Source organism: Armatimonadota bacterium, from assembly GCA_017993055.1.
Lineage (GTDB): Bacteria > Armatimonadota > UBA5829 > DTJY01 > DTJY01 > JAGONM01.
Window position 1 is genome coordinate 1 of the sequence record JAGONM010000011.1, and the last position, 57,671, is coordinate 57,671.

Annotated in this window: 48 protein-coding genes and 1 tRNA gene (1 of these 49 running past the window's edge); 24 read left to right on the forward strand and 25 right to left on the reverse strand. The window is 62.5% G+C overall.

Going from position 1 to position 57,671, the window contains the following annotated elements:
- The first annotated feature begins 41 nt into the window (after window positions 1-41).
- The 11 genes from rhaT (at window position 42) to KBC96_06205 (ending at window position 14,736) form a co-directional block, all read left to right on the forward strand.
- On the forward strand, window positions 42-1,097 hold the full coding sequence (gene rhaT / locus KBC96_06155; protein MBP6963971.1) for an L-rhamnose/proton symporter RhaT: 1,056 nt from the start codon (window positions 42-44) through the stop codon (window positions 1,095-1,097).
- A gap of 29 nt (window positions 1,098-1,126) precedes the next feature.
- Window positions 1,127-2,062 carry a class II fructose-bisphosphate aldolase gene (locus tag KBC96_06160; protein MBP6963972.1) on the forward strand — a complete coding sequence of 312 codons (936 nt, stop codon included), beginning with the start codon at window positions 1,127-1,129 and terminating at the stop codon, window positions 2,060-2,062.
- A 1-nt stretch (window position 2,063) separates the two neighbouring features.
- Window positions 2,064-3,482 carry a hypothetical protein gene (locus tag KBC96_06165; protein ID MBP6963973.1) on the forward strand — a complete coding sequence of 473 codons (1,419 nt, stop codon included), beginning with the start codon at window positions 2,064-2,066 and terminating at the stop codon, window positions 3,480-3,482.
- Window positions 3,483-3,488: 6 nt separating this feature from the next.
- Window positions 3,489-4,640, forward strand: coding sequence for a hypothetical protein (locus KBC96_06170; GenBank protein MBP6963974.1), 1,152 nt, complete (start codon window positions 3,489-3,491; stop codon window positions 4,638-4,640).
- A 99-nt stretch (window positions 4,641-4,739) separates the two neighbouring features.
- Entirely contained in the window at window positions 4,740-6,437 is a 1,698-nt protein-coding gene (locus KBC96_06175; GenBank protein ID MBP6963975.1) for a hypothetical protein, read from the forward strand.
- Between the two features lie 73 nt (window positions 6,438-6,510).
- Window positions 6,511-7,917, forward strand: a complete 1,407-nt coding sequence (locus KBC96_06180) for a hypothetical protein (GenBank protein MBP6963976.1) — start codon at window positions 6,511-6,513, stop codon at window positions 7,915-7,917.
- 30 nt (window positions 7,918-7,947) lie between these two features.
- Window positions 7,948-9,945 (forward strand): right-handed parallel beta-helix repeat-containing protein, encoded by a 1,998-nt coding sequence (locus KBC96_06185; GenBank protein MBP6963977.1) that lies wholly within the window; start codon window positions 7,948-7,950, stop codon window positions 9,943-9,945.
- A gap of 18 nt (window positions 9,946-9,963) precedes the next feature.
- A complete protein-coding gene (locus KBC96_06190) occupies window positions 9,964-10,917 on the forward strand; it encodes a sugar ABC transporter substrate-binding protein (GenBank protein ID MBP6963978.1) in 954 nt (317 codons plus the stop codon).
- A 28-nt stretch (window positions 10,918-10,945) separates the two neighbouring features.
- Window positions 10,946-11,917, forward strand: coding sequence for an ABC transporter permease (locus KBC96_06195; protein ID MBP6963979.1), 972 nt, complete (start codon window positions 10,946-10,948; stop codon window positions 11,915-11,917).
- A 50-nt stretch (window positions 11,918-11,967) separates the two neighbouring features.
- Entirely contained in the window at window positions 11,968-13,323 is a 1,356-nt protein-coding gene (locus KBC96_06200) for a sulfatase-like hydrolase/transferase (GenBank protein MBP6963980.1), read from the forward strand.
- Between the two features lie 54 nt (window positions 13,324-13,377).
- Window positions 13,378-14,736 (forward strand): sulfatase-like hydrolase/transferase, encoded by a 1,359-nt coding sequence (locus KBC96_06205; protein ID MBP6963981.1) that lies wholly within the window; start codon window positions 13,378-13,380, stop codon window positions 14,734-14,736.
- A gap of 167 nt (window positions 14,737-14,903) precedes the next feature.
- Here KBC96_06205 and lepA read toward each other — a convergent pair whose 3' ends face one another.
- Both lepA and KBC96_06215 read right to left on the reverse strand, forming a co-directional pair.
- A complete protein-coding gene (lepA, locus tag KBC96_06210; GenBank protein MBP6963982.1) occupies window positions 14,904-16,712 on the reverse strand; it encodes a translation elongation factor 4 in 1,809 nt (602 codons plus the stop codon).
- 15 nt (window positions 16,713-16,727) lie between these two features.
- Complete coding sequence (locus KBC96_06215; protein MBP6963983.1) at window positions 16,728-18,959, reverse strand: DUF4838 domain-containing protein; 2,232 nt, start codon at window positions 18,957-18,959, stop codon at window positions 16,728-16,730.
- A 110-nt stretch (window positions 18,960-19,069) separates the two neighbouring features.
- On the opposite strand from KBC96_06215, the gene KBC96_06220 reads away from it, so the two are divergent.
- The 6 genes from KBC96_06220 (at window position 19,070) to KBC96_06245 (ending at window position 26,284) form a co-directional block, all read left to right on the forward strand.
- Window positions 19,070-20,416, forward strand: a complete 1,347-nt coding sequence (locus tag KBC96_06220) for a phosphomannomutase/phosphoglucomutase (protein MBP6963984.1) — start codon at window positions 19,070-19,072, stop codon at window positions 20,414-20,416.
- Window positions 20,417-20,476: 60 nt separating this feature from the next.
- A complete protein-coding gene (serS, locus tag KBC96_06225) occupies window positions 20,477-21,754 on the forward strand; it encodes a serine--tRNA ligase (protein ID MBP6963985.1) in 1,278 nt (425 codons plus the stop codon).
- Window positions 21,755-21,791: 37 nt separating this feature from the next.
- Window positions 21,792-22,637 carry a phosphatidate cytidylyltransferase gene (locus KBC96_06230; protein ID MBP6963986.1) on the forward strand — a complete coding sequence of 282 codons (846 nt, stop codon included), beginning with the start codon at window positions 21,792-21,794 and terminating at the stop codon, window positions 22,635-22,637.
- Between the two features lie 83 nt (window positions 22,638-22,720).
- The gene (locus KBC96_06235) at window positions 22,721-24,433 is read left to right on the forward strand and encodes a glutamine--tRNA ligase/YqeY domain fusion protein (GenBank protein ID MBP6963987.1); all 1,713 of its coding nucleotides are present in this window, start codon (window positions 22,721-22,723) and stop codon (window positions 24,431-24,433) included.
- A 270-nt stretch (window positions 24,434-24,703) separates the two neighbouring features.
- Window positions 24,704-24,779 (forward strand) — tRNA-Gln (locus KBC96_06240).
- Between the two features lie 215 nt (window positions 24,780-24,994).
- The gene (locus KBC96_06245) at window positions 24,995-26,284 is read left to right on the forward strand and encodes a deoxyribodipyrimidine photo-lyase (GenBank protein MBP6963988.1); all 1,290 of its coding nucleotides are present in this window, start codon (window positions 24,995-24,997) and stop codon (window positions 26,282-26,284) included.
- Here KBC96_06245 and KBC96_06250 read toward each other — a convergent pair.
- Entirely contained in the window at window positions 26,251-27,984 is a 1,734-nt protein-coding gene (locus KBC96_06250) for a DUF4091 domain-containing protein (GenBank protein MBP6963989.1), read from the reverse strand. The two genes, KBC96_06245 and KBC96_06250, sit on opposite strands and share 34 nt — an antisense overlap.
- A 104-nt stretch (window positions 27,985-28,088) precedes the next feature.
- Window positions 28,089-29,054: a helix-turn-helix transcriptional regulator gene (locus KBC96_06255; GenBank protein ID MBP6963990.1), complete on the reverse strand. Its 966-nt coding sequence runs from the start codon at window positions 29,052-29,054 to the stop codon at window positions 28,089-28,091.
- 455 nt (window positions 29,055-29,509) lie between these two features.
- Between KBC96_06255 and KBC96_06260 the strand changes: the two genes are divergently transcribed.
- The 4 genes from KBC96_06260 to KBC96_06275 all read left to right on the forward strand — a co-directional run bounded on the left by KBC96_06260 (window position 29,510) and on the right by KBC96_06275 (window position 33,299).
- Window positions 29,510-30,523: a bifunctional methionine sulfoxide reductase B/A protein gene (locus tag KBC96_06260; protein MBP6963991.1), complete on the forward strand. Its 1,014-nt coding sequence runs from the start codon at window positions 29,510-29,512 to the stop codon at window positions 30,521-30,523.
- Window positions 30,524-30,594: 71 nt separating this feature from the next.
- Window positions 30,595-31,824, forward strand: coding sequence for a GNAT family N-acetyltransferase (locus tag KBC96_06265; protein ID MBP6963992.1), 1,230 nt, complete (start codon window positions 30,595-30,597; stop codon window positions 31,822-31,824).
- Window positions 31,825-31,964: 140 nt separating this feature from the next.
- Window positions 31,965-32,993 carry a sensor histidine kinase gene (locus KBC96_06270; GenBank protein ID MBP6963993.1) on the forward strand — a complete coding sequence of 343 codons (1,029 nt, stop codon included), beginning with the start codon at window positions 31,965-31,967 and terminating at the stop codon, window positions 32,991-32,993.
- A gap of 126 nt (window positions 32,994-33,119) precedes the next feature.
- Window positions 33,120-33,299 carry a hypothetical protein gene (locus KBC96_06275; protein MBP6963994.1) on the forward strand — a complete coding sequence of 60 codons (180 nt, stop codon included), beginning with the start codon at window positions 33,120-33,122 and terminating at the stop codon, window positions 33,297-33,299.
- Window positions 33,300-33,305: 6 nt separating this feature from the next.
- Here the strand turns inward: KBC96_06275 and KBC96_06280 are convergent, their stop codons facing one another.
- Entirely contained in the window at window positions 33,306-33,974 is a 669-nt protein-coding gene (locus KBC96_06280) for a GNAT family N-acetyltransferase (GenBank protein ID MBP6963995.1), read from the reverse strand.
- A 167-nt stretch (window positions 33,975-34,141) separates the two neighbouring features.
- Here KBC96_06280 and KBC96_06285 point away from each other — a divergent pair, with 167 nt between their 5' ends.
- Window positions 34,142-35,080 (forward strand): SDR family oxidoreductase, encoded by a 939-nt coding sequence (locus tag KBC96_06285; protein MBP6963996.1) that lies wholly within the window; start codon window positions 34,142-34,144, stop codon window positions 35,078-35,080.
- 8 nt (window positions 35,081-35,088) lie between these two features.
- Entirely contained in the window at window positions 35,089-36,300 is a 1,212-nt protein-coding gene (locus tag KBC96_06290) for a DUF362 domain-containing protein (protein ID MBP6963997.1), read from the forward strand.
- Window positions 36,301-36,377: 77 nt separating this feature from the next.
- On the opposite strand, the gene KBC96_06295 is transcribed toward KBC96_06290, so the two are convergent.
- The 4 genes from KBC96_06295 to KBC96_06310 all read right to left on the reverse strand — a co-directional run bounded on the left by KBC96_06295 (window position 36,378) and on the right by KBC96_06310 (window position 41,813).
- The gene (locus KBC96_06295; protein MBP6963998.1) at window positions 36,378-39,296 is read right to left on the reverse strand and encodes a DNRLRE domain-containing protein; all 2,919 of its coding nucleotides are present in this window, start codon (window positions 39,294-39,296) and stop codon (window positions 36,378-36,380) included.
- Between the two features lie 249 nt (window positions 39,297-39,545).
- Complete coding sequence (locus KBC96_06300; protein MBP6963999.1) at window positions 39,546-40,553, reverse strand: inorganic phosphate transporter; 1,008 nt, start codon at window positions 40,551-40,553, stop codon at window positions 39,546-39,548.
- A complete protein-coding gene (locus tag KBC96_06305; protein MBP6964000.1) occupies window positions 40,546-41,175 on the reverse strand; it encodes a DUF47 domain-containing protein in 630 nt (209 codons plus the stop codon). Before KBC96_06305 ends, KBC96_06300 begins: the two co-directional genes overlap by 8 nt.
- Window positions 41,176-41,189: 14 nt before the next feature.
- Entirely contained in the window at window positions 41,190-41,813 is a 624-nt protein-coding gene (locus KBC96_06310) for a DUF47 family protein (GenBank protein MBP6964001.1), read from the reverse strand.
- A gap of 252 nt (window positions 41,814-42,065) precedes the next feature.
- On the opposite strand from KBC96_06310, the gene KBC96_06315 reads away from it, so the two are divergent.
- The gene (locus KBC96_06315) at window positions 42,066-43,088 is read left to right on the forward strand and encodes a PD40 domain-containing protein (GenBank protein MBP6964002.1); all 1,023 of its coding nucleotides are present in this window, start codon (window positions 42,066-42,068) and stop codon (window positions 43,086-43,088) included.
- A gap of 151 nt (window positions 43,089-43,239) precedes the next feature.
- On the opposite strand, the gene KBC96_06320 is transcribed toward KBC96_06315, so the two are convergent.
- From KBC96_06320 to aroA, 16 genes are all read right to left on the reverse strand, one after another.
- Window positions 43,240-44,391 carry a trypsin-like peptidase domain-containing protein gene (locus tag KBC96_06320; protein ID MBP6964003.1) on the reverse strand — a complete coding sequence of 384 codons (1,152 nt, stop codon included), beginning with the start codon at window positions 44,389-44,391 and terminating at the stop codon, window positions 43,240-43,242.
- 11 nt (window positions 44,392-44,402) lie between these two features.
- On the reverse strand, window positions 44,403-44,870 hold the full coding sequence (locus KBC96_06325) for a 6,7-dimethyl-8-ribityllumazine synthase (protein MBP6964004.1): 468 nt from the start codon (window positions 44,868-44,870) through the stop codon (window positions 44,403-44,405).
- A 74-nt stretch (window positions 44,871-44,944) separates the two neighbouring features.
- Window positions 44,945-46,144: a bifunctional 3,4-dihydroxy-2-butanone-4-phosphate synthase/GTP cyclohydrolase II gene (locus tag KBC96_06330; protein MBP6964005.1), complete on the reverse strand. Its 1,200-nt coding sequence runs from the start codon at window positions 46,142-46,144 to the stop codon at window positions 44,945-44,947.
- A gap of 46 nt (window positions 46,145-46,190) precedes the next feature.
- The gene (locus KBC96_06335) at window positions 46,191-46,835 is read right to left on the reverse strand and encodes a riboflavin synthase (protein ID MBP6964006.1); all 645 of its coding nucleotides are present in this window, start codon (window positions 46,833-46,835) and stop codon (window positions 46,191-46,193) included.
- A gap of 44 nt (window positions 46,836-46,879) precedes the next feature.
- Window positions 46,880-47,983 carry a bifunctional diaminohydroxyphosphoribosylaminopyrimidine deaminase/5-amino-6-(5-phosphoribosylamino)uracil reductase RibD gene (ribD, locus tag KBC96_06340; GenBank protein MBP6964007.1) on the reverse strand — a complete coding sequence of 368 codons (1,104 nt, stop codon included), beginning with the start codon at window positions 47,981-47,983 and terminating at the stop codon, window positions 46,880-46,882.
- Window positions 47,980-48,357: a hypothetical protein gene (locus tag KBC96_06345; GenBank protein ID MBP6964008.1), complete on the reverse strand. Its 378-nt coding sequence runs from the start codon at window positions 48,355-48,357 to the stop codon at window positions 47,980-47,982. The genes ribD and KBC96_06345 overlap by 4 nt, the downstream gene beginning before the upstream one ends.
- Before the next feature lie 4 nt (window positions 48,358-48,361).
- On the reverse strand, window positions 48,362-49,012 hold the full coding sequence (locus KBC96_06350) for a ribulose-phosphate 3-epimerase (GenBank protein ID MBP6964009.1): 651 nt from the start codon (window positions 49,010-49,012) through the stop codon (window positions 48,362-48,364).
- Window positions 49,009-50,712 (reverse strand): protein kinase, encoded by a 1,704-nt coding sequence (locus KBC96_06355; GenBank protein MBP6964010.1) that lies wholly within the window; start codon window positions 50,710-50,712, stop codon window positions 49,009-49,011. Before KBC96_06355 ends, KBC96_06350 begins: the two co-directional genes overlap by 4 nt.
- A 6-nt stretch (window positions 50,713-50,718) precedes the next feature.
- Window positions 50,719-50,958, reverse strand: a complete 240-nt coding sequence (locus tag KBC96_06360) for a hypothetical protein (GenBank protein ID MBP6964011.1) — start codon at window positions 50,956-50,958, stop codon at window positions 50,719-50,721.
- 28 nt (window positions 50,959-50,986) lie between these two features.
- Entirely contained in the window at window positions 50,987-52,090 is a 1,104-nt protein-coding gene (aroB, locus tag KBC96_06365) for a 3-dehydroquinate synthase (protein MBP6964012.1), read from the reverse strand.
- A gap of 71 nt (window positions 52,091-52,161) precedes the next feature.
- Window positions 52,162-52,701: a hypothetical protein gene (locus tag KBC96_06370; GenBank protein ID MBP6964013.1), complete on the reverse strand. Its 540-nt coding sequence runs from the start codon at window positions 52,699-52,701 to the stop codon at window positions 52,162-52,164.
- Window positions 52,702-52,879: 178 nt separating this feature from the next.
- Window positions 52,880-53,296 carry a hypothetical protein gene (locus KBC96_06375; protein ID MBP6964014.1) on the reverse strand — a complete coding sequence of 139 codons (417 nt, stop codon included), beginning with the start codon at window positions 53,294-53,296 and terminating at the stop codon, window positions 52,880-52,882.
- Window positions 53,297-53,441: 145 nt separating this feature from the next.
- The gene (locus KBC96_06380; protein MBP6964015.1) at window positions 53,442-54,758 is read right to left on the reverse strand and encodes a phenylacetate--CoA ligase; all 1,317 of its coding nucleotides are present in this window, start codon (window positions 54,756-54,758) and stop codon (window positions 53,442-53,444) included.
- The gene (locus KBC96_06385) at window positions 54,755-55,336 is read right to left on the reverse strand and encodes a flavodoxin family protein (protein ID MBP6964016.1); all 582 of its coding nucleotides are present in this window, start codon (window positions 55,334-55,336) and stop codon (window positions 54,755-54,757) included. Before KBC96_06385 ends, KBC96_06380 begins: the two co-directional genes overlap by 4 nt.
- A 9-nt stretch (window positions 55,337-55,345) precedes the next feature.
- Window positions 55,346-56,473, reverse strand: a complete 1,128-nt coding sequence (gene aroC, locus KBC96_06390) for a chorismate synthase (GenBank protein ID MBP6964017.1) — start codon at window positions 56,471-56,473, stop codon at window positions 55,346-55,348.
- A 25-nt stretch (window positions 56,474-56,498) separates the two neighbouring features.
- Window positions 56,499-57,671 carry the 3' portion of a 3-phosphoshikimate 1-carboxyvinyltransferase gene (aroA, locus tag KBC96_06395; GenBank protein ID MBP6964018.1) on the reverse strand. The gene runs 111 nt beyond the window's last position, so only the last 1,173 of its 1,284 coding nucleotides appear in the window; the start codon falls outside the window, past its right edge; the stop codon is at window positions 56,499-56,501.

Sequence of the window (57,671 nt, forward strand, 5' to 3'; positions counted from 1 at the left end):
GTGGTAGAATGCGGTAGCTAAGGCAAGGGAGGTAACCCGCAGTGCCGGCTAATCCTTTTGTCGGCGTGTTTCTTCACGCTATCGGCGGCTTCGCCGCGGGAAGCTTCTACATCCCGTTCAAGAAGGTGCGGAAGTGGGCGTGGGAGAGCTACTGGCTCGTCGGCGGCTTCTTCGCCTGGATCGTCGCGCCCTGGGTCGTATCGCTCATAGTCTGTCCGGACGTCATGAGCGTCCTCTCCGATGCCCCCGCTAACAGCCTCTTCTGGGCATTCACGTTCGGCGTGCTCTGGGGGATCGGCGGCCTGACCTTCGGGCTCTCGATGCGCTACCTCGGAATGTCGCTCGGGTACGCGCTCGCCCTGGGGTTCTGCGCGGCCTTCGGGACGATCATCCCGCCGATATTCAACGGGGAGTTTGGCGACCTGGCATCCAGGCTCTCCGGGCAGACGATACTCCTCGGGGTGCTGGTCTGCCTGGCTGGCATCACGATCTGCGGTAAGGCCGGCGTCAGGAAGGAGAGCGAACTCACCGCCGATCAGAAACAGGCGGCGATCAGTGAGTTCAGCTTCAGGAAAGGGGTCTGGATCGCCATCTTCGCGGGCGTTATGAGTGCCTGCATGGCCTTTGCTCTCCAGGCGGGCAAGCCGATTGCCGAACTCGCAGTGACGCATGGAACGGCCGACATCTGGAAGAACTCTCCCGTATTCATCGTGGTCTTTGCCGGTGGGTTCATGACCAACTTCGTCTGGTGCGCGATCCTCAACTGCCGCAATCGCACGGCGGTCAACTACGTCAGGGGCGACGGCGCATCGCTCGCATCGAACTACATCTTTTCGGCCCTGGCGGGGATCACGTGGTACTGCCAGTTCATGTTCTATGGCATGGGCACGACGCGCATGGGGAAGTACGACTTCTCGAGTTGGACGATCCACATGGCGTTCATCATCGTCTTCAGCAACATGTGGGCGCTGATCTTCCGTGAATGGAAGGGAACGAGCCGCCGGACGCACAACATCGTCTTCGCGGGTATCATCGTGCTGATCGCGTCTACCATCGTGGTAGGATTCGGGAACTACCTGGGAGCCCTGAAGAGGTAGACTCAGGTACCGATGGATGGAGGGCAGGAATGGTTGAGGGAGCGACGAATGAACTGGCGCGGATAATGTCGGCGGCCGTGCGGAACGCGATCGCCATACCCGCGTTCAACATACCCTACCTGCCGATGCTCGAGCCGGTCGCTGCGTCACTCTTGGAGCACGATGCATTCGCGCTCATCGAGGTCGCGCGTCTCGAGTTCACGAAGTTCGAGGCGAAGAGCCCGGCCGCGGTCGCGGAGGAGTTCGGACGTCACGCCGACAGCCGCGTGACGCGCCTGCACCTCGACCATGTGCCGGTGATTGACGAAGACGGCATGAGGGTAGACTGGAAGATGGTCATCTCTGAAGCGCTGGAACTCGGCTACGACTCCGTCATGATTGATGGATCGCGCCTCGCGCTCGAGGAGAATATCGCTGTCACGGCGGAAGTCGTAGGGATGGCCCATGCCGCCGGCGCGCTCGCGGAGGCAGAACTCGGATCGGTGCTCGGCCACGAGTCCGGTCCGATGCCGCCTTACGAGGAGCTCTTCGCGCGGAGGGCGGGTTTCACCCGTGTAGACGAAGCGCGGAGGTTCGTCGAGGAGACCGGCGTTGACTGGCTCTCGGTTTCGGTCGGTTCCGTCCACGGCGCGATCAGTCCGGCAGCAAAGAACCAGGACAAGGTGTGCGCGCGCCTCGACATCGAGCATCTGCGCAGAATCCACGATGTCACGGGTATTCCGCTCGTTCTGCACGGCGGTTCGGGCATTCAGCACTCGTACATCGAGAAGGCGATTCGCAGCGGCATCGCGAAGATCAATATCGGGACGGACATCCGCCAACCCTATGAAAGGACGCTTGCCGAGACGGGTCGCTTCACCGATGCACAGGCGGCCGTCGCCGACAAGATCAAGTTCTTGATATGCGATGTCTACCGCATCGAAGGTTCGGCATCGCAACTACATGCACTGAAAGGAAGTGTCTGACATGGCAGATTCACGAAAGTCGAGATTCGCTCTGTTCTTCGGCAACAGGGGTTTCTTCCCGGGTTCACTCATGGAGTCAGCGAGGGCCGAGGTTGATCAGCGGCTGAAGTCTTTGGGGCATGACACGCTCATGCTCGACGCGGGTGCTACCCGTTTCGGCGCGGTCGAGACTCCGGCGGAGGGCGAGATCTACGCGAACTTCCTCAAGGCGAATCAGGGGAAGTACGACGGCGTCATTCTCTCCCTGCCGAACTTCGGCGACGAGACCGGCGCGGTCGCCGCTCTCAGGGATGCGGGCGTGCCTATACTCGTCCAGGCCTACCCTGACGACCTCGACAAGATGGCCCCTGCCACTCGGCGCGACTCGTTCTGCGGCAAGATGTCGGTCTGCGACGTCTTCTACCAGAGCGGGGTGCAATACACCATCCTCCCGCCGCATACGGTAGCGCCTCAGAGCCCCGACTTCGCTGACAACGTTGACTACTTCGACAGGGTCTGTCGCATAGTGAGCGCCCTGAAGCGCATGAGGGTCGGAGCAATCGGCGCGCGAACCAGCGCATTCAAGACCGTGCGCATTGACGAGCTTGCGCTCGAGCGTCACGGCATCACGATGGAGACCTTCGATCTGTCGGATGTCTTCAACCGCTTGAAAGACGTGTCGCCGGACGGCGCGCCGTTCAAGGACAAGAAGAACAGGCTGAGCGGCTACTCCAACTTCTCGCAGATTCCGGATGGCGCCTTTGACACGATAGTGAAGATGGGCGTCGTGCTGGACAGCATCGTGGAGGAGAGCAAGCTCGACGCCGTCGCCGTCCGGTGCTGGGTCGAGATGCAGCAGGTGCTCGGAATCTCCCCGTGCGTGCTCCTCAGCGAGATGAACGACAGGCTGATCAACGCCGCGTGCGAGGTTGATATCGGCAACGCGGTCTCGATGTATGCGCTCAGCAAGGCGTCGGGCAACGTCGCGGCGTGTCTCGACTGGAACAACAACTACGAGGACGACGAGGACAAGTGCATCCTCTTCCACTGCGGCCCGGTCCCTCAGTCCATGATGACCGCCAAGGGCAACGTGACCGATCACGGCATTCTGATGAACTCCGTCGGGGAGGGCTGCGGATACGGCTGCAACGTCGGGCGGATCAAGCCGCAGTCGTTCACGTTCGCGAGCATGATGACGGAGGATGGGGAACTCAAGTTCTACGTCGGCGACGGCGAGTTCACTGATGATCCGATCCCCGCCGACTTCTTCGGATGCGCGGGTGTCGCCGAGATTGACGACCTTCAGGACGTACTGCTGTACGTCGCGCAGAACGGCCACAGGCATCACGTCAGCGTGACGCCGGGTGTCGTGACCGACCCGATGGTCGAGGCTCTCGAGTACTACCTGGGCTACGATGTCGCCGTCCCTCAGGACATGTAGCGCCGTATGATTACACCGCGTGAACGCCTGATCACGGCGCTGAACCATCAGGAGCCGGACCGAGTGCCGATTGACCTGGGCGGCAACCAGACCGGCATCCACAAGTTCGCGTATCAGAAGCTGCTCGACCACCTCGGCCTCCGGGAGGAGATCGAGATCATGGACCTCGTCCAGCAGCTTGCGAAGCCCTCCGAGGCTGTTCTGGAGCGGCTCCATGTGGACACGCGGTACGTATTCGCGGGCGGCGCGAAGAGCTTCAATGCCGAGGTCGTCAAGCGCGAGCGTGACGGGCGCAGCTGGAGCGACTTCACCGACGAGTTCGGCGTCACGTGGTCGATGCCGGATGACTTCCCGTATTACTTCGACATCTCCCACCATCCGCTTGCGGGCATGTCGCTGAGCGAGATCGAGGAGTATCCATTCCCCAAGGGCGACGACCCCACGCGGTTCGAGGGCCTGAGGGAGCGCGCGCTCGCATTGAAGCGTGATACCCCCTATGCCGTCATCAGCGGCATCTCCGGAGTCGTTTACGAGATCTGCTGGTACATGCGCGGGCTCGAAAGCCTGTTCATGGATATGCTCGATCACCCGGCGATCCTCGAGGCGATCATCGACCGCACGCTGAAGTTCTGGCTCGACTGGTTCCGCGTCTTCCTCGATGAGGTCGGCGACGTGGTGGACGTGATCATGATCGGCGACGACCTGGCCGCGCAGACCGGCCCTCTCTTCCCGCCGAGGATCTACCGCTCGATCGTGAAGCCGCGTCACAAGATGCTCGTCCAGTACATCAAGTCCCGCACGAGCGCGAAGATCTGGTATCACTCCTGCGGCTCGGTGGTGGAGTACATCCCCGACCTGCTCGACAACGGCATTGATATCCTGAACCCGGTGCAGATCAGCGCCGAGAACATGTCCCCCGCCGATCTGAAGTCGCGGTTCGGCGACCGGCTGACCTTCTGGGGCGGCGGGATAGATGCGCAGAGGATACTTCCGCACGCCTCGCCGGAGGTCATTCGCGAGGAGGTCCGACGGAACGTCCAGGCGTTCAAGCCCGGCGGCGGATACGTCTTCAACAACGTGCACAACATCCAGGCCGACATCCCGCCGGAGAGCACCCTCGCGCTCTTCGACGCGGCATACGAGTTTGGGGAGTATTGAGTTGTAGGGGCGAAGCATTGGTCTTTGATGACGAAAGTGCTTCGATCGGTAGCCGATGCTTCGCCCCTACCCGACAGGCCATCTGAGGAGGAACGGACATTGCGCAATCACATGCTGGTTCTGCTGGCGGTTCTCATGGCATTCGGCTGCTCGGCCTCATTCGCGCAACTCTCGCAGGTCGATGTCAGGGATTACGGCGCTAAGGGCGATGCCGTAACAGACGACACAAAGGCTTTCACCGACGCGATGGCCGCCGTCGCCGAGAAGGGCGGAACGGTCTCGGTCCCGGTCGGCAACTATCTCATCAAGACGCACCTCAGCATTCCCTCGAAGGTCACGCTGGAGGGCATATGGAGTATCCCGACCGCTTGGACTCAGAATCAGGGGAGCACTCTGCTCGCGGTGGAGGGAGCGGGATCTGAGAACGGACCGGCGTTCATCACCCTCGGCCCCAACTCGACCATGAAGGGTCTCACGGTCTTCTATCCCGACCAGAAGCCGGACGACATCACACCGTACCCCTGGTGCGTCGCCTGCGCGGGCGGTGACAACTCCTCGATCATCGACTGCCTCCTCGTGAATCCCTATCAGGGCGTTGACTTCGGCTCGAAGGCGTCCGGGCGGCACTACATCCGCAACCTCTACGGTCAACCATTGAGGCGCGGCATCTTTGTTGATAAGTGCTATGACGTCGGCCGGATCGAGAACGTCCACTTCTGGCCGTTCTGGAAGTGGGACGAGCAATCGGGCATCCGCGACTGGCTCTGGAAGAACGGCGAGGCGATGATCTTCGCCCGGACCGACTGGGAGTACGTCTTCAACTTCTTCTGCTTCGGCTACGGGATCGGTATGCGTTTCATCGCGGGGAAAGACGGCCCGACGAACGGCAACTTCCTCGGCTGCGGAGTTGACGCGGCGAACATCGCGGTGCTCGTCGAGCAGACCCAGGCGCCCGGGCTTCTCTTCACCAACGGGGAGTTCGTGAGTTTCGCAGGTGACAACCCGTGCGAGGTCGTGGTCAGAGGCTCCCACACCGGGGTCGTGCAGTTCTCGAACTGCTCCTACTGGGGCACTTCCGACCAGATAGCTCGAATCGCGGGTACGGGGCAGGTTACGTTCAACGCGTGCAACTTCCTCGGCTGGAATCGGAAGGACAACAAGACTGCGGCGATTGAGCTGTTTGGCGGCGATCTGATCGTGAACGCGTGCAACTTCCGCGGCCCCGGCCCTCAGGTCGCCCTCAGGGGCAGTGCGAAGTCCGCCATCGTCACCGGCAACCGGATGGGCGGGCCTCAGGCTATCACCAACCCGGTGAACGCGCAACTCGAGGCGGGCTTCAACGTCTTCGAGAAGGACCCCGACCGCCCGCGTGAGGAGAAGGGTGCCATCGTCGTGGACGATACCGATCCCGGGGTGAAGTTCACCGGCGAGTGGCTCATCGCGAAGAACGGCGGCGATGTGCCGGTCGGCTACTACCTCGGCGCTCGATGGGCCTGGAAGGGCACAGGCGACTCCGTTGCGGTCTTCGCGCCGGACGTACGGGCTCCCGGAAGGTACGAGGTCTACGCCTGGTTCGGTTCCGACGCAGCGGGCGACCATGCTACCAGCGCACCTGTGACGGTGCAGTCCGGCGGCGAGAAGCTTACGATGCTCCTGAACCTTCGGAAGATGAAGGGCGAGTGGGTGAAACTCGGCACCTATCGCTTCGAGGCCGGCAGGAAGGGTACGATCACGTTCAGCAATGCCGCCGACGGGAACGTCCTCGCCGACGCGGTGAAACTCGTGCCGTCCGGTTAGTCCACGCGGGCGGACTCTGAGCCTCTGCTGACACGAATCCATCCGCCTGGTGGTTGCGGCCGGAGATGTGAACATGGATATCGAAGATCTCTACCAGGAACGACTCGCGAGATACACCACCACGATGCGTAACGGGAAGCCGGATAAGGTCCCGATCCGGCCCTTCGTCGCCGAGTTCACCGCCAAGTACGCCGGATTCACCTGCCAGGAGGTCACGCACGACTTCAACAAGGCTTTCGCCGCCGCCCGCAGATGCGCCGCCGATTTCGACTGGGATGCCGTCGTTGGCAACATGGTGTACGTCTGGACGGGCCTGACCCAGGCGCTGGGCCTGAGGTATTACGCCGTTCCGGGGGTTGACATCCCGCCGAACACCGGCTTCCAGTACCGCGAGCCGGACGAGGAGCGTGCCTTCATGAAGGCGGACGAGTACGACGCCCTGATAGATGATCCGACGGCGTTTCTGTACAATGTGTGGCTTCCCAGGGTGTCGTCGGACGTGTCAGACAGGTCGGACGAGTCGGACAGATACCGGAGCAACCTAGCTCTCGTCAAGGGCGCGATGGCCATGCTCCAGTACTTCAGCGCGTTCGGGCCGCAGGGTCAGGCCCTCCGGGAGGAGTCCGGCACGGTCGGAGCGATCGCGGGCATCCTCAAGGCGCCGTTCGACATCCTGGCGGACAAGCTGCGCGGCTACATCGGGCTTACCATGGATATGATGACCCAGCCGGACAAGGTGCTCAAGGCCTGCGAAGCGCTCATGCCGCATCTGTACCACCAGGCGCTGATCACCTCCGACCCCAGCGGCCAAGTGCCTGTAGGTCTCTGGATGCACCGCGGATGCGTGCCGTTCGTCTCGAAGGGTCAGTTCGAATCGCACTACTGGCCGACCCTGAAGCCGATCGTCGAGGAGCTCTGGGCGAACGGGCGTCAGACGCTCTTCTACGCGGAAGGCGACTGGGGGCATCACCTGGAGTCGTTCGCCGAGCTTCCCGACGCGAGCATCGTGTACCATGTGGACCGAGGCGACATCTCTGATGTCCACCACCGGCTCGGGCACAAGTTCTGTCTGAGCGGAGGGATCCCCAACTTCCTGCTCGCATACGGCACGCCCAACGAGGTCCGGGACTGTGCGAAGAGAGTGATTGATGGCGTCGCGCGGGACGGCGGCTACATCATGGACGCGAGCGCGATCATGCAGAACGACACCTCCGTCGAGAACCTCCGCGCGCTGACCGACTTCACCAGGGAATACGGCGTCTACTCCGCTGGCCATGCGTCCCATCAGTCCCACGGGTCCCATTCGTCCTGTCCCCTCTCCCAGGGCAGAGTGCCAGCCGGTGTCTGCATCCCGTGGGAGGAGAAGCGCCGGGAGCTTCCGGCGGAGATGCCCGGCGACGAGGAACTCGCGCGGCGCATCTGGGAAGAAGTGGACGGCCTCGGCAACATGTTCATCTGGCAAGTGCTGGAGTCGTTCTGAGTTCGGTGTTGATGGTTGAGGGTTGAGCGAATGATGAGCAGACACGCGGTTTTCGCACTCATACTGATCCTGGCGGCGGGTCGGGCGGTCGGGCAGGCGAAGGTCAACCGGTTCATGATCGAACGGGTCGCTTCCGGCAAGGCGCAGATCGCCGTCGCGTCGTGGTGGGGGTTCGATTCGGAGGACTCCACCGAGGCCTTACAGACGGCGATTGACTCGGGCGCAAGAAAGGTGATCGTGGACGACGTCCGCAAGCCCTGGATCGTCCGGCCGATCACCCTTAGGAGCGACCAGGAGATCATCTTCCGCAGGGGCGTTGAGGTAGTCGCAAAACGGGGCGAGTTCAAGGGCGCGACCGATGCTCTCTTTCGCGCCGACAACGAGAGCAACATCACGCTTAACGGCTATGGCGCCGTCCTGCGGATGCACCGCGCCGACTACGCGGCTCCACCGTACGAAGATGCCGAATGGCGGCACGTGCTGAGCCTCAAGAGCTGTTCTAACGTGAGGGTTTACGGTCTTGCGCTGGTGGACGGCGGCGGCGACGGAATCTACCTTGGCGTGGCCACTCGCGGTGTCACCAACTCGAATGTCCACATCAGGGATGTCGTCTGCGATCGGAACTACCGGCAGGGGATCAGCGTGATCAGCGCCGACAGATTGCTCATCGAGAATACCGTCATGCGGGACACGGGCGGGACGCCCCCCCAGGCCGGCATTGACTTCGAACCGAACCGTCCGGACGAACGCCTGTCGAACATCGTGATGCGAAACTGCACCGCGGAGTTCAACCGGGGTGACGGCCACGAGTTTTACTTCATGCATCTCGACGCGTCTTCCGCGCCGGTTTCCATGCGGTTCGAGAACTGCAGGTCGCTTGGCGACGGTCAACAGGCTGTGCGGATCGTGACGGGCAACACTCCCGCATCGGCCGTGAAGGGAAGAATCGAGTTCGCGGACTGCGCGTTCGCCGACAGCGTGAACGGCGGCATTCTGATCTCGAACTTGCCCGTCGGGGGCTGCAGGGTCGTCTTCTCCCGATGCGCGCTCGCAAACCCCGCCGTCGAGAAACCGACGGTTGCGCCCATACTCTTCCAGAGCCGCCAGGATGCGAGTGAGCCGATCGGCGGCGTCGAGTTCGACAACCTTCTGCTCAGCGACCCCGTACTGCGCAACCCGATCGGTTACGCTGACGGGGGAGGCGGCATTCCCGTGCGGGCCGTGACCGGCGTCATCAACCTCCAGCGCGGCGGCAAGCGGCAGACTATCGAGCTCACGCCTGAGAAGCTGATCGAGTGGATTCCTGCCTCCGCCATCAAGCAGATTCCGCGTCTGAGCCTCGAAGGCCTGTCCCTGAAGCCGCAAATACTCGACGCCGACCCGGACGCGTATGCCTTCGGTTTCGCGCGGATGAGGCGTGAGGGCCGCCTCGTGCTCTATGCCAGAGAAGGCGACGCCGTAAGCATCAGACTTGCGCATGATGCGGTCGGCAAACTGGCCGGCAGCGCCATACAGGTCCGTATCACCGATCCTTCCAGCGTCTCGATCGATGCTCCCGCCGTCCCTTTCCGGGGCGAGTGTGAGGTTTCGTTCACAGCGCCGGAGACCGGCGTCTACAGAGTAGTCGCCGATCCGGGCGGGAACTCCGTTCGGGTCGTCGCCAGTTCGCATCCAGTCAACATCGTTGGCGAGGGCCGACCGGTTCGCCTGATATACTCTGCGGGCGACTACTTCTTTCGGGTGCCGGCGGGCGTCCGGGAGTTCGGTGTCCGCGTCTGCGGCGAAGGGACCGGTGAGGCGATCCGGGCAGTGCTCATCAACCCCGACGGTCGGGTCGTGCAGGAAGTGGACAACGCCGTCCAGACGCACCAGTTCGAAGTGGCGCTCCCGGCCGCGAGCAGAGGCGAGATCTGGATGCTCCGCCTTGCGAAGCCATCCGCGATGGCGTGGGAAGACCACTCGATTGACCTGCGCGGCATCCCGCCCCTGCTCGCGCCTTCCCCGGAGGCTCTGCTTGTCAACAAATGAGATGGAGGAACAAGAAGCATGAGGACAATCAGGTACGCTTTGGTTATCTTGTTCGCACTGGCCGTGATGCTGGCTTCGGGATGCTCCAGGCAGTCTCCCCCGCAGTCCTCGGGCAAGCCGAAGATAGCCCTCGTGATGAAATCGCTCGCCAACGAGTTCTTCAAGACGATGGCCGATGGGGCTCAGGCGCACCAGAAGGCCCACGCGTCGAAGTACGATCTGATCGTCAATGGCATAAAGGACGAACTGGACGTCAACAAGCAGGTCGAACTAGTGGAGCAGATGATCGCCCAGGGAGTCGATGCCGTCATCATCGCGCCTGCCGATTCCAAGGCGTTGGTTGCCGTCTGCAAGAAGGCGTCCGACTCCGGGATCATCGTCGTGAACATTGACAACAAGTTCGACTCGGATGCCCTCAAGGAAGCGGGACTCACCGCGCCGTTCGTGGGCCCGGACAACCGCAAGGGCGCAGAGCTCGTCGGCGATGAGCTGGCGAAGCACCTCAAGGCGGGCGACAAGGTCGCGATCCTGGAGGGCGCGCCGAATGCGTTCAACGGCGAGCAGCGAAAGCTCGGCTTCGAGGATGCGATGAAGGCTGCAGAGATCGAGATCGCGGCGTCACAGAGCGGCTACTGGGAAACTGATAGAGCCAACCGGATCGCCCGCGACATCATCACCGCCAACCCCGAGGTCAAGGCGCTACTCTGTGCGAACGACAGCATGGCGATCGGGGCGGTCAAGGCGGTCGAGGAGTCCGGCAAGTCAGGCAAGATCCTGGTCGTCGGTTACGACAACATCAGCGCGGTTCAGCAGTTGCTCAAGGAAGGCAAGATTCTGGCGACGGCAGACCAGCATGCAGACCAGCTCGCGGTGTTCGGTATCGAGTACGCGCTGGAGATGATCGACAGGAAGGCGGCGCCTCGGGACAAGGAGACCCCCGTCGATCTGGTCAGCGCGGAGTCTCTGAAGTAGCATCGGTCCCGTGGAACGCATAGGACCTATGAACAAAGACAGGCACAACATCAAATGGCTGACCGATGTCATCGGTATGGGCGCGGTGCTGATCGCGCTCATAGCCTTCTTCGGTGTAGAGTGCGACAACTTCCTGACGCCGACCAATTTCCTCGCGATCGCGAACCAGATTCCGGCGGCGATACTCATCGCGGTCGGCATGACGCTGGTGCTCATCACCGGGGGGATTGACCTCTCCGTCGGGTCGGTAGTCGGCCTGTCGGGAGCGCTGCTCGGTCTATGCCTCGACAAGTTCGGCCTGCCACTGGTGATCTCGATCCCTGCGTGCCTGGCGGTCGGGTCGCTCTGCGGGCTGATCAACGGGCTGGTGATCGTGCGATGGTCACTGCCGCCGTTTATCGTCACGCTTGGCATGCTGGAGGCCGCGAGAGGCGCGACCTTCCTGCTGACTGAGTCCCGCACGATATACCTCGGCAACAAGATCGGCGGCATGTCGTCAATGGGAGTCGGCAATCTCTCTTCGCTCTTCATCATGGCGGTCGTTGCGGTGGCATTCGGACAGCTTCTGCTCAACAAGAGTGCGTTCGGAAGGCACATCGTGGCGCTAGGATCGAACGAGCAGACGGCCTACCTCTCCGGTATCAACACTGGGAAGGCCAAGGTCGCGGTCTATGCGCTGTCCGGCCTGCTCTGCGCGCTGGCAGCGGTCGTCATCACCGCGCGGATGGCGTCTGCGAATCCGAACGCCGGCAGCGGGTTCGAACTGGAGGCGATCGCGGCCGTCGTCATCGGCGGGACGAGCCTGATGGGCGGTCGCGGGTCGGTAGTAAACTCGTTCTTCGGCGTCGTGATCATCGCCCTGCTCGGCAGCGGTCTCGCACAGATGGGTACCGAGGAGGCCACGAAGCGGATGATCACCGGAGTGGTCATAGTCCTCGCGGTGATCCTGGACTACTATCGGACGCGAATCGTGGCTCGACGGTCCGATGCGGGGATGTAGACACGGCGGCATTGGTTGGTGATATACTGTGAGAGTGGAGGACCTGAGACATGATGAACGGTAGAATGAGCAGGAGGGAGTTCATCGCGCTTGCCGGGATGGGCGCAGCCGCGATGTCCGTGCCCGTGCCCGGTCTCTTCGCCGCCGATCGGCGCAAGCCGAACGTGATCGTCATCTTGTCCGATGACCACGGCTACGGCGCGATAGGCTGCCAGGGGTGCAGGGACATCCCCACGCCGAACATCGATTCCATCGCCAAGAAAGGTGTCCGATGCACCAACGGGTACGTCACCTGCCCCGTGTGCAGTCCGACACGGGCCGGCCTCAATACCGGTCGATATCAGCAGTGCTTTGGGCATGAGGACAACCCCGGGCCGCCGAATGTCTGTGCCCCGAACTTCGGACTGCCGCTCGACGAGAAGACGACGGCCGACTACATGAAGGCCCAGGGCTACGCGACCGGCATGGTCGGGAAGTGGCATCTCGGCCACAAGCCGGAGTGCAATCCGACCAAACGCGGGTTCGACGAGTTCTTCGGGTTCCTTACCGGCGCACACTCGTATACGAACCCGGGCGTCGGAACTGCCGAGCCGATCCTGCGCGGCACCGAGGAGGTTGACGAGAAGGAGTACCTGACCGACGCCTTCGGGCGCGAGGCGATCTCATTCATCGATCGGCACAAGGAGAAACCTTTCTTCCTGTACTTGGCATTCAACGCCGTGCACGCTCCGCTGCAGGCGGCCAAGAGATATGAGGACGAGTTCACCCAGTTCAAGAATCCCGACAAGCGCAAGTACGCGGCGATGCTGACGGCGATGGACGAGCAGATCGGCAGGGTGCTGGCCAAGGTGCGCGAGGCCGGGCTCGAAAAGGACACGCTGATCTTCTTCCTGGGCGACAACGGCGGTTACCGACTGGCGGGTTTCGCACCCAATGCGCCGCTCAGCGGCTTTAAGGGCGACACCTTCGAAGGCGGAGTACGCATCCCGTTCATCGTCCAGTGGAAGGGCAAACTCCCCGCAGGGAAGACCTACGACAAGCCGGTGATCTCGCTCGATGTTCTTCCGACGGCCGTGACGGTCGCCGGTGGGAAGCCCGGCGCGAACGTAGACGGAGTGAACATCCTTCCGTTCCTGAAGGGCGAGAAGAAGGGCGTCCCGCACGACAGGCTCTTCTGGCGCTGGATCGACAAGTACGGCGCGCGTGTCGGCGACTGGAAGCTCGTCCAGAACGGCGACGGCAAGGAACTGCTCTTTAACCTCGCCGATGATATCGGCGAGACGACAGACCTGTCGGCTGCCAACCCTGACAAGCTGAAACAGCTGAAGGCCGCCTATAAAGACTGGGACACGAAGAACATCCCGCCCAAGTGGCTGGACGGCCGCAGGAAGCTCAAGGCGCAGTAGAATTTCGCGGCCCATAGCGCCCATTTATCTCGTTGTTCTCGCAGGAGTGAGCACATGACCAACACCTACACCAGACGCGACTTCATCCGGTTCGCAGGGATGAGCGCCGCCGCGACGGCTCTTCCGCTGCCGGATCTCTTCGCTGCCGACTACATCAAGCCGAACGTGATCGTCATTCTCGCCGATGACCAGGGTTTCGCGGATGTGAGCGTCCACGGATGCAAGGACAGCCCCACGCCGAACATAGACTCGATCGCCAAGAACGGCGTCCGCTTCACGGACGGCTACACGAGTTGCCCGGTATGCAGCCCGATGCGCGCCGGACTCCTGACCGGCCGCTACCAGCAGCGGTTCGGCTTCTACCACAATCCGCCCAGCGATCTGGACCGGACGAACTGGGGGCTTCCACTCGACCAGAAGACGTTCGCACAATACATGAAGGCCGAGGGATACGCGACCGGCGCAATCGGCAAGTGGCATCTCGGCGACAACGAACCGTTCCACCCGAACAAGCGCGGGTTCGACGAGTTTTTCGGCTTCATCGGGGGCGCCCACAACTACCTGCAGCCCGAGAGCGGGTCGTTCAACGCGGTCCAGCGGAACGGCAAGCCCGTGGACGAGAAGCTCTACCTCACCTATGCGTTCGGGCGGGAGGCGGTGTCGTTCATCGAGAAGAACAAGGAGAAGCCGTTCTTCCTCTACCTGGCGTTCAACGCGCCTCACAGCCCGCTACAGGCGGCTCCAAGGGACGACAAGGCATTCCCCGAGATCAAGGACGAAAGGCGGCGTACGTTCGCGAAGATGCAGTTGGCTATGGATAACGTCGTCGGCGATGTCCTGGCAAAGGTCCGTGAGGAGCAGCTGGAAGACGATACGCTCATCATCTACATGTCGGACAACGGCGGCCCGACTCCGGGCAACACGTCGCGCAATGACCCGTTCAAGGGCTTCAAGACGCAGGTCCACGAGGGCGGCATCCGCGTGCCGTTCATGATGCAGTGGAAGGGCAAGATCCCCGCCGGCAAGACATACTCCAAGCCTGTGATTTCGCTCGACATCCTGCCGACCGCGGTCGCCGCATCGGGAGGCAAGGTCGCCGACAACCTCGACGGCGTGAATCTCCTTCCGTACCTGAAGGGTGATGATCCAGGCGCTCCGCATGAGTCGCTGTGTTGGCTCTTCGACAAGCAGTCTGCGGTTCGCAAGGGCGAATGGAAGCTCTCCCGGCACGAGGAGCACGGCATGAGGCTGCACAACCTGGCGAACGATCCCGGCGAGAAGAACGACCTTGCGAGTGAAGATGCCGACAAGGTCAGCGAACTCCTGGCGGCCTGGGACAAGTGGAACGCGAAGAACGTCAAGCCGCTCTGGCCGAGCAGGACAGACGCGCCCTGGACCGACACGGACTGGTAGGCCCCCGGCCTTCAGAGGCTGGTTGGAGGCCTGTCTCGACCTGCGGCGAAGTGAGAGGCGCGGTCGCCACGTGCCGCCGCCTGCGATAAATGCTGTCACTCACCGGCGCACTCGCGGCTGCCGGTTCCAAACACCCGTGATCTGCGTGCATCCGCGTCCACCGGCGGTTAGTCACCGATCTTCAGCACGCTCAGGAATGCCTCCTGCGGGACCTCGATGTGGCCGATCTGTTTCATCCGTTTCTTGCCTTCTTTCTGCTTCTCGAGAAGCTTCCGCTTTCGGGTGATGTCTCCGCCGTAGCACTTGGCCGTCACGTTCTTTCGAAGCGCGCTGATGCTCTCCGCCGCGATCACCTTGTTCCCGATCGCCGCCTGGATGCGCACCTCGTACTGCTGCCTCGGAAGGATGCTCTTCAGCCGCTCCACGAGCAGCTTCCCGCGCGGATATGCCCGTTCTCGGTGCGTGATGAACGACAGCGCGTCCACCGATGAGCCGTTAAGTAGAATGTCGAGTTTGACAAGCCTCGATTCCTGATAGCCGCAGAACTCGTAGTCAAATGATGCGTAGCCCTTCGTCCGGCTCTTGAGCTGGTCGAAGAAGTCCATCAGGATCTCGGACATCGGGAGCTTGTAGTGGACGAACACGCGGCTGGTTCCTGCGTATTCCATGTGGACGAAGGTTCCCCGCCTGTCCTGAGCGAGTTCCATCACGCTGCCGAGGTATTCCGCCGGGACGATGACCGTCGCGTCGACATACGGTTCCTCGATCGTCTCGATCAGGTTCGCGTTCGGCAGGTTCGACGGGTTGTCTACCTCGATCACGCTGCCGTCGGTCTTCGTCACGCGGTACACTACACTCGGCGCCGTCGCGATCAACGGGATGCCGGCCTCGCGTTCGAGCCGCTCCTGGAGTATTTCCATGTGCAGCAGGCCGAGGAACCCGCAGCGAAAACCGAATCCGAGGGCCGCCGATGACTCGGGCTCGTAGACGAGCGCGGAGTCGTTCAACTGCATCTTGGCGAGTGCATCGCGGAGGTCGGGGTACTCGTTGCTGTCTATCGGGTAGAGCCCGCAGTAGACCATCGGCTTCGGGTACTTGTAGCCCGGTAGCGGCTCGGTAGCCGGGTTCTCGGCGGATGTGATCGTATCGCCAACGCGGCTGTCGGCGACTTCCTTGATCGCCGCCATAACGTAACCGACCTCGCCCGCGCGCAGCGCCTTCACCGACGTCATGCCCGGCTTGAACACGCCGACGCCCGATACCTCGAATACCTTGCCGTTTGACATCATCTTGATCCGTCCGCCGGGCCTGATCTCGCCGTCCATGACTCGGATGTAGGCTACTACTCCCTGGTACTGGTCGTAGTGCGAGTCGTAGATCAACGCTCGGAGTGGCGCGTTGGAGTCGCCGGAAGGCGCGGGGATGCGGCTCACCACCGCCTCCAGCACTTCGTTCACGCCGGTCCCGGCCCGCGCGCTCGCATGGATCGCATCATGCGCCTCGATCCCGAGGACCTCCTCGATCTCCTCGACGACCCGCTCGGTGTCTGCCATCGGCAGGTCGATCTTGTTGATCACCGGGATGATCGCCAGGTTTCCGGCCGTCGCCAGGTTGACGTTCGCGAGCGTCTGGGCCTCAACTCCCTGTACTGCATCCACGACGAGCAGCGCTCCCTCGCACGCGGCGAGACTACGGGAGACCTCGTAGGAGAAGTCCACGTGGCCGGGTGTGTCAATCAGGTTCAGAACGTACTCGTTGCCGTCGCGCGCGGTGTAGTCGAGCCGCACCGAAGCCATCTTGATCGTAATACCGCGCTCCCGCTCGAGATCCATGCTGTCGAGCACTTGCTCCTGCATGTCACGCTGTTCGATTGCGCCGGTGACCTCGAGTATTCTGTCTGCGAGTGTTGACTTGCCGTGGTCTATGTGAGCGATGATGCAGAAGTTCCGAATTTTGTGCTGAATGTCTTTCGTCATAGTCCCTCGAAGCGTCTAGCCGCCGCCTGCGGACGAGTAGATCACCCCCGGCCCGACGATGCCCGCTACCGAGAGCTCGACGAGCTGCCTGTGGTCCACTCGAATCACCATGGTGTTGCGTTCTCCCGGTCGGATGAGGCCGCCTGCCGCCACCTCGAACGGTGATCCGGGCCTCTGGCCCTCGCCCGCGAGGGTGCCGTTGACCCAGACCCTCGACACCCCGTGCACATCCGACATCCACAGCCGCAGATCCTTCCCGGAAATGTCCGCGGGCGCGTCGAAATCGGCGGCGTACCACATGATGCCGCTCGGCGCCGGGATGCCCTGTTCCTCCAGGGTGGCCGAGAAAGTCTTCACCCTCCGCCACGATCCCAGGTCCGCCCCGGATTTCCAGAAGCCCTCGGACTCGCCCTCGTCATCGGGATCGTACAGGAAGAGCCATTCGTCCGGCAACTTCACCTCGATCCGGTTGCCCTCCGTGCACGTCTTTCTGCCCCCTGATACCTTCGGGCCGATGAAGCGGCGCAGGTATTCGACGCCGTACCGGTTCAGAATCTTGTCGGCCACCATGGATTCCGCGTGCGCGAACAGCTCGTCGTAGACCTCGCCCGCTCTCGCGAAGTCCGCCGCGTTGAAGTCGCGGTTCATCCTCATGAAGAGGCGCACGCTCTCAAAACCGCGGCGGAACATGTTTACTCGTTCTTGGACGGCGGTCGAATCCTCTTTCGCGGCTCTCTCCGCCTCGGAGAGGTCCCCGTCGCAGTCCGCAAGCAACTCGGGGGTGAAGATCCTCGGCAGGCAGTAGAACCCCCCTTCGTGCGCCTCGGTCTCGCTGTAGGCCCGGTCAACCCGCTCCCAGTATCTCTCGACAGGCCCTGCAGCCTTCCCGAAGAACTTGTCGTAGTAGTCCCGCATCACGGCATCCACGTCCGCGTCCGCGTCCCACGCAAGTCGAGCGCTGAGGTAGATATGCGGGCCGTTGATGGCCGGCGAGTAGAGGGTCTCGTTGTCAATGCCCGTGCACTTGTGCGCCTTGAGGAACGGCACTTCCAGCTTCAACGACGTGAGTTTCGAGTAGGGCGCGATGCACTCGGCAAGGTTGAAGTTGTAGGTTCTGTAGCCGATCCGGGGCGCGATCTCGCTCCACTCCTCGATCAGCTTGCCCAGCCTCGCGCGCGATTCGCAGATCGGCGAGCCGATGCCGTGAATGCGGCAGTGCCGTATCGGGGCGACCCAGACCATCAGGTTCGGCTCGAGCTTCCGCTCCCGTTTCGGAGGGAGCGTGTAGTTGGCGTAGGCGTAGAAGCTCAGTATCCGGTCGGGAAACTCCTTTGCCACCATCCGCGCCACATCGTTGTAGAACACCTGCACCCGGTCCGAGAGGCACACCGCCCCGCTCGAAGGCTCGATGTAGTCCGGCACGTCCAGCTTCCGGCATTCCTCGCAGGTGCAGAACCCGCCTCCGTCGTTTGGGCTGAGCGATGCGCCCGCCCGAGATGCCGTGCCCCTGAACCTTTCGAGGACGGTGTTCGCGGCGATCTCAGCCACCGCGGGGTTCGACGTGCACAGTTGGCGAGGACGTCGCTCCCCGTCTATGAGCGAGTAATACTCCGGATGCTCGGCGAAGTACGACTCTTCGGGGACGAGTCCGGCCCATGCATGACCTACCGCGAACTCCAGCCCGCCGCAACGGTTTGCGATCTTCCATCTGGACTCGCGGGTCCATTCGGAGCCCCACATCCTGCGGTTGTCGAAGTCCGGCTGCTCCCTGATGTTCCGATTGCCTGTCTTGACCGTTGACGCGCTCGGGACCACCTCCCCGAGGTCGCCTTCCATGAACCATCGGCATCCGAGTGTTTCCAGAAAGTGGTAGGCGGCGAAAAGCGTTGCGATCGGCGATTCCCCGCCTATGAGGACTCGTCTGCCGATGGTGCGTATCGCGTAGGCTTCTCTCGACGGGGTAGGCCCTCCGGGCTTGAGGCCGGACTTAACCGCAAGCTCTCCGACCAGGATCGCGGCCTGATCCCGTGGCGAGGAGTCCGTCAAGCGTATTTCCAGCCTCGCGCCGGACATCTTCTCCACGTAGGCGGCTATCTCTTCGGCCGCCGTCCGAACCTGTTCCGGCGACTCGGGGGCGATGCAGATCACAGCTGCCGGCTTTGCGTCGGACACGAGAACGACTGCGGCATCCGCGGGCAAGTGGGGTATGCACAGCACCAGAGCGACAGCTAGTAGAACGCGCATCATCGAATCAGGCCTCCTGACATCCTCAGTACCGCGCGCCTCGTCTTGACACCCCGGCGCGCGCATCACTATAATGCGGGTGTTTGTGCGGCGCTGTCAAGGAGGCTTAGACCGTGAAGCAGATAGACCCGACCATCTTCAAGGCATACGACATCCGCGGGACGTACCCCGATCAGTTCGACGAGGACATCGCGTACCGGATCGCGCGGGCATACGCCCAGAAGGTCAAGCCCAAACTCGTTGTCGTCGGGCGCGACATGCGCACCAGCGGCCCGAGCATTGTGGACGCAGTCACGCGCGGCCTGATCGAGCAGGGCTGCGGCGTCGTCCACATCGGCGTGACGAGCACCCCGATGTTCTACTACGCGGTCAACGCCCTCGAGGGCGACGCGGGTATCATGATCACCGCTTCCCACAATCCGGAGGGCTATAACGGCTTCAAGATGACCGGCCCCGAGGCCATACCCAGCATCGCGTTCGTGAGCAACGAGGAACTTTACGGCGTCTCGAACGCGGGCGTGTTTGAGGCCTCCGGGAAGAAGGGCGAGTTCCGGGGCGAGGTATCGCCGCTCGAGGGCTACATAGACGCGGCGCTGAAGACCAGCGGTGTCAAGGACTTCGGAGACCTGAAGATCGTCATTGACGCCGCGAACGGCATGGGCGGAATGATCCTCCCGCACCTGCTCGCAAAGGCGAACTGCACCGTCTTCCCTCTGTACTGGGAGGTTGACGGCACGTTCCCGAACCACGAGGCGAACCCGATCAAGGATGAGACCCTCGACGCGCTCAAGGCGAGAGTCATCGCGGAGGGGGCGCACCTCGGTGTCGCGTACGACGGCGACGGCGACCGTGTCGGTTTCGTGGACGAAAAGGGCAACACCGTCCCCGGCGACATGATAACCGCTCTCATCGCGAAGGAGATGCTCAAGGAGAAGCCCGGCGCGAAGATCATCTACGACCTTCGGAGCAGTTGGGCGGTCAAGGAAGAGATCAAGGCCGCCGGGGGCGAGCCGGTCATATACAAGGTCGGCCACGGTCTCATCAAGCGGTACATGCGCGAGATCGGCGCGTACTTCGGCGGCGAGCTGTCGAGCCACTACTATTTCTCGAACTTCTACATCACTGACAACGGCGACCTGGCGATGCTCAAGATCATCCAGCTTCTCGTCGCTGAGAAGCAGCCGCTGTCCGAACTCGTCGCGCCGATGTTGCGATATCACCACAGTCCCGAGATCAACTCGACTGTGAAGGATGTGAACGCGAAGCTCGCGGAGATCAAGGAAATCTACAAGGCCGGCCACCAGTTCGAACTGGACGGACTGACGGTCGAGTTCGACGACTGGTGGTTCAACGTCCGCCCGAGCCAGACCGAGCCGCTTCTGCGCCTGAACGTCGAGGCGAAAACCGCCGAGGCGCTCGAAGCTCGAACAGAGGAGCTGCTGCACATAATCCGCAGCTGAGCCCCATCCGTCCTATTGGTCCCATCGGATCCATGGGGCGTTTGCACAGGGAACAAAGCCATGCTCGACCCGAAAACCATCCGAGCGAATCCCGACCTGGTAAGGCAGAGCCTCAAGAACAGGAACAGCGACGAGGCCGTCCTGGACGATTTCCTTGCGGCTGACGAGGACCGGCGCAAGTTCCTCGCCGAGGCGGAGGCGCTCAAGGCGCTCCGGAACACGGTGTCTGAAGAGATCAGCAAGATGAAGCGCGAGAGCCGCGATGCCTCCGCCGAGATCGCCCGCATGCGCGAAGTCTCCGACCGCATCAAGGGACTCGACGGGCAGGTCAGGGAACTGGACGAGCGGGTCGAAGCCGTCGCGATGGTGATCCCGAACCCGCCGCACGACAGCGTGCCGATCGGTCGTGACGACGCCGACAACCCGATCATCCGCAACTGGGGCGAGCCTCGGAAGTTCGACTTCGCACCGGTCCCGCACTGGGATCTCGCCGGCAGGCTTGGCATGGTCGACTTCGAGCGCGGCGCGAGGCTTGCGGGAAGCGGGTTCATCCTCTACACCGGCTGGGGCGCAAGGCTCGAGCGCGCGCTGATCAACTTCATGCTCGACCTGCACGTCGCCAAGCACGGCTATCGCGAGGTCTTCACGCCGTTTGTCGCGAACCGGCCGACGATGACCGGTACCGGCCAGCTCCCCAAGTTCGAGTTCGACATGTACCGCATGCCTGAGGACGACCTTTTCCTGATCCCGACCTCCGAGGTCACGATTACCAATATCTTCCAGGGCGAGATCCTCGACGCCGACGCGCTTCCTATGTATATGACCGCCTACAGCCCGTGTTTCCGCCGTGAAGCCGGCGCAGCCGGGAAGGATACTCGCGGCCTGCTCCGAGTACATCAGTTCGACAAGGTCGAGATGGTCAAGATCTGCCGCCCGGAGACTTCGTGGGACGAGCACGAGAAGTTGACGAGCAACGCCGAGGACGTCCTGCAGGCGCTCGGGCTCCCGTACCGCGTCAAGCTCCTCTGCACCGGCGACATGGGATTCAGCGCGGCGAAGACCTACGATCTCGAGGCATGGGCCCCGGGCGTCGAGCAGTGGCTCGAGGTGTCGTCCTGCAGCAACTGCACCGACTTCCAGGCTCGGCGTATGAACGCGCGGTTCCGCCCCGAAGCCGGCGCCAAGCCCGAGTTCGTCCACACGCTCAATGGATCGGGAGTCGCCCTGCCGAGGACGGTCATCGCGGTCATGGAGAACTACCAGCAGGAGGACGGCTCGGTCGTCGTCCCCGAGGCTCTTCGGCCGTACATGGGCGACCTCGAAGTCATCGTCCCGTGACCCTCGGCTCCTTCGCGCGGAGGACAAGGTTGGCTGAATGATCCTGAGAATCGTCAGTGGCATAGTCGGCATACCCCTTCTGGTTCTACTCGTCTTTACGGAACGCGGACTTCCGTTCATCCTTGGCGTCGGAGCTATCTCGATCATCGGCCTGCTGGAGTTCTACGAGGGCATCAGGCGGACCGGCGCGCGCCCGCAGATATGGCTTGGCCTCGTCTGCGCCTTCCTCTTCCTGTTTGCCGCGCGTCAGGGTCTGAAGTCGCTCGATTTCGAGCTGCCGGCGGTCCTCACCATGCTCGTGATAACGAGCCTCTCCGTCGAGCTCATACGCCGCGACCGCGCCCCGATCAAGAATCTCGGTGCGACCTTCCTTGGGGCGGTCTACGTCGGCTGGTTGTTCAGCTACCTCATCGCCCTCCGAAGCCTTGACGGGCAGGTGCATGTGAGCACGATGGGCTGGGTTCAGCGCGATCTTCCTCTCGGGGCATGGCTGGTGCTCTACGTAGTCTTCACGGCCTGGGCTTCCGATACGGGGGGCTACTTCGTCGGCAGGAAGTTCGGGCGGCACAAGCTCGCGCCGGTGCTGAGTCCCGGCAAGAGCTGGGAGGGCTTCGCGGCGGGCATGTTCTTCTCGATCCTGATGAGCGCGCTGATGGGCGGGGTGGTCGGCTGGCCCTGGTGGCGGACCGTGCTCATCGGTGCGGGTGTCTCGCTTGTGGCGGTCGTCGGCGACCTCGCCGAGTCGTCTATGAAGCGCGACCTCGGCATCAAGGACTTCGGCACGGTGCTCCCCGGGCACGGCGGCATCCTCGATCGGTTCGACAGCCTGCTTTTCGCCGCGCCTCTCTTCTACTACTACGTCGCCGTCTTCGTCCTCTCGTGAGCCTGCTGTGGAGCGATGCTTGACCTCGCCCGGCCTCGTGTGGCACAATGAAACCACCCGAAGCTGAAAGAGGTTATCCGAGCATGAGCGATTCAATAGACGCCTGCGCCGACACCGCCCCGGAATCTTCCGACTTCATCCGCGATTTCGTCAAAGAGGATCTCGCGAGCGGGCGGTTCGACCGCGTTCATACGCGCTTCCCGCCGGAGCCGAACGCATACCTGCACATCGGCCACGCCAAAGCCCTCTGGATTGACTACGGCATAGCTCAGGACTTCGGCGGCCTCTTCAACCTGCGCTTCGACGACACGAATCCGACGAAAGAGGAGCAGGAGTTCGTTGACGCTATCATCGAGGATGTGCGCTGGGTCGGCGCCGATTGGCAGGATCGGCTCTTCTTCGGTTCGGATTACTTCGAGCAGACCTACGAATGGGCGCTCGATCTCATACGCAAGGGCAAGGCATACGTCTGCGATCTGTCCCAGGACGAGGTCAACGATTCGCGCGGCACGCTCACCCAGCCCGGCAGGGAGAGCCCGTATCGCAACCGCAGCGTAGAGGAGAATCTCGACCTGTTCCGGCGTATGAAGGCGGGTGAGTTCCCGGATGGCACGCGTACTCTCCGCGCGAAGATAGACATGGCCTCACCGAACATCCTCATGCGGGACCCCGTCATGTACCGCATCAGGCACGTGGAGCACCACCGCCAAGGAGACAAGTGGTGCATCTACCCGATGTACGACTTTGCGCATCCCCTTCAGGACTCGATCGAGGGCATCACGCACTCGCTCTGCTCGCTCGAGTACGAGATTCACCGTCCCTTATACGACTGGTTCCTGGATGAGTTGGGCATCTACCACCCGCGCCAGATCGAGTTCGCGCGCCTGAACATGACCTACACCGTGATGAGCAAGCGGCGGTTCATCGAACTGGTCGAGGGCGGGTATCTCGACGGTTACGACGACCCTCGCCTTCCGACCCTCGCGGGCCTCAGGCGCCGCGGGTACACTCCCGAGGCGATCAAGGACTTCTGCAACCGCATCGGCGTCGCGAAGGTGGACAGCGTTGTGGACGTCGCCGTTCTGGAGGACTGCGTGCGCGTGGATCTCAACAGGCGCGCCGAGCGTCGGATGGCGGTCATGAACCCGCTCAAGGTCGTCCTGACGAACTACCCCGAAGGGCAGGTCGAGGAACTCGACGTCGTCAACAATCCGGAGGATTCCGGCGCCGGCACCCGCAAGGTCCCGTTCGCCCGCGAGTTGTACATCGAGCAGGACGACTTCCGCGAGGAGCCGCCGCCGAAGTACTTCCGCCTCGCGCCAGGCCGGGAGGTCCGCCTCCGGAACGCCTACTTCATTACGTGCACGGATGTGGTCAAGGATGCGAGCGGTCGGGTGGTGGAGCTGCACTGCACCTACGATCCCGCGACGCGCGGCGGGGACGCCCCGGACGGCCGGAAGGTGAAAGCCACGCTTCACTGGGTCGCCGCGGATCAGTCGGTCGCTGCGGAGGCGCGGCTCTACGACCATCTGTTCGTGAAGCCCGATCCCGACGAGGTCGAAGAGGGCAAGGACTGGTTCTCCAACCTGAACCCGGACTCTCTGCTCGTGTCCACCTGCCGCGTAGAGCCGAGCGTCGTCGGCTCGGCGCCCGGCACGACCTATCAGTTCGAGCGCCAGGGATATTTCTGCGTGGACAGGGACTCCGCTCCGGAGAAGCCGGTCTTCAACCGCACAGTCACCCTCCGCGATACCTGGGCGAACCTGCAGAGGGCGATGATCGAGCGGAAGCCTTGAGCGGTCGTCGTCGATACGCCGGAGCCGAACCTTCGCTTTGAACCAGGAATGCTTTGCGCCATATAAGGTTTGGCGTGATGGCGCGAATGCGGAGCGTGAAATGTGCTTCCGCAAAGATGCATTTCGGGGAAGGCCGGTTTGCAGGCCCTCATTGAGGTTCGGGCCTGCGCAAACAGCCTCGAGTCTTGGGCGCTCTCCCGCCGACGGGGATAATCAGTGCCAGCCGGGCATTGACAACCCGCGCCGCACACGCTACAATATCTTTGATGCTGCCGACTAGCTCAATTGGCAGAGCGCGTGACTCTGGATCATGAGGTTCCAGGTTCGAACCCTGGGTCGGCAGCCACTTCCTCCATCACTTCGACCGTTCCCGATGAGACCGATTTGGAGACAGCATCGGACAAGGCTCTGGCCCTGAATAAGGGGTGGGTAGCGAGTGACTGACCAGGTCTCCATCCTTGTCTTTGATCGCGGCATGGGGGTCGGATCGTGATCCACGACACTCGCGTACAGGTGCTCAGCGACAAGCCGGCCTCGGACAGCCGTTACGTCCTCTATTGGATGCAGGCGTCCCAGCGCGTCGAGTGCAACCACGCTCTGGAGTACGCCGTCCGCGCCGCCAACGATCTCCGCCTGCCCCTGCTCGTCTTCTTCGGCCTCGCGAAGAGCTATCCCGAGGCAAACCTCAGGCACTACTCCTTCATGCTCCAAGGACTGAAAGAGGTTGCCAGGGCTCTTGCCGATCGCGGGATCGCCTTCGTTCTCCGAAGGCAGTCCCCCGAGGTGGGCGCGGTCGAGCTCTCCCGCGACGCCGCCCTGCTCGTCGCCGACCGGGGCTACACCCGCATCCAGAGGGCATGGAGGGCCTATGCAGCCGATCGAGTCGCCTGTCCCGTGATCCAGGTCGAATCGGATGTGATCGTGCCCGCGGAGACTGCTTCCGGCAAAGAGGCCTTCGCGGCGGCGGACTTCCGGCGGAACATCGGCAAGTCCATCCCCGACTACCTCGTTCCCCTCTCGACCTCCGCGCCCGAGGTGTCTTCGCTCGCGGTTGACATCGAGTCGCTCGACGCCTCGAACCCGGACGCCTTGGTCGAGGCGATGACGCTGGACAGAAGCGTGCTTCCGGTCGAAGGGCTGAAGGGTGGGGCGTCCGAGGCTCGCCGGCTGCTGGAAGAGTTCGTCAACGAGCGGCTCGACGGGTACGATCAGAAGCGGAACGATCCCACCGTGGATTACCAGTCCCGCCTGAGCCCGTACCTCCACTTCGGGCAGGTATCCCCGCTCGAGGTTGCCCTCCGCGTACTCGACTCGGATTCACCCGGCACCGATGCTTACCTCGAGCAACTGATCGTCCGCCGGGAACTCGCGGTCAACTTCGTCCTATACAACCCGGCCTATGACTCGTGGGACGGCCTGCCTGCCTGGGCGAGGGAAACCCTCCGCGCTCATGAGCGGGATGCTCGCGAGGAGGTCTATTCCTCCGCCGAACTGGAGGGTGGGCGGACGGACGATCCGTACTGGAACGCCGCCCAGAGGCAGATGGTCCTGACCGGCAAGATGCACGGGTATATGCGTATGTACTGGGGCAAGCGGCTCATCGAATGGCACGACTCGGCCGAGGAAGCCTTCCGGGTCGCGCTCTATCTGAACAACAGGTACGAGTTCGACGGCCGCGACCCGAACGGATTTGCGGGTGTTGCCTGGTGCTTCGGCAAGCACGACCGCCCGTGGCCGGAACGAGCCTTCTTCGGCAACGTGCGCTCGATGACCGCGTCCGGGCTCAAGAGGAAGTTCGACGCCGACGCGTACGCGGCTCACTTCGCCAGCAGTCTCCCGATCGCGCCCTGAATCCACTCCTCGCTCTTCGGGAAGTCGGCGTAGCTCTTGATGTCACTCAGCATCGGGTCGTCCGGCCTGATGCCCGCCGTCTGCAGGATCGAGTAGTCCTGCAGCGATTCCGACCAAACCTCCCACCTGATCGAATCGAGAGGCTTGCCGTCGGGGCCGGGGTAGACCACGAACGGGTCGCCGGGAGGGATGCCCGGATACCACTCGTTCGTCGCGGTCTGAAACGGGTCTATCAGCTTCTCCTGCTCCATCGCATGCCAGTAGTTGTACCCCCAGTGCAGGAATCCCTTCGCGCCCAGCCGGTAGAAGAGCCAGCCGGACATGCGGACCTTCGGCAGCGGGGTGTCGAGCAGCCGCTGGAGGTAGGCCCCCCTCGGCTCGCAGCAGAAGTAGACCCAATGCGGAATCTTCTCGTCAATGTAAGGCTGGGCGGCCGAGATGATCGGGATCGGGATGTCCGTCAGGCCCTCCCGCCCGTATTCGATGCTGCTGAGCGCGTCCATGACCTTGCCCTTCATCCACGGCGCGTGCTCCCGTAGAAAGGCCCTGGCCTTCCTGTAGTTCGCGATGTGCTGGCCTTCCCCGGGCTCGTCCGACACGTGGAAGAACGACTTGTCGAGCACGCCTTCCGATTCCAGGAAGGCGTGGAACGCCGGCAGGAACTGCCTCATGAATCCGTGGAACAGCGGCCCGTGGCCGTCGGTGTCGGGCGGCCAGAGCATCACCGCCTTGCCGTCCACCCGCTTGTAGACCCGCACCGGGTTCTCCGCGCCCCAGTAGATCCAGAAGTGCGGCCACTCGAAGTATTCCGCCCCGCATTCCCTCGCCAGCTTCAGGAACTTGCTCACGTCGCTGAAGTCGAACTCGTACTTCCCCGGCTCCGGCTCGGTGACCTTCAGGAGCTGCGCCGGACGCTCGAAGGTCTCCCTGCGCATGAAGAACATCGGCACGAAGATCACGTTGGTCCCGTGCTCGACCATGTTCCGCAGGTAGTTTCGTGTGATCTCCCAGGTCTTCGGGTCTTCGTAGGTGCCGGTCTTGTACCAGTCCCACAGGCACTCCGACCTCCACCAGTGGATCACGGGGAAGTCCCTTCGCGGTTTCACTACGAACTCACTCACCGCCAGGTCGGCGGTCAAATCGGCTTTCTGCGAGCCGTCGTGGAAACTCCAGTGCACTTGCAGGGTTCGCGGGCCGGGCTTCGCATCTGCCGGGACCTTGACCGTGATCCAGAACGAGCAGTTCTCGTAAGGCTGAACCGTGCCGGAGTTCTCCGGGAACAGCGGGTCCGGAACGAAGCCCGGGATCAAGTCGCCGCCCTCCAGTTCCGAAGCGGGGGTGTTGCTCGTGACGTGGGCCATCGGCACGTATCCGACCCGCCGCACCTGCACCCGGAGGTCGTCCGCGCCGGTCACGGTGCATGTCGCCTTCAACTCCCAGGGGCGTTCGTTCCTGAGACACGCTTGGAACGACACCTGACCGTTTCGAGGTGCAGCGATGCTCAACGGCTCGGAAGATCCCGGGTCGGACTTCGGGTAGACTCGGCTCAGCGAACTCTGGAGCCAGAACATGACCTGCAGGCCCGGCTGTCCGTCGGGCTCGACGATTAGTGGCCTGCGGCTCTCCGAACCGAAAATCGGGATTGCCGTGATCAGGGCCGCCGCGACGGCCAGTGGGAGCAGGGTGGAGAGAGAGTTCATGCGCGTATGTGCCTCCTGAGATGCTCTGTTCGCATTATACACGCCGCGCGCGGTTATTTCGAGCGGGTCCGGTCACGCTGTCAGGGCGAGGCGACGAACCGGACCTATTCGTCGTCGTAGCCGAGCAGTTTGTTTAGGACTTCGTTTCGCCCGGAGACACTGAACTTGCCGATGATGTTCGTCACATGGTCCTTGACCGTAGAGCCCGAGATGAAAACCCGCTGGCCGATCTCCTTGTTGGAAAGGCCCTGGATCAGCAAGGTGCAGATCTCGACCTCGCGGGCCGAGAGCCCGGCGTCCTGCATGCGGTGGCGGAGAACTCGTCGGAAGTACTGGTGCGAGTCGAGCACCGCGGCGTAGCGGACGGTGGTGCCGAGAAGTCTCAGCCTGTGGACCGACAAGCGCCCGTGATCGTCCCCCATTTCGATGTGGCACCAGTTGCTGCCGCTCTCTATGAGCTGCCTGGCGGTCTGTTCGAGGGAACGTACCAGTTCTTCGTCATTCAGCGAGTTCTCGCTGATGAATCTCCTGAGCTCCGAGTTGCGGTCTATCATCTCGCCCGAAGGGCCGCACGTGAAGCCGGGGCGCATGACCTGGCGGAACACCTCGGCCGCCGTCGTGAGGTCGAGCCGAGACGCTCGCTGCCGGGAAGCCTGCATGTAGTGATGCCGCACCTGCCTGAGCAGGAAAGCGTCGCCTGTCGAGAACTCCTCGCCTCCTTGTGCTTTCGCCAGCGACACGTGCGTAACTTCATGGGGCGACACGTCGCACGTAACGTTGATGACGTCGCCGATTCCGCTGGCGGTCATGCGCCGACGGAGTTCGGACTGCTCCCACTCGTCGGCCGCGACTGCATCGGTGATCCGCCAGACCGAAAGCTTGAGAGCTGCGGCGCGCTCTCCCAGCGACAGAATCTCGGATGCGTCTTCGTCGTGCGACCCGAGGGCGCTCCCGTCCGACAGAGCGGTGAACCACTCAGGAGGCTCTCCGGGGGTCAAGCGGAGCACCTCCGCGCTCTTGAACGGCACCGCTCGTCCCAGGAGATTGAGTACGATTCGCCAGCTGTCCATGCTGAAGTTCTCCGAGTGTATTTCGGAGATCAGGTCGGACATCGCGTTGGCATGGCTGCTGGAAAACCGGGCCCCTTCGTCTCTGTTCGACATGATACAAATATATAGTAGAACAGCTTTCTTGTCAAGTGAAATTTTGCGGCATATCCGACCTTAGTCGGGGATGCGCCGGAGAAATCCCGTCTGAAGTACTATTGACCGGTCACGGCTCCTAACGTAAAATACAATCGTACTATGTCACAAAGGGATCGTTTGGGTGCGATCCAGACCTGGCGTGGTGATTGCGGAAGACGGCCCGAGAAACTGCCCTCTCGGGCCGTCTTCACGTCTGCCCTCTTCATACTACCTGCGAGGGTGTGCTCGCCGTGTTTCAGCGCCGCCGCACTACCCGGGAACGCGTGAGCCCCCTTTCGCGTCCCTAGTAGTGTACGCAAGCCGAATATGAGGAGCACGCCATGTACAAGTTATTGATAGCCGTCCCGCTGATCGCCCTCGCTGGGGCGATCGCTTTTCGCGGCGAGAAGACCCGCGATCCCGGCGGCGGCGACGAAGTCATCAGCATCTACAACGCCGCGCTCGATCAGGATGAGTTCGTGCGGAAGGTCCGCAGGACAGAGTCCGAGTGGATGAAGCTGCTCACTCCGGAGCAGTACCGCGTCACTCGCATGAAAGGCACCGAACCGCCGGGTACGTGCCCCGCCGGCGAGGTGAAGGAAGGAATGTACCAGTGTGTCGGATGCGGCACGGACCTCTTCAAGTATGACAGGAAGTTCGAGTCCGGCACAGGCTGGCCGAGTTTCTGGGCGCCCGTCTCGGAACTCAATGTCAGGTACGAGTCGGACACTGCCCACGGCATGGTCCGCACCGAGGTCATGTGCGCTCGGTGCGACGCCCACCTCGGTCACGTCTTCGATGACGGACCGGAGCCGACGGGCAAGCGTTTCTGCATCAACGGCGTCGCGCTCAGGCTCGCCCCGCTTCCCGAGGGGAGACTCCAGAAGGCCGCGTTCGCCACCGGCTGCTTCTGGGGCACGGAATCAGCCTTCAGGAAGCTGCTCGACAAGGGCGTCGTCTCCACAAGGGTGGGCTACACCGGCGGGACCGTCAAGGCCCCGAGCTACGAGTTGGTCTGCACAGGGCAGACGGGCCACATGGAGGCCGTCGAGGTCGTTTTCGACCCGGCGAAAGTCTCGTACGAGAAACTGCTCGGCATCTTCTGGAAGTCCCACAACCCGTACCGGTCTGACGGCCAGGGGCCGGACATCGGCTCTCAGTACCGCGCGGCGGTCTTCTATCACTCGCCCGAGCAGAAGAAGCTTGCCGAGGAGTCGAGGGCAGCCCTCCAGAAGAAGTCGGGCCGGCCGGTCGCCACGATGATCGTCGAGGCGAAAGAGTTCTACCCCGCCGAGGAGTACCATCAGCAGTATTTCGAGAAGACGGGGGCGGCCCACTCCTGCCCGGTCTACTGACGCGTTCCTTTCTTTGACATCCGGCCTCCTGGCTTGCTAGAATCTTGCTGGTGAGCGAGGAGGCTTCTCTTATGAACTTCAGGATATATGATCCGTCGAAAGACCTCGAGGCCGTTCAGCGCATCTGGCGCGAGATCGGCTGGCTGCAGGACGGTCAGGAGGAGGCTGTAGGCATCTTCCTCTCGGCTGCGAATACGACGGTCGCGGATGTCGGGGGAGAACCCGAGTGCCTCGTCGCGACTGTTCCCGGAACGATCCGCTATCTCGACGAAGATCTGCCTTTTGGCATCGTGGGCTCCGTCACCACCAGCCGCGTCGCACGCAAGCAGAGGCTCGCAAGCCGGCTGACGGCACATGCGGTTGCCGACCTTGCCGCGGGTGGAGCCTTGGTCGCCGGACTGGGGATGTTCGAGCAGGGATACTACAACAAACTCGGATTCGGCAACGGTTCCTACGAGAACTGGATCTCGTTCGATCCCGCCGATCTGCTCGTAGACGCGGTCCCGCGCGTGCCGCGGAGGTTAGGCAGTGCGGACTGGGAGGCGGTCCATGCCTGCAGGTTGTCTCGGCGGCGCGGCCACGGCTCGTGTAACTCCATGTTGCCTCAGCGGACCCAGGCGGAGATGATGGGCGGCAAGAACGATTTCGGCCTCGGCTACTTCGACGGTCCGAACGGTGAGTTGACCCATTTCTTCTGGGTCGGCCCGGAGAACGTGTCGCACGGACCGTACAACATCCGAGCCATCTGCTGGCAGCAGGGAGACCAGTTCCTCGAGCTGCTCGCGCTCATCAAGAGCCTCGGCGATCAGGTGCACCTTGTCAGTATGCAGGAACCTGCGGGCATACAGCTTCAGGACCTTCTGCGTCAGCCGCTCAAGCGCAGACATGTGAGCGGCCAGTCGAAGTTCGAGAGTTCCAGCCGCTCCGATGCCTACTGGCAGGTCCGCATCCTCGACCTCGTCGGGTGCATGCAGCGAACGCATCTCCCCTGCGGGGACATCCGGTTCAACCTTCGCCTTGAAGACCCGATCGAAAGCCTGCTCGATGCCGACGCTCCGTGGCACGGAACCGGGGGCGAGTACGTCGTCGCTCTCGGTTCGAAATCCATAGCGTATCCCGGCTCCGACGGTTCGCTGCCGGCACTGACCGCGTCGGTCGGGGCGTTCACACGAATGTGGTTCGGAGTTTGTCCCGCGTCCGGTCTTGCGATCACCGACGGGCTCTCGGGCCCGCCGCAGCTCCTTCGAGACCTGGATCGTGGCCTTCTTCTGCCCCGGCCGCACCTGGGCTGGGATATCTGATGGCGTCGCAGGAGGAACTTCCGGGATCGCCGTAGAAACCGGTCTCATAAGCTATGACATAGCGGGAGCGCCCCTGGGCAGTCGGCGGCCCATGTCGCCGAAGAGCGCTCGACCGCGAACGAACTTGGTGGTGTTTCTTCATGAGCAAGCGGAGCACGCCGATCGGGTTCATCCCCGGCGAAGTGGATTCCGGCGCCCACTGCATGTTTCTCTATCCCAGGAGAGATCATGTATTCTTCGAACGCCTTGCCGGGTATTTCCAGGCGGGCCTCGACGCCGGCGAGAAATGCCTCTGCATCTCATCCGTCGCCCCCGAAACGATGGTCGAGCGGCTGCGGGGTGCGGGCGTGGATACCGAGTACGCCGTCAGGACCGACCAGCTCTCGATCTATCACGTGAGTGAGGTCTACCTCCGCCGGCATTCCTTTGAGTTCGGTCAGGTGATGGAATTCTGGGGTGAGGCGGTCGAGGCGTCTAAATCGCGCTGGAACGGCATGCGGGTCTACGGCGACATGGAGGATGCCATGCCGGGGCGCACGCTCCGGATGAAACTGCTGGAGTACGAGTCGCGAATCAACCTGCACTCCGACCGCGTGAAGATGGCCCTGTGCGGTTACAGCGCGGATGCGGCCCCTCGGTCCTTCGTTCTCCAGATGAAGAGCGTGCATCCCTTCCACGCGAATGTCCGCAGCCTCCAGACGAATCACCGCTACATCGAGCCGGAACGTTTCCTCAGGAGCCTGTACAGGTTCCAGCGGGTCTGCAGAGTCTACCCTGCTTCCGCCGACGGCTCCCGTGAATGCCGCAAGCATCTCGAGGAGATCGCCTCGCGCACTCCCATGACCATGGGCGAGATGGACGATCTCAAACTGGCCGTCGGAGAGGCATTCGTCAACGCCCTGGAGCACGGCTCTTCCGGGCAGTTTCAGGGCCGGCCGCACATCCACGTCTCATTCTTTCCGCGTCCTGACGGCCTCACGGTCGAGGTGCGGGATCACGGGCCGGGCTTCACCCCGCCGGAGCCCGACGTCCCGTCTCTTCCTCACGAGCCTCGAAGCAACGGCTTCCATCTCATGCGCAGCCTCGTCAGCGCCGTGGATGTGGAGCGCCGCAGGGACGAGACCGTGGTCTCTCTGCACATGGACTACGCATTCCCCTTCGCTGCCTGATCCGGCGACGCCAATCCCGGTAATAGGCACAGGTAACCCCTTATTCTGTGGTCTCCGATAATGCCGAATGAAGGCGCGCCGTGAGCGAGAATCGGCCGCCGAGCAGGCATCCGAGGAGGTCCAATCATGTCTGAATGTCATTTCTGGTGGAGAGCCGGCGACGTGCAGTGGTGTGATATGGTCGGCGAGATGTGCAAGTGCTCTGGTTGGGACGAGCGCTGCGACATGAAGCGCAGGCAGAGCCGCGACGCCAAGGTCAGGCTGCTGGCGAAAGCCCGTGCCGGTCGTAACGAAGACGACGACTGACCGCCCCTAAGCCGAGCTCAGGCGCTGGTCTAGACGTTCGAGCCCCAGGGAGCAGCCTTCCAGAGAGTCCTCGACTCCCTGGGCCAGCCGCAGAAACTCGGACACGACCCTCGCGAGGGTGGGGGAGTCGCACGTCTGCCCCGCCATCGGGTGGAACATCAACTGCAGGGCGACCGGCCCGTGCGGCGGAATCGGCGGTTGATGGTAGTCGTACCCGGCGATCATTCGCGCGCCCAGCCGTTCGTAGAACCGTATGCGCCTGTGCGGGTCGCCGTAGATCGGGTGCGCTTCCGTGGTGAGGCGCTCAACCTCGAAGATGACTCCCGACAGGTCTACGCCGAGCGCCTCCGCGTCGCGCCTGAGCCATTCGACGGACGCATCGTAGAGCCTCCCGCCGAGCCCGAGCCCCCGGGTATCCGGGTCAACGCAGAGAAACCAAAGGTAGCCGAGCGACGCCGTCGGGAACAGCACGAAGACGCTGAGCCCCAGCACCTTCTCCCCGTCAAGGGCCGCAATCATATGCGTGCGACGCTCCTCGCCCGGTGATGACAGCTCTCCCACGATCTGTTCGAACGGCCGCAGCTCCTCCTTAGGGAACGAGATCTCGTAGAGCGACCGGATGCTCTCCATGATCTCCTCGGGCGCCGCAACGATCTTCTGAATCTCTATCGGCAACCTGTCCTCCTCGAATCTCCATCCGTGATAAGCACCGGCTTACTTGTTATCTCTCCTGCACGTCCGATTCCTCCTGCCGCTTCACATTCGCGATTGACACCCGCGCTTCTTGCCCGGTACAATGCAATCCATTGAAGCTGTCCGTAAGGGATGTGTCGGAGGATGAGATGGAACGAGCGCTGGTAACCGGCGGAGCGGGGTTTCTCGGTTCGCATCTCTGCGACCTGCTTCTGGAGCGCGGCTTCGCCGTCACCGCGATGGACAACCTCATCACCGGTGACACCCGGAACATCGTCCAGCATCTCGGCAGCGCGTCCTTCTCGTTCGTCAAGTACGATGTCACCGAATACCTGTACTTGAAGGATCGCGTGGACTACGTCTTCCACTTCGCGTCGCCCGCGAGCCCGATTGACTATCTGCAGTACCCGATCCAGACGCTGAAAGTCGGCTCGCTCGGCACGCACAAGACCCTCGGCTTGGCACATGCACATGGAGCGAAGTATATCCTCGCGTCCACATCCGAGGTCTACGGCGACCCGCTGGTCCATCCTCAGACCGAGGACTACTGGGGCAACGTGAACCCCGTCGGTCCGAGAGGGGTCTACGACGAGGCCAAGCGCTTCGCCGAAGCCATGACGATGGCCTATCACAATGCCCACGGCGTGGACACCAGGATAGTGCGTATCTTCAACACATACGGCCCGCGAATGAGGCGGGACGACGGCCGTCTGGTGCCGACCCTCATCGGTCAGGCGCTCAAGGGAGAACCGCTCACGGTCTACGGCGACGGCAGCCAGACGCGCAGCTTCTGCTATGTGTCCGATCTTATCGAGGGCATCTACCGCCTCGCGCTGTCGGACGAGCACCTGCCGGTCAATATCGGCAATCCTCACGAGATGACGGTTCTGCAGTTCGCCGAGACCGTCATCAGGCTTACCGGCTCGAAGAGCGAGATCGTGTTTCGACCGATGCCGACCGACGATCCGAAGCAGCGCCGCCCTGACATCGCGAAGGCCAGGGAACTGCTCGGCTGGGAGCCGAAAGTGGACCTCGAAGAGGGCCTCCGCACCACCGTAGACTGGTGCAAGACCCGGATTCAGGAGTAAGCAGCAAAATGAATGCCACCGTGTCCATCGAGCGGGTGAACCCGCCCGCGAACTCCGACAGCATCCTCGACGCCGTCCGCCGAGCCGTCTTGGCCTCGACGGAAGGCAAGCCCCTGACTCGCAAGGGCGATACGGTTCTGCTGAAGCCGAACATCTTCTGCCCGAGCCCGGCCCCGCTGACTACCGATCCGCGCGTCGTCGCCGCGATGGCAACCGTCGCGTTCGAACTCGGCGCCGGCGAAGTCCTGGTGGGCGAGGGGAGGAGCATCTCGACCGCCAAGTACCGCAAGGCAAACAACACCACGCGTCTGTGTTCCCAGGCGATTGGGATGACGCAGGCCTGCGAGGCGGCGGGCGCGAAGATGCTTTTCTTCGAGGAAGCTGAGCGCATCGAGGTCGAGGTCCCCGGCGGACTCGTGCTGAAGAAGGTCAACGTGCCGAAGATCGCGCTCGACGCCGACGTCTTCATTGACATGCCGGTGCTCAAGATTCACAGCCTGACGCTCGTCACCTTGGGCATCAAGAACCTGCACGGCGTCATCTCGGACGACGACAAGCTCTTCGGCCACAGCTATCCTGCTCTGCCCGAGAAACTCACAGACTTCCTGCGTGTCCGGAAGCCGGACCTGACGGTGATGGACGCGGTCGTCGGCCTAGAGGGCGATCACGCCGAGGAGGGCACTGCCGTGCCGATGAACCTCATCTTCGCCGGAAGGGACGTCGTGGCGGTGGATGCGGTCGCCTGCGCCGTGATCGGTTTCGACCCGATGGAGGTGGATATCAACCGCGTGGCGCACGAGCAAGCTCTAGGCACCGCGGACCTGTCATCCATCGCGGTGCTGGGCGAGAGCGTCGAGAGTGTGCGGAGGCCATTCAGGCGCCCGGACATCATTCTGGACAGAGAGCTCTTCCCCGGCCTGACCATAGTTGCCGGGGAGTACTGCCGTTCGTGCGAGTACTACATCCGCCGAGGGCTCGACAAGCTCAAGGACGCCGGCTGGTTCGACGGCTCCAACAGACTCACCATCGTCCTCGGCAAAGAGCCTGAGGTGCCCGATGATATACCCGGCAAGGTTATCATGCTGGGCGACTGCTGTCTCGGCTCGAAGTCTATCACGCGCCTGAGGAACCATCTTCTGCTCGACGGGCGGCTGCAGATGGTCTACCAGTGCCCCCCGATGCAGTTCCGAATCCGCGCGCTGGACCTGGTCGAGGACTGACGCCGGTACTGTGGTTCTGAACGAAGAGAGGGCGGAGCCGTCCGGCTCCGCCCTCTTGATTGCCGGTAGCCTGACCGTTACGGGACGATCGGTATGACGTACTGCTGGATGTCCGTCGGGTATCTCGGCCACAGCACTCTGACGTTGCACGGCTTTCCTTCCACGCTAGTGACGGTCATGCACCGCATGACGCCGGTCACGACCGCGTACTGGGTGACGGGCGGGAACACCATGCCGCCAAGCGCTGTCAGGTCAACCCGAATGCCGTTCTCGGCCCCGTCGTGCAGCAGCGATCCGTCGTCAACCCAGATGTACTGCATCCCGCCGAACCCGCCAAAGCGGACCTTGCCGGTCGTGGAGACGAGCTTGCCGACGAAGTTCAAGCCTGTCGCGGCCGAGGGCGGGCCCAGCCTCACGTCGTTGTAGACGCCCTCCTGGCACCCGAAGGCCTCGCCTCCCAGGTCTCTGCCGACCCCGATCGGCGGGTTGTGCTCCAGTATGCGTCCGACCGGGCGGAGCATCATCGTCTCGACGATCACTTCCTTGTCATGCGGCGCGGCGTTGAGCGACAGCACGCCGTCCACGTCAACCACGTCTCCGGGCGAGAATACGAGGCCGGGCCCGAGAGTTCGAACTCCGATGCCCGAACTTCCGTCCCGCTTGCCGAAGACCAGAGGATCCTCGATGAAGATCAGGTTCTCGGTTGGAAAGTATGCGGTTACGACCTTGTAACTCATGCGAACAGGATCGCCGATGCCGAACCGGGACTTGATCTGCCCGATCGTAAGAGTCGTACGGACGATGCCGAGATCGCACCAGTCGGTTTCCACGAGGTCCGCATTCCGGGCCTTCACCCTGAAGTGGTACTGGGTCTCCGGTTGGAGTTTCTGCAGAGCCCAGTTCAGTCCGGTGGTCCAACCTGAGTTCTTGCCGGTCGTCAGTTCCTCGCAGTAGTACTGAGTACCGGACGGATTGCCGTTGGCGCTCCAGTTCGCCTGGACAATCGTGGAGGTCACGGGTCCGTAAGGCGAGCCTCCGGGCAGGACCGCCAGCGTTCGTCTGACGGTCTGGGCCCATGCCGTCTCAACTGCGTCGCCGTTCCGCGCCTTGATCTTGAACGTGTACTGCGTATTCGGCGTCAGGTTCGCGGTATCCGAAGTCGTCTTGAGCCACTCATTGATGCCGCCCAGGGCATCCGGGTCGGCGTCGAAGTAGACGCCGGAGGAGCCGAGCAGCAGGTTCGGGAACATGTCCACCGCGTTCAGCACGGCTGAGGTCGCCGTGACGCTCGTCACGTTGATGCCCGTCGGGTTCGGCATCAGCGTGTACTTCTTGACCTCCGACGAGTAGCCCGTGTAGTTTGGCGTCTCATAGCTGTCCCTGGCGCGGACCTTGTATCCGTACTGAGTGTTCGCCGACAGCCCTGTGTCCGTGTAGGACGTGCCGCTCTGCTCGAGGCTGGTGCCTCCCGGATTGCCGGTGGTCTCGACGAAGTTGTATACCACAGGAGGGTTGTCAGCATCCGTCGCCGTGCTGGCAGTCATCGTGATTCGGTCTGTTCCCGCAGCGGACGGTGAGCCTCCGACCGCCCATGTCATCGGGTTCGGCGTCGGCGGTGTGCAGTCTACAAAGCTGGTCCAGACCGTCGTAGCCTGCCCGCTGTAGTCGTTCTCGTGCACTATGCCCAGCACCCAGTTGGACATGTCAACCTTGGAGTAATAGGTTACCAGAACGTTGTTCACGAAGACGTAGAACATGCCGTTAGTTTTGTCGTAGCGGATTTTGTACGTGACATACGTCGTCGCCTCGTTCTCCGGGGTCTCCGAGAAGAACCGTGCGGCGGCGGAAGGCGGCCCGGTGGGGTAGTCGTCATCCCAGTATGAGGCCCAGTACGCGCTGCCGTCGTGGTACTCGCCGTTTCCGCTTCCCTGGCACAGCCCACCCACCTCATAGTACTCACTGCCGTAGCCGATCGCCATCAACCGAATGTACTTCCCCGCACTCGGGCTGTACATCCCGAACCCGAACTGCCCCCGGTTCGCGCCGACTATCCCCTGCTGGAGCTTGACCTTGACCGCGGCCTCGAAGCTGCTGTTCAGCGTGTACGTCGTAGCCGCGCCGTCGGCCGCCCAGGCGGTGTCGGAAGTCGTGCCGGCGCACAGCAGTTGGCCGTTGTTGCTGTAGAAGGTGATGTTGGGGTCGCTGTCCCAGTAGTTCAGGCTCAGGTCCGACAACCGCAGCGTCACGCACGGTTCGGCCTCAGGGATCACGTAGGTGATCACGAGTTCGGGCCTGTTCGATCCCCATTCGCTCGTCCTGAAGTTCACGCCTCCGAGCGTGTGTCCGCCTATCGCGGTCCAGTCGAGCACCAGCCCGTAGTTCCTGCTCGGGTTGCCGTGCCAGTACTGGACTGACGGCGTAACATCCCACTCGACCCAGCGCGCGCCGTCGGTGCAGCGCTCGACGTCATCCGTCCCGTCGTTCCTGTCTGTGTTGACGCCTCGCGCGCCTGCTGCCGACCAACCGACATACGGGTTGCACGTCCGATAGACCCAGCATGCCCCGGTCTCGATTGCGCCGTCGTCGCCCCCGGTGCCCTCCTGCCAGTTCGACTTGCACCTGTAGACGCCGACGTCGAGCCAGTCATCTCCAGAAAAGTTGTAAGCCTCCCACTGGTAGAGCCTGAGAGTAGCCGACTTGATGCAGGCGCCGGACGGAATCTGGCCCGTGAGGTCGAACTTGATCAGGGCGGTTCTGTCGTGAGAGGTCCGCTTCTGCACCCAGAACTGCTCGTCGGATTCGCCGTAGTTGTAGTTCGGGTTGTACTGGTCGAGAAATGTGTCGGTGCAGCCGTAGTAACCGCTCGTACCCTGCCTCAGGGTGACGGTGACGGGTGTCGGCGCTGCAATCGCGGCGCTCAGGCTCGCGATGAGAAGTGCGAGGGCTAGGAGTGTGAGATGCGGCCCTCGAGATCGTTGCCGGCGTCTGATCGCCATGTTGGTCCCTCCTTCGTGCGGAAGAGACGGTCCGGCACGTGATTCCTGCCCAGACCGAGGAACAATCCCACTTCACTAACGATATCAAGCGAATAGCCTACTGTCAACAGGCAAATTTACCGGGTTTCGCGCGGAGGAGGTCGGAGTGCCTGCCATCGGACGGGGTATGCGTTGTAGCCGGAGGCTCTGTGCCCGTGAGATCAGAGCGCACCCGTAGAAGGTGCTGCTGCGGAATCTGTCCGAGGGCTTCTAGATAAACATGTGCAGGAAAAGGTAGCTCAACGCTCCGAGCGCCCCAGCCACGGGGAGCGTCATCATCCAGGCGAGCAGAATCTGCCCGACGATGCCCCACCGAACCGCGCTCAGGCGCTTCGCCGATCCCACGCCCATGATGGAGGAGGAGATCACGTGCGTGGTGCTCACGGGGGCGTGCCACAGAGTCGCGCCGAGCACGACCACGGCCGCGGCCGTCTCCGAGGCGAATCCGTGTACCGGCTGCAGGCCCATGATCTTCTTGCCGACGGTCTTGATGATGCGCCAGCCGCCAACCGCGGTGCCGAGGGCCATCGCCGAGGCGCAGGACACCTTGACCCACAGGGGAACGGTTACCGAGTCCTGCAGCCCGGCCACGACGAGCGCCATCGTGATGATACCCATGGACTTCTGCGCGTCATTGGAGCCGTGAGTGAAAGCCATGAAGTTCGCCGAGATGATCTGCAGCACCTTGAAGTACTTGTTCAGCTTTGATGGCGCCTGCTGGGCGAAGATGTTCATTACGATGATCATGAGTATCATCCCGCCCAGGAACCCCGCGATCGGCGAGAAGACAAGTGACGTGAAGATCTTCCCCAGCCCCTCCACGTTCAGCGCGCCCCTGCCGAAAGCCATGACCACGGCGCCTATCAGCCCGCCGATCAGCGCGTGGGATGAACTGCTCGGCAGACCCATCAGCCATGTTATCAGGTTCCAGATGATGGCGCCGAGGAGAGCCGCCAGAACCAGCAGTTGGCCGGAATCGCCTCTCACGCTGGTCGGGTCAATAATCCCGGAACCGATCGTCTTCGCGACCCCGGTCCAGATCATCGCGCCGATGAAGTTCATTGTGGCCGAGAGGATGATTGCGTTTCGTATGGAGAGTGCCCTGGTGAGCACGGAGGTCGCTATCGCATTGGCCGTGTCGTGGAAGCCGTTGATGAAGTCGAAGGTGAGGGCGAAAACGACTACCAGCCCGAAGATTATCAGCTTGGTCTCAGGCATTCTTCACCACGATGCTTTCCAGGACATTGGCCACGTCCTCGCACCTGTCGGTCGCCTTCTCCAGGCGTGCAAATATCTCGAGCCACTTCGCGACCTCGAGCGGCCGTGACTCCTCCCTGAAGAGCCTGCGCAGCGCCTGCCGATAGACCTCGTCGGCGTCGTTCTCCAGCCTGTTGATCTCGACGCATGGAGTCAGTATCGCGTCAATGTCGCGAAAGTGCGATAGAGCGTGCACGGCGTCTCGTATCTGCTCCGTCGAGGCTATCAGTATCCGCGCCAGCTCGGCGGCTTCCTCGAGAGGCTTCTCGACCCCGTAGAGCTTCATGCGGTCGGCGGATGCCTCGATGTAGTCGAGCACGTCGTCCATGCAGGAGGCCAGCGAGTGGATGTCTTCGCGGTCGATCGGCGTTACGAAGCTGTCGTTGAGACGCTTGCATATCCCGTCCGTGGCGCAGTCTATGGACTTCTCCATGTCGCGCAGCACGCGGCATTTCTCGTCAACATTCTGATAGTCCGTGATCAGATCGTGCAGGCAGACGGCGGCATCAACGAGCGCCCTCGCGATGTCGTCGAAGAGATCGAAGAAACGTTCCTCGGTCGGCATGAAACGGAATCTCTTCACGCAATGCCTCCTGCCTAAGCGCTCTTTAGCATCACGGACTCGATGATGTCCGCGACGTCTTCGCACTCATCAATCGCGGTCTCGATCTGGTCGTAGATCTCACGCCACTTGAGGGCCTCGATGGGATTCTCGTGCATCTGGAAGAGCTTTGAGAGCGCCATGCGGTTTGCCTGATCACCCTCGTTCTCCAGCCGGTTGATGGCGACGCACGCCTCCCGGACGATCTCCGGCTTCTTCAAATCACGCAGGCCGTAGACCGCCTTCACGGTTTCCTCAGTTGCCTGGGCCAGGATGCTGCACAGCTTTATAGCTTCGTCGGTAGGCTCTGCGACCTCGTATAGCGCCATGCGGTCAACCGCCGCCTCCACGAAATCCATGATGTCGTCCAGGGCGCTGGCGAGTTCGTGGATGTCCTCGCGGTCGAGAGGCGTTACGAAGGTCATGTTCAGCTTGTTCATTATCGTGTGCGCGACTTCGTCAGCATCGTGTTCCATTGCGCGCAGCTTGAACGCCGCATCCTCGACGTCCTTGTAGTCCGTCACGAGTTCGTGCAGGCGGTGCGCGGCGTCGTTCACCATGTCCACCTGTTTCTCGAACATATCGAAGAACGTGTCCTGTCTCGGCAGTAACCTGATCATTGCAGCTCACTCCTTCGCCCGTCTCAGCCTCGCGGATTCACGACCAAAGGTCAGCATGCATGACGCGCTGACCCGATTGATGTCGCCTCGCCGCGCAGGCCGCCGGCTGACCCACCGTCTCCGTCCGCGATGCCAGACCGGGCGTATTGTATCAGCGCGCTGCGGACATTGTCAATGCACGGTGGATTGTCGGCCGGTTCGGGCAACAAAACATCTTCGCGGCTCGTATACAGGCTCAGGAGGTACGTACCATTGAGGAACAGATCGCTTCTCACTATCGCAATCATCGCCGCCCTTGCCGCAGGCCAGGCGGTAGCCCAGACCGTACTCGTCGGTCCTGCTGCCGACGGTTCGGTTGCCAATCTCGACCCCGCGTGGTCGCCCGATGGGCGCTCGATAGCATACGTCCGCTACGCCTGCGCCTCGGCGAGCGCTCCGGGAGTCCCCGCCGCAAGCATTCATGTTGCATCGCTCGTGGGCGGCGCATGGAGGCACCGTGAACTGCTCAGAGACGCGGATTCACCCGCGTGGTCGCCCGATTCGAAACGGATCGCCTGCCACAGCGGCGGCCTCGTACTGGTGGATGTCGCCACAGGCAAGACGCGGCGATTGGTTTCGGACAAGAACCAGGCCGTCCAGATTCCTATCGCATGGTCTCCGAACGGCCTCTTCCTGCTCTACGCGATGACCTGGCCGGACAAGAAGGCCGCTTACGTCATGAACGTCAAGACAGGGGCCAATGTCGGCGGGGTCGTCGGGATAGGCGGGGCTTGGACCAATGCGGGCAAGCTCGTCGCATGGACCCAGGGCACCGTCGAAGCCGGTCTCGATGCCGCCGGTATCCGGCTGGTTGATCTCGGAACCGGCAAGTCCGTCGCATTGGCTAAGGGGACGTGGCCTGAGGAGGTGTTTGTCACCAAAGGCGACGCCGTCGCCTATGTGCGCATCAGCCACGCCCCTCCCAAGGGTGAGGGCCTGTACAGGCTGAATCTGAAGAACGGCCAACTGGGAAAGATTCAGAGTCTGCGGGCCGAGCAGGTCGTGTGGAGCAGAGACGGCGCTCGGTTCGCGTCAGTCGCGAAACTCATACCCACCAAAGGCGCGCCGCCTGAGATGAACCTGTATCTCGGCAACACAAAGGACTGGCAGTTCAAGGTCGTGAGCAAGGGGCTTGTCACTCCGGCCGGGGACGTAGGCTCCATCAGTTGGTCACCCAACGGCAAGTCAATCGTCTGCTCAACCGGCGACGGCGGCCTGAGGATCGTGAAGCTGTGAGTCGTACCGGGGTCTGCGGAAGCGGCTTCCGTCTGCGAAGCATGTGATCTGGAGATGGTTGCTCCTGCAAGGTGACTGACAAGAATGGGCGGGGATCGCCGAATCCCCGCCCATTCCCTTATCCGATCTTCCGGCTGCCGTGTCCCGTTTCCTATCCTGCTCCTGCCGGCATCTCCTCCAGCTTGATCATGATCACCTGCGACTGGCCCATCCGCCACACCGAGAGCCTCACCACGTCGCCGACTTTGTGCTTGCCTATCTCATCGACGAGGTCGTCCGGTTTCGAGACCTTCTTGTCGTCTATCTGCACTATGATGTCTCCCTGTAGCAGTCCCTTCCTCGCCGCAGGACCGTCGGCGACCGTCTGCGCTACGACCACCCCCTTGGGCGGCTTCAGTCCCCGCTGCTCATACCACGCGGCGAAATCGCCGGAGAGTTCGGCGAGCTGAACCCCGATCCAGGGGCGGACGATTCGGCCCTTTTCGATGAGCTGAGTCGCAACCGTGCGCGCTGTGTTGCTCGGGATTGCGAACCCGATTCCGATGTTCCCCTGGCCCGGTTCGGTCGAGAATATCGCTGTGTTGATGCCTATCAACTGCCCGTCAATATTTGCCAGCGCCCCTCCGCTGTTACCGCGGTTTATCGCGGCGTCGGTCTGTATCGCTTCCGCCAGCACCTTTCCCGGGCCTACCGGCAGGTCGGTCCGCTTCGTGGCGCTGATCACGCCGACGGTTACCGAGTTGCCGAATCCGAGGGGGTTGCCGACCGCGATCGCCCAGTCTCCCGCGCGTATTGCGTTGGAGTCGCCGAAAGCCGCCGCCGGGAGGTCCTTCCCATCCACCTTGAGCACCGCCAGGTCCGTCCGCGCGTCGCGCCCGACGAGCTTGCCGTTGAGCCTGCGTCCGTCTGCCAGCCTCACGGTAATCTTGTTCGCTCCCTCGACGACGTGGTTGTTGGTCAGAACGTAGCCGTCCTTGCTGATGATCACGCCGGACCCCTGACCTACCACCTGTTGCTTCATCGGCGACATCGGTATGCCGAAGAGCTGCTCGAACGGGCTGGATACGGCCTGCTCGCCGATGGTGTCGATGTTCACGACGGCCGGTCCCAGGCGAGCTACCGCATCGGCTATGATGTTGGCCTTGCGGCTCAGGACGGCCTTGCCCGGATCGCGGCCCAGGTTGGCGATCGCGCTCTGCTTACCGCCCGGAGAGATCGTCGTGTACCCGAGTTCCCTCAATACCCAGGCGCACGCACCGAATCCCAGGACGAATACGAGCACGTACGGGATGAGTTTCTTCACGGAACGCCCTCCTAACCGATGCTCTTCATCAGGTTCGCCATCTCGATGGCGGTCTCGGCCGCATCGAATCCCTTGTTGCCGACCTTCGTGCCGGCGCGCTCGATCGCCTGCTCGATCGTGTCCGTCGTGATCACGCCGTAGACGCACGGCACCTCGGACTGCAGGCCGGTCTGCGCGATGCCCTTGGTGACCTCGGCCGCGAGGTACTCGAAGTGCGGAGTCGCCCCGCGGATCAGCGCCCCCAGGCAGATCACCGCATCGTACTTGCCCGACTTCGCCATCTTCTGGGTCACCACCGGAATCTCGAACGTCCCCGGCACCCATGCGACGCTGATGTCCTTGTCGGCGGCTCCGTGCCGCAGGAGCGCATCCATCGCCCCCTCCAGCAACTTACCTGTGATGAACTCGTTGAATCGGCTTACGACGATGCCGAACTTCAGTCCGTCAGCAGTCAGCTTTCCCTCGAATGTCTTTGCCATCTCTACCCCCTTGGGGAAATTCGAAACCCGAAGCCCGAAATGCCCTCTCGAATGTCGAATCTCGAGTTTCGTACTTACGTGTCCAGCATGTGTCCCATCTTGTCCTGTTTCGTCTCGAGGTACCGTTGATTGACGCGGTTTGGCTCGATGACGAGCGGTACTCGCTCGACGATCTCCAGATCGTAGCCTTCCAGTCCCGCGAGCTTAGCAGGATTATTGGTCATGTAGCGTATCTTCTTGACGCCGAGGTCGAGCAGTACCTGCGCGCCGATCCCGTAGTCACGCAGGTCGGCCGGGTATCCGAGTCGCTCGTTGGCCTCCACGGTGTCAAATCCCTGGTCCTGAAGCTCGTAGGCCCTCAGCTTCTCCACGAGGCCTATTCCGCGCCCTTCCTGGTAGATGTATACGAGCACGCCCCGGCCTTCCTCGGCGATCCTCTGCATCGCCCCCTCGAGTTGATCCCCGCATTCGCACCTCATGGAGTGAAGCACGTCGCCCGTAAGGCAGCTCGAATGTATGCGCACCAGCACCGGCTCGCCGTCCGACACGTCGCCCATCACCAGTGCTATGTACGGGTTTTCCTCGATCGGCGTTTCATAGGCGTGGAGCCTGAACTCGCCGTACCGCGTCGGCAGATGAGTCGTCACCGCGCGGGTGATCAACTTTTCGGTCCGCCGCCGGTACTTGATCAGGTCTGCGATGGTGGCGATCTTTAGCCCGAACTCCTCCGCGAGACTCTGCAGTTCGGGGAGGCGCGCCATCGTCCCGTCCTCGCTCATGATCTCGCACAACACGCCGGCCGGGTATAGCCCCGCAAGCCGTGCGAAGTCCACCACGGCCTCCGTGTGGCCGGAACGCTTCAGCACTCCGCCGTCCTTGGCCACGAGCGGGAAGATGTGCCCCGGCCGGGCGAGGTCCGATGGTTTCGTCGCGGGGTCAATGGCGACCTTGATGGTGTGCGCGCGGTCGTACGCTGAGATGCCCGTCGTCGTGCCGTGTACGGCGTCAATCGTGACGGTAAACGGCGTTCCCAGGAGGGCCGTGTTGTGGCCGACCATCATCGAGAGATTCAACTCCTCGGCGCGCTTCCTGGTCATCGGCAGGCATATCATCCCCCGTCCGTGCTTCGCCATGAAGTTGATCGCGTCAGGCGTGATGTGCTCCGCCGCCATGATGAAGTCGCCCTCGTTCTCGCGGTCTTCATCATCTACGACTACGAGAATCTTGCCCTCTCGTATCTCCTGTATCGCCTCTTCGATCGAACAGAACGCCAATTCTCGCTCCTGCCAGGTCCCATTGGTCCCATGTGTCCTATAGGACCTATGCGTCCAGAAACCCGCCCTCTTCCAGCAAGCCCATCAGCCGGTCGTCGGAGTCGGGTTTCCCCACAAACTTCAGTACATACTTGCCTATTATATCAGTTTCCAGGTTGACTCTGCCACCCACGGACCTGTCCCCGAGGGTCGTCGCCTCGAGCGTGTGTGGGATCACCGCCGTCGTGAACCAGTCGCGCCCGAGGTCTGCGACCGTCAGGCTGATCCCGTCAACCGCGATCGAGCCCTTCTCCACGACGAACCGCATGACCTCCGCCGGCGCCTCGAACCGGAAGATCATCTCCCCGCCCGACCCTCGTACCTCACGGACGATGCCTACCCCGTCCACGTGGCCGAGCACCATGTGCCCGCCCATGCGCGCGCCCGCCCGAAGTGCCCGCTCCAGGTTCACTGCTTGACCGGGATTCAAGTCGCCCAGGGTGCTCCGCTCTACCGTTTCCCGCACGACGTCGAACTCGATCTGCCTGCCCTTGATCGAAACAGCGGTGAGGCAGACGCCGTTGACCGCGACGCTGTCGCCGATCGCCGTGCCCTCCGCGACCGCGTGAGCCTCGATCGTGAGCCTGAGTCCGCTCGAACTCGGCTGCGTCCGCAAGATCTTGCCTTTCTCTTCAACTAAGCCCGTGAACATATCTCTGATCCCCGTCTGACACGTCGGAAACGCCCACTTGGTTGTCAGAAGTTGAACTCCAACGCAACGTCATGCCCAAATCGTCGGACCCGCGGCTTTGAGGTGGAGTACGCATCGGCCATCAGCTCGACGCCCTCTCCTTCTACCGGCGACTTCGCGTCCCGGCCGCCCGCGATCTTCGGCGCGATGAAGATCAGCCCTCGGTCAACGAGCCCCGCCGCGATCATCGAGGCGGCAAGCTCCCCGCCGCCCTCCAGCAGGAGGGTGTGGATCCCCATCTTGCCGAGTTCGACGAGCAGGCAGCGCAGGTCGATTCGGCCATCGTTATCCTGAATACCCAGAATCCGCACGCCCGCACTCCGCAGCTTGCCCAGATTCGCCTCCGGAGCGCCCTGCTTCGTCACGATGATGGTCGGCGCCTCGCCGCTCAGCACCTTCGCATCGGCGGGCACTCGCCCCTCGCTGTCTACCACTATCCTTATCGGCTGATTCTTGATATTCTTGGCGTTCTTGGCGTCTTGGCGGTTCCCGATCCGGGCCGTGAGCGATGGATTGTCGGCCAGCACCGTCCCGATGCCGACCATGATCGCGTCCGACTGAGCGCGCAGCCGGTGGACGTATCGTCTCGATGCCTCGCCGCTCACCCAGCCTGAGTCGCCGGTTCGCGTGGCGATCTTGCCGTCCAGCGTCATCGCCGCCTTCCAGAGCACGAACGGCCGCCCGCAGGTCACGCGTTTGACGAATCCGCGGTTCAGTTCCCGTGCCTCGGACTCGAGCAGCCCGATCTCGACCTCGATCCCCGCCGCTCGAAGCGCCTCGATCCCCTTGCCGGCGACCAGTGGATTCGGATCCACCATCGCGGCGTAGACCTTCCGAATCCCGGCCTTGATGATGGCATCCGTGCACGGCCCGGTCTTCCCATGATGGCAGCACGGCTCCAGGTTGACGTAGAGATCGGCACCGTGCGCCAGGTCGCCCGCCGCGAGTAGCGCGAAAACCTCCGCGTGCGGCTCTCCGGCCCTTGGGTGATATCCCTCGCCGACAACTCGCCCCTCTCTTGCGACCACAGCCCCGACCATAGGGTTGGGGCTGGTTCGTCCACGCCGCGCGAGCCTCAGAGATCGTTTCATGAACCGGCTATCCGTCATCTGTGGGCGTCCGCGTCCATCGGAGATTCGTGATCCCTCAGTTCCTCGCAGTTCTGCTTCCTCTCCGCGCCGAAGCGAAGCACGACCTGCTTCAGGTCCGCCATCGCCATCAGCACCACCGCCACCGCGAGCGAGAAGCACGCGAACCACCATCCGACCGCCGCCAGCGGGTGATACGTACGGGCCGGACCGTCGCCGACCAGGATCATCGCGAGTATCAGAAGGATGAAGAGGCCGGACAGCAGGCGCAGGGCTTTCTGCCTGCGGTTGACGAGCCGCTCGCCGGTGATCCAGCCGCGAATCTCCATGAAGATCAGCACGACCACCAGCGCCATCCCGAATGCGAACACAGTCTGCAGGATCGGCGAACCCATTGCATCACCCCGCGCAAGCGGCCCTGAGGGACTCGATCGCACTCTTGAGGCCGCCTACGTTATCGAAGACGAACGATCCTGCGACGAGCACGTTCGCTCCGGCGGCGACTATCCGCGCGCACGTGTCGAGGTTCACTCCGCCGTCAACGTAGATGTCGAGTTCGGGCGCCATCTTCCTCGCTTCTGCGATCTTGGCGTACATCGCCGGGATGAACTCCTGCCCGCCGAACCCCGGGTTCACCGTCATGATGAGCAGCAGGTCAATGTCCTCGATCACGTTCTCTATCGTGCAGAGCGGCGTGGCCGGGTTCAACGAGACCCCCGCAAGCGCGCCGGTCTCCTTGATCTGCTGGATCGTTCGGTGAATATGCGGGCACGTCTCGACGTGAACGGTGATCGAGTCGCATCCGGCCTTGACGAAATCCTCGAGGATCTCCTCCGGGCGCTCGATCATCAGGTGGCCGTCGAATCGCAGGTCGGTCTTGTCCCTGATGCTGTGGACCACAAGCGGCCCGAATGTGATGTTCGGAACGAACCGGCCGTCCATCACGTCGAGGTGCAGGCAGTCCGCACCGGCATCTGCCGCCGCGCGCACATCGCGTTCCAGATTGGCAAAATCGGCCGACAGGAGCGACGGAGCGATCTTCGACTTCATTTCTTCAGCTCCTTGATAAGCTTGTCGTCTATGTAGATGCGGATCGAGACCTTCTTCCCGATGCCGGGAACGGTCTGTTCGATGACGTCGCCGGGATGCGCGATCTCCGAGTAGACCACGTTCTCCCCGTAATCGTCCACGACCGTGATCTGGATCATCTGGTTCTCTCGCCCGGAAGGGACTTGGAAAGCCACGTCGAAGTAACGCGGCTTTGCCGGAATCTCCGTGCTTCCGCCCGACGATGTGTCCTCGGACAGCGAGAAATCCTCTTCCGTTGGTTTGGGTCCGAGGCTTATCACCAGATCAACCGGATCGTTCCGCATGAGTCGCGTGCCCGGCTCGGATGACTGCTTGATGACGTTGCCGGCCTCGACGGAGTCGCTGTATTCCTGCGTGACGTTGCCCGCCGTAAGGTTCGCGTCCATCAGGCGCTTCCTCGCGGTCTCCTCGGGCAGGGTGGTCAGCCTCGGCACGCGCGCGTACTTCGATCCCCTGCTGACCCATACGTCAACCGTCTTGCCGGCTTTAATCGTTCGCCCTGGTGCCGGGTTCGAGAAGTAGACGAAGCCCTCCGCGTACTTCTCGTTGAACTCTTCGGCCTTTACTAACAGCCTGACCTTGCTCTCGGCCGCCATCTGCCGGGCCGTCGTTATGTCCTTGCCGACGATCTCCGGAACCTGTGTCTCCCCCGGGTTCATCCACACGAATGCTATCACTGCGGCGGCTATGACCCCTATGATCGTCACAGTGATGGCGAGCGTCCTGAGAATCATCGAGAGCACCGCCGGCTCGGAATCGTCCATCTCCGGGTCGTCCTCGAGAATCGGTTCGAGCATCCTGGTCTTCGTCGGAGGCGACCACGTCGTAGTGCCGGGCAGGTCGAGGCCCTCGCGGACCGATCTCAGATCGTTGAGCATCGCCTTGGCAGATCGAAACCTGCCTCCCGGTTCTTTCTGCAGGGCGCGGGTGATCAGGGCCTCGAATGCCTTCGGGACTCCGGGGTTGCCCGCCCTGATGGAGGGTATCGGGTCCCTGCCGTGCTTTATCGCGATTGCGATCGGGGTGTCCGCATCGTACGGCACGTTCCCGGTCAGCAGTTCGTACATGATGATCCCGAGAGAGTATAGGTCCGACTGCGCCGTCGCGGCGACCCCCTCGGCGACCTCCGGGGCCATGTAGTGTACCGATCTCATCATCGCCGTCGTGCGGACGGATTGGGAGGCGCTGACGGCGCTGCCGACCCAGAAGTCCGTCAGCTTGACATAGCCTTCCGGTGTGACGATGATGTTTCGCGGTCTCAGATCGCCGTGGACGAAACCCCGTCTGTGCGCGAAATCGAGCGCGTCGCAGATGGCGATGCCGAAGTCAACTGCGGTTGCGAGGGTGAACGGGGCGCTTCGATGGATTCGCTCCTTGAGGTCTACGCCCTCGACGTATTCCGTGACGACGAAGTACGAGCCGTCCTCCTCGCCGCAATCGTAGACCGCCGCAATGCCGGGGTGGGAGAGGCCGACCATCGCCTGCGCCTCGACCAGCATCCGTTCCGCGAACATGCGGTTGGAGGCATGCTGGGCAAGAAGTGCTTTGACGGCTACCGTTCGGCTGTCAATCTTGTCGTCGGCCCTGTAGACCGTGAAAAGGCTGCCGTCCCCGATCTTTTCTTGAACCTCATAGCGGTGCTTGAGCACAGTGCCTGTCAAAGACCCCTACTCCTGTGCCTGGTTCGTACTCGTACCCCTGCTCGTACTCGTACTCGGCTTTCTTCTTCCGAGGCGACTCACCATCCGCCCGCAGGACAGCCCCGCGAGGATGATGAGCATCGCCCAGTATGTATACGTGAGATCCAGGCTCCTGGTGCCGAAGTACCTGTCCAGGAACTGCACGGCCACGATCACGAGCCAGACCGACCCCACGATTTCGCTTGCCAGTTCACCCAGTTTGCGCATGTTTGGTACTCGTTCCGGGTCAGACCGGTCAGACTTGCAGCTTCACCTGCATCCCCAGCGCCCGCACAATCACCGCGGGCGTCACATCGTCCGAGACGAACGCCGAGCCGATCTCTTTTGCGAGCACGAACCGCAGCTTCCCGTGCGCTATCTTCTTGTCGAGCTTCATCGCCTCGACGACAGCTTCCGGAGTAACATTGGTGGGGGGCCTGTACGGCAGTCTCGCCCGGACCAGCAGGTCCGCGATCCGCAGGGCGAGCGACTGATCCGCTATCCCTATCTGATGCGATATCAGCGCCGCCGTTACCATCCCGATCGCCACCGCCTCGCCGTGGAGCAACGTCTTGTACCCCGTGAGCGACTCGATCGCATGGCCGACTGTGTGCCCGTAGTTCAGGACCGCGCGAAGGCCTGACTCCCGCTCATCGCGCGTGACGACCGACGCTTTGAGTTCGACAGACCGCCGGACTACGTGCGCCAGCGGCCCTTCTTCGAGGCGCATCACGGCGGGCAGGTTTCGCTCCAGATAAGCGTAATACTCGCCGTCGAGGATTATACCATGTTTGATGACCTCGGCCAAACCCGAGCCGAACTGCACCTTGGGAAGCGTCCGAAGCGTTCCGGTGTCAGCAAGCACGATCTTGGGCTGGTAGAACGCGCCGACGAGGTTCTTGCCCCTCGGAAGGTCCACGCCGACCTTCCCGCCGACGCTCGCATCTACCTGGGCGAGGAGCGAGGTCGGCATCTGCACGAAGTCCACGCCGCGCAGGTACGTCGCCGCGACGAAGCCGGCCAAGTCGCCGACCACCCCGCCGCCTAGCCCGATCACCATGCCGGTCCGGTCAATGCGGTGGTCGAGCATCTTCTCGTAGACGCCTCGCACGGTATTCAGTGTCTTGTACCGCTCGCCTGCCGGGACGGTGATGACGTGCGCGGTGATGCCTGACTCTTCCAGGCTCTTCACGACGCGCGCGGCATAGAGCTTCCCGATCCGGGGATTGGTCACGATCGCAGCCGCTCGCGCCTTCGTCACCCCGGCGATCAGCTCGCCGGATGCCTCCAGCACCCCCGCGCCGACGTGCACGTCGTAACTCCGCTCACCAAGCCCAACTCGAACAACGCTCGTGCTCATACCAGTACTCCTGATCGTACTCGAAAGCCGACATAAGAGCCTGCTCCACGGCTGGCGTCTAGCATGCCTCTCTACCCGTGATTCTCCAAATAGTCATCCACTGCCGCTGAGATCTCTGCCACCACGGGCTGCAACTCCTCGCGCAGTCTCTCAACCGTCATCCTGCCAATCTCGATCTTCTTGCTGCCAACGCCGTTCCACGCGCCCCCCAGTGCCAGCAGGTCCGCGTAGTAACGCCTCATGTGTGCTTGCAGATTCCGTCTTCGTTGCTGATAGCGCTCTATGAGGCCTGGGGAATAGTGGCCCCCGGCCTGAGCCTGGGTCTCATACGGGTCTATCTCCCAATGCAGGTACACCCGAAAGGTGGCTGTCCTTCCCGGGACCGCTCGCTGAAACTGGGGCTCGATGTGTATGAAGGTCGGCAAGTCACCCCCGTTCGATGGGAAATGCCATGCAGCCTTTGACATGGCGCATGCGTAGAAGTGGCGCCCTGGTGGATTCCAGTCGATGAAGTACTCAATCTCCAAGTCGTCTGGTAAGGTTAGCGCTCGCAGTACGCTCTGGAACACCTCATATCCGGCGTCCGAGTCCAACACGTCCTGCACACACATGTCCGCATTGACCTCCTCGTCTGATGCTTATCCCTGATGTACTCATTCCTGTTCACCCCAAGTGCTCTCAGAATGTTCTCGTCCACGCCTGAATCCCTCACGCCGTCATTGAGAAAATGGAGTGGCAGAACCCCCCACCACTCCATCGCTCCAATACTCCGTTACTCCTCGAAACCGCTCACTCCAATCGGTCGAGCGGCTTCAGTCCCGCGTCCCAGGCCGCCGCCTCGATCCCGTCGAGGTTCTCTCCCTTGACGACGAACGCCGCCCGCTTCCCGCGTTCCAGGATACACCCATAGGCGTCGGTGACGTTCAACTGTGCCTTCTCGATCGCCTTCGATAGCGTTACGAGCGCGCCCGGCCTGTCCGGGATCTCGATGCATGCCACCGGGCTCAGCGCGGCGGCGATCCCCGCGCCCGAGAGAATGTCCTTCGCGCGGACAGGCTCGGCCGTCAGGATCTTCAGCACCCCGAACTGCCCCTCGTCGGCAAGCTCCAGCGCCAGGATGTCAACTCCCGCGTCACCGAGCAGTTCGGCCACCCGTGACAGCTTGCCGGGCTTGTTCTCAAGGAAGACTCTGACCTCGTTATACATGGCGATCTCCTATTACATGTCAGACCGTTCTTCGATATGCTGCGCTGCTCAGAACTAGCGGGTCCCGTCTCCCGGGCAATCCACACCGTCAGCACTGAGTAGTCCTGGCGAATGACAGGACGTATCGAAGTGTGGCCTACTCCTGTCAATCTCTCTCGTCAATCACGCGCTTAGCCTTGCCCTCGCTCGCGGGCAGGCCGCCCGGCTCGATGATCTCGATGTTCACCGTGAACCCCACCTGCTCCCTGAGTTGCCTGCCGAGTTCCGTCCGCAGGTCTCGCAGCCGCTCGATGGAGCCGTCGAACTCCGCCTTGCCGATCTCAACCTTCACCGTCATCTGGTCTAGCGATTCCTTCTGGCTCAGGTGGATGACGTAGTTCCCGCCGAGCCACTTGTGCCGCATCAAAACTTCTTCGATCTGGCTCGGAAAGACGTTCACGCCTCGGATGATCAGCATGTCGTCAGATCGGCCTACCATCCTTGCCATCCGCGCGTGGGCGCATCCGCAGGGGCACTGGCCGTCCAGAATGTGCGTCAGGTCGCGCGTGCGGTAGCGGATGATCGGCATCCCGGTCCGGCGGAGGGTGGTCATCACCAGTTCGCCGACCTCGCCGGGCTTGACCGGCTGGAGCGTGTCCGGGTTGATGATCTCGACGAGGTACGCATCCTCCCAGACGTGCATGCCGTTCTGCTGCACGCACTCGAACGCCACGCCCGGGCCGTTCATCTCGCTGAGCCCGTAACTGTTGAATGCCTTGAAGCCGTAGAGGTCCTGCAGCTTGAGGCGCATCTCTTCAGTGTAGGGCTCGGCCCCGAGCGCCGCGATCTTGATGCCGAGCGATCGGGGATCGTCGCCCTCCTGTACCATCCGCTCTGCGACGTGCATCGCGTAGCTCGGAGTGGCGTGGATAACGGTCACATGGAAGTCGCGTATGAGCAGAATCTGACGAGCCGTATTCCCCGCGCCCGCCGGTATGGTCCACATCCCGAGCCGCTCGGCTCCGTAGTGGAGTCCCAGCCCGCCGGTAAAGAGCCCGTAGCCGCTCATGTTCTGGAAGACGTCGTGCGGGCGAGCGCCTGCGATGTGGAGCGATCGGGCCATCAACTCGGCCCAGCAGTCCACGTCCTCCCGAGTGTGGAAGATCGCGGTCGGCTTGCCGGTCGTGCCGCTCGAGGTGTGCATGCGGATGATGTCGTCCGCGTTGACGGTGAGCATCCCCGTCGGGTAGCTGAGCCTCAGGTCGTCCTTGCTGGTCAACGGCAGCTTCGAGACGTCTTCCAGCGACTTGATGTCGCCCGGCTCGATGCCGACTTCCTTGAACTTCGCAGAGTACCACGGCGATCTCGATGCCTGTGCGACGCTCTGCTTAAGCGCCCCGATCTGCCACGCGGTCAGTTCATCGCGCGACATCCGCTCGAACCGCCCGCCGATTCTGTCGTCTAGCTGTTCCGCTTTTGTCATGCTGTTACCTGATGAAGCTTCTTGAGCACCCACGCCATGTTCCGGCCGAGGGTGGTCATCGTCCTCAGGCCCTCCTCGTCGGATTCGACCGCGCCGGCCTCACGCCCGATGCCGATGTTCCAGTAGCTCGACCCCGGCACGATCATCTCCTGGATGAAGAAGAAGTGGTTGAGTGTGTCGAACGTGTGCATTGCACCTGCGCGGCGGACCGCCACCACCGCCGCGCCGACCTTCCGCCGGAACATGCCCTCGTTCGCGCGGCCGACGAACCCTGCTCGGTCGATGAGGGCCTTCATCTCGGCGGTCACGTCGGAGAAACACGTTGGGGACGCCAGGATGATCCCGTCGGCCTGCGCCATCTTCTCGATCACCGGGTTGAGGTCGTCCTTGAACGCGCACTGCTTATCGAGGTTCTCGAAGCACTTGTAGCAGGCCGCGCAGCCGTGGATGCGCTTGCCCGCAAGCTGCATCATCTCCGTCTCGATGCCTTCCGCCTCGAGTTCCTTGAACGCCGTCCGGATCAGGATGGCGGTATTCCCATCCTTCCTTGCACTTCCGTTGACCGCTAGAACCTTCATCCTCGGCTCCTACTTCCACTTGTGCTCGAACTTCTGCAGACTGTCGTAGCCGCGCCACATCATCAGGTGATCGACGAGCGTCATCGCCACCATAGACTCCGCGACCGGGATGATCCTTGACAGCAGGGTTGGGTCGCGCCGGGTGATCGCGCCCAGCGGCGCCTCTTCCATCTTTTCCATGTCAATCGAGGGCTGAGCGACCGACACCGTCGGCGTCGGCTTCACGGCCATTCGCATCACCAGGTCCTCACCGTTCGATATGCCGCCAAGGAATCCGCCCGAGTTGTTCGTCTTGAAGCGGACCTTGCCTTCGTCGTCCAGGTACGGGAAGTCGTTGCACTCGGAGCCCTTCATCTCGCCGACCTTGAACCCCGCGCCGAACTCGAGGCCCTTCACCGCGCCGATGCTCATCAGCGCGTGGGCGAGGCAGGCGTTCAGCTTGTCGAATACCGGCTCGCCGAGACCCGCCGGAACCCCGCGGGCGATTATCTCTACGACCCCGCCCGCCGTCTCACCCTCGTCCTTGATCTCCATCACACGGGCGATCATCTTCTCGGCGGCCTCTTGGTCCGGGCAGATGATGTGGTTCTTCCGCGCCTCTTCCTCGAGCTTCTCGAACGGGGGTATGTTCGTCGCCTCGATGCCCATGCAGGCCTTCGTGTAGCCGACCACCCGGATGCCCTCGGTCGCGAGGATCTTCTTCGCGAGAGCGCCGGCCGCTACGCGCATACACGTCTCGCGCCCGCTCGCTCGGCCCGCGCCGCACCAGTCGTTGAACTCGCCGTACTTGATGAAGTGCGTGTACTCCGCGTGGCCCGGACGGATCAGGTCCTTCACGTCGCGGTACTGCTGGACGTGGATGTCGTGCCGATCAACGTTGTAGATGATCATGCCGACCGGAGCGCCGGTTGTCTTGCCTTCGAGCAGCCCCGCGCAGATGTGTACCTGGTCGGTTTCCTTCCTGGGCGAATCGAGCGGAGTCTGCCCGGGCCGCCTTCGGTCCAGTTCCTTCTGTATCTCGGCGTCGGTCAGTTCCATGCCCGCGGGCACGCCGTCCACTATGCAGACCAGCGCGTCGCCGTACGACTCGCCGCATGCGGTCACTCTGAACAGCCTTCCGAATGTGTTTCCTAGCAAGTGCTATCCTCCCTCATAGGTCCCATCAGCCCCGCAGGTCCTGTTTCTGTCCTATGTTTGCTCCCGCGGCCTGCATCAACTCCACGAAGTTCGGGAAGGTGATCGAGACCGCCTCGGCGGTGTCAACCTCAGTCGTCCCGTCGCACCCCATACCCGCGACCGCCAGCGCCATCACGACGCGGTGGTCCGAGTGCCCGTGGACCTCCGCCGCATACATCCCGCCGCCCTGGATGACGAGCCCGTCCGGGCGCTCCTCGACCCGCGCGCCCATCTTCGACAGTTCGTGCGCCATCACGCTGATGCGGTCGGTCTCCTTCAGCCTCGCCTGAGCGACGTTCACCAGCCGCGTCTCGCCGTCAGCGAAGCACGCCGCAGCCGCCATCGCCGGGAGCGCGTCCGGGGTTCCCGAAAGGTCGAACTCCCCCCCGGAGAGCTTCCCTCCCGTGATGCGTATTCCCTCAGGAAGCGCCTCGATCCTCGCGCCCATCGCTCCCAACATCTCCACTATCGCCTTGTCGCCCTGCGAATCGTTCATGTCGAGGCCGAGGAGCGTCATCTCCGAGCCGGTGACCGCTGCCGCGCAGAGGAAGAACGCCGCCGACGAGAAGTCGCCGGGAATCTGCTTGTCGAAGGCTGAGTAGCACTGTCCGCCGGGTATCCCGAACTGCTCGAACCCGTCGCGCTCGTACCTGATCTCCTGCCCGTCAAGCCAGCCGAGCGTCATCTCGATAAACGGCAGTTCGCAGGGGTCGTGTACGCGAATCTCCGTGTCGCCCTGAGACAGCGGGCAGTTGAGCAGGAGCGCGCTCAGGTACTGCGAGGTCTTGCTCCCGTCGAGCTCGATTCTCCCGCCCCTCATCGGTCCCCTGATGACGAGCGGCGGCATGCCGTTCCCTCGCGTCGAGAACGCCTCGACGCCCAGTCCTGAGAGCGCCTCCAGGAGCGGGCCTGCGGGTCGGTTCCGTATCTGCTCGTCCCCGGTGAATACCGAGTACCCGTCCGCCAGGGCCGCCGTCCCCATCGTGAGATAGAGCGTCGTGCCGGAGTTGCCCGTGTCGAGTACGTCGCCGGGCGCGATTGGCCGTCCGCCTACGCCTCGAACCGTCCAGTCGCCGTCCCGCTCGATCTCGGCCCCGAGCTTCCCGCAGACGCTCGCCGAGGCGAGCGGGTCCGCGGCCTCGAGCGGGTTTCGGATCGT

What these genes read in the sequence shown, in the direction of transcription:
- KBC96_06160 (MBP6963972.1), top strand. Translation starts at nt 1,127, where the DNA reads ATGGTTGAGGGAGCGACGAATGAACTGGCGCGGATAATGTCGGCGGCC.
- KBC96_06165 (MBP6963973.1), top strand. Translation starts at nt 2,064, where the DNA reads ATGGCAGATTCACGAAAGTCGAGATTCGCTCTGTTCTTCGGCAACAGG.
- KBC96_06170 (MBP6963974.1), top strand. Translation starts at nt 3,489, where the DNA reads ATGATTACACCGCGTGAACGCCTGATCACGGCGCTGAACCATCAGGAG.
- KBC96_06180 (MBP6963976.1), top strand. Translation starts at nt 6,511, where the DNA reads ATGGATATCGAAGATCTCTACCAGGAACGACTCGCGAGATACACCACC.
- KBC96_06185 (MBP6963977.1), top strand. Translation starts at nt 7,948, where the DNA reads ATGATGAGCAGACACGCGGTTTTCGCACTCATACTGATCCTGGCGGCG.
- KBC96_06190 (MBP6963978.1), top strand. Translation starts at nt 9,964, where the DNA reads ATGAGGACAATCAGGTACGCTTTGGTTATCTTGTTCGCACTGGCCGTG.
- KBC96_06195 (MBP6963979.1), top strand. Translation starts at nt 10,946, where the DNA reads ATGAACAAAGACAGGCACAACATCAAATGGCTGACCGATGTCATCGGT.
- KBC96_06200 (MBP6963980.1), top strand. Translation starts at nt 11,968, where the DNA reads ATGATGAACGGTAGAATGAGCAGGAGGGAGTTCATCGCGCTTGCCGGG.
- KBC96_06205 (MBP6963981.1), top strand. Translation starts at nt 13,378, where the DNA reads ATGACCAACACCTACACCAGACGCGACTTCATCCGGTTCGCAGGGATG.
- lepA (MBP6963982.1), bottom strand. Translation starts at nt 16,712, where the DNA reads ATGACGAAAGACATTCAGCACAAAATTCGGAACTTCTGCATCATCGCT.
- KBC96_06215 (MBP6963983.1), bottom strand. Translation starts at nt 18,959, where the DNA reads ATGATGCGCGTTCTACTAGCTGTCGCTCTGGTGCTGTGCATACCCCAC.
- serS (MBP6963985.1), top strand. Translation starts at nt 20,477, where the DNA reads ATGCTCGACCCGAAAACCATCCGAGCGAATCCCGACCTGGTAAGGCAG.
- KBC96_06230 (MBP6963986.1), top strand. Translation starts at nt 21,792, where the DNA reads ATGATCCTGAGAATCGTCAGTGGCATAGTCGGCATACCCCTTCTGGTT.
- KBC96_06235 (MBP6963987.1), top strand. Translation starts at nt 22,721, where the DNA reads ATGAGCGATTCAATAGACGCCTGCGCCGACACCGCCCCGGAATCTTCC.
- KBC96_06245 (MBP6963988.1), top strand. Translation starts at nt 24,995, where the DNA reads ATGCAGGCGTCCCAGCGCGTCGAGTGCAACCACGCTCTGGAGTACGCC.
- KBC96_06250 (MBP6963989.1), bottom strand. Translation starts at nt 27,984, where the DNA reads ATGAACTCTCTCTCCACCCTGCTCCCACTGGCCGTCGCGGCGGCCCTG.
- KBC96_06255 (MBP6963990.1), bottom strand. Translation starts at nt 29,054, where the DNA reads ATGGACAGCTGGCGAATCGTACTCAATCTCCTGGGACGAGCGGTGCCG.
- KBC96_06260 (MBP6963991.1), top strand. Translation starts at nt 29,510, where the DNA reads ATGTACAAGTTATTGATAGCCGTCCCGCTGATCGCCCTCGCTGGGGCG.
- KBC96_06265 (MBP6963992.1), top strand. Translation starts at nt 30,595, where the DNA reads ATGAACTTCAGGATATATGATCCGTCGAAAGACCTCGAGGCCGTTCAG.
- KBC96_06270 (MBP6963993.1), top strand. Translation starts at nt 31,965, where the DNA reads ATGAGCAAGCGGAGCACGCCGATCGGGTTCATCCCCGGCGAAGTGGAT.
- KBC96_06275 (MBP6963994.1), top strand. Translation starts at nt 33,120, where the DNA reads ATGTCTGAATGTCATTTCTGGTGGAGAGCCGGCGACGTGCAGTGGTGT.
- KBC96_06285 (MBP6963996.1), top strand. Translation starts at nt 34,142, where the DNA reads ATGGAACGAGCGCTGGTAACCGGCGGAGCGGGGTTTCTCGGTTCGCAT.
- KBC96_06290 (MBP6963997.1), top strand. Translation starts at nt 35,089, where the DNA reads ATGAATGCCACCGTGTCCATCGAGCGGGTGAACCCGCCCGCGAACTCC.
- KBC96_06295 (MBP6963998.1), bottom strand. Translation starts at nt 39,296, where the DNA reads ATGGCGATCAGACGCCGGCAACGATCTCGAGGGCCGCATCTCACACTC.
- KBC96_06300 (MBP6963999.1), bottom strand. Translation starts at nt 40,553, where the DNA reads ATGCCTGAGACCAAGCTGATAATCTTCGGGCTGGTAGTCGTTTTCGCC.
- KBC96_06310 (MBP6964001.1), bottom strand. Translation starts at nt 41,813, where the DNA reads ATGATCAGGTTACTGCCGAGACAGGACACGTTCTTCGATATGTTCGAG.
- KBC96_06325 (MBP6964004.1), bottom strand. Translation starts at nt 44,870, where the DNA reads ATGGCAAAGACATTCGAGGGAAAGCTGACTGCTGACGGACTGAAGTTC.
- KBC96_06335 (MBP6964006.1), bottom strand. Translation starts at nt 46,835, where the DNA reads ATGTTCACGGGCTTAGTTGAAGAGAAAGGCAAGATCTTGCGGACGCAG.
- ribD (MBP6964007.1), bottom strand. Translation starts at nt 47,983, where the DNA reads ATGACGGATAGCCGGTTCATGAAACGATCTCTGAGGCTCGCGCGGCGT.
- KBC96_06345 (MBP6964008.1), bottom strand. Translation starts at nt 48,357, where the DNA reads ATGGGTTCGCCGATCCTGCAGACTGTGTTCGCATTCGGGATGGCGCTG.
- KBC96_06350 (MBP6964009.1), bottom strand. Translation starts at nt 49,012, where the DNA reads ATGAAGTCGAAGATCGCTCCGTCGCTCCTGTCGGCCGATTTTGCCAAT.
- KBC96_06360 (MBP6964011.1), bottom strand. Translation starts at nt 50,958, where the DNA reads ATGCGCAAACTGGGTGAACTGGCAAGCGAAATCGTGGGGTCGGTCTGG.
- aroB (MBP6964012.1), bottom strand. Translation starts at nt 52,090, where the DNA reads ATGAGCACGAGCGTTGTTCGAGTTGGGCTTGGTGAGCGGAGTTACGAC.
- KBC96_06370 (MBP6964013.1), bottom strand. Translation starts at nt 52,701, where the DNA reads ATGTGTGTGCAGGACGTGTTGGACTCGGACGCCGGATATGAGGTGTTC.
- KBC96_06375 (MBP6964014.1), bottom strand. Translation starts at nt 53,296, where the DNA reads ATGTATAACGAGGTCAGAGTCTTCCTTGAGAACAAGCCCGGCAAGCTG.
- KBC96_06380 (MBP6964015.1), bottom strand. Translation starts at nt 54,758, where the DNA reads ATGACAAAAGCGGAACAGCTAGACGACAGAATCGGCGGGCGGTTCGAG.
- KBC96_06385 (MBP6964016.1), bottom strand. Translation starts at nt 55,336, where the DNA reads ATGAAGGTTCTAGCGGTCAACGGAAGTGCAAGGAAGGATGGGAATACC.